Consider the following 57,671-nt stretch of genomic DNA (forward strand, 5'->3'; position numbering starts at 1 on the left):
CTTGACTCTGTCGATCACCAGCTGGCGCCGCTCGTTGGCCACCAGTGCGGTGCTGACTGGACTACGCCCTGGCGGCAGCTCATCAATCACCGAGATATCGAGATCGGCGTATGCACTCATGGCCAAGGTTCTCGGTATCGGAGTTGCGGTCATTACCAGCTGATGAGGGCGGCCTATGCCATGTTGACCCTTGGCCCTTAAGGCCATGCGCTGATGCACCCCAAAGCGGTGTTGCTCGTCAATAATCACGAGGCCTAGGTCTGCAAATTCGACCTCGTTCTGGAACAGTGCATGGGTCCCGACAATGAGTTGGTTTTCTCCGCTTACTGTTGCGGCTAGCTGTTCTTTGCGGGTGCTGGCCTTCTGCTTTCCATTCAGGTGCCCTACTGTTACCCCTAAAGGTTCGAACCAGTGATTAAAGTTTTGCCGATGCTGCTCGGCTAGGATTTCCGTCGGTGCCATTAATGCAACTTGATAGCCATTGGCAATGGCTTGTAGAGCTGCTGCCGCTGCAACCAAGGTTTTACCCGAGCCAACATCACCCTGCACCAAGCGCAGCATTGGCACGGGTTTATTGATGTCGTGGCTAATTTCCTGGATTACACGCTCTTGTGCCCCGGTTGGCTTAAAGCTCAGGCTGCTTAGGAAGCGCTCATGGCTTAATTCGTTGTCAGGGAGTCTTGGTGCTTGGCTAGCTTGAATCTTGTCTCGTACGCGCAGCAGGCTTAGGTTATGAGCAAGTAACTCTTCAAAGGCAAGACGTTGTTGATATGGGTGAAGGCCATCCATTAGTAGATCCACAGCGGCGTCTACGGGAGGCTGGTGCAGATAGTGAAGCGCTTCGGCCAGGCCAATATCGGCATTGCTGCTTGGCAATAGTTCCGGCACATTTTGCTTATTTACTTGCGGTAATAGCTGGCTGATTAGGCCTCTTAATCGAGATTGGGTAATACCTTCGCCAACCGGGTAAACCGGGGTTAGGCTATCGGGCAATACTAGTTGAGACTGCTCATCGTAGAACTCGTACTCAGGGTGATACATCTCCAACCCCGAGGAGCCTCGGCGCGCCTCGCCATAGCAGCGTACATGACTACCGGGGGTGAGCTTAGCCTTTTGGCTGCCAGAGAAATGATAGAAGCGCAGCGTTAATGTGCCGGTGCCATCTTGCAGGCGGCACATAAGGCTGCGCCTGCGCCCATAGACCACGTCGCTGGCTTTGATAATGCCTTGGATCACTGCGTTTTGGCCGGGTTGAAGGGCTCCGATAGGGGTAATTTTGGTGCGATCCAAATAGCGGCTGGGTAAATGGAACAGCAGATCTTGCAGTGTGTAGATATGCAGCCGGGCCAGCTTTTCAGCCAGCTGCTTGCCTACACCTTTTAGTGCGGTGATATCGATTTGGGCGAGGCTGGGTAAAGCCTTGTCACTCATCGTGTTTAGCGCTCCAAAATCGTACAAATACCATGACCATCACAGATGGCACTGCGCAAGGCATCAATGGCTTGGTGACGCGGAAAGCTCGCACGCCAAGCGAGTCCTACAGCCCTCGTGGGAGCGGGATCTGCAAATGGCCGCGTCGTTAATACTCCGGGTGAATAATAGCTGGTGCCAGCAGCCGATTGTGGCAATACCGTGATGCCTAGTCCGGAGGCGACCATGTGGCGCAAAGTTTCAAGCGAGCTGCCTTCAGTCGCTGCTTGAAGAGTATTACTGCTGTTATCAAATTTGGCTTGTAAGTTGGGGCAAGCTTCCAATATCTGATCGCGGAAACAGTGGCCTTCGCCAAGCAATAAAACATTGTATTCGTCGAGATCGTTTGGCTCGATGTGAGTCTTTTCGGTGAGGGGGTGATCAGTAGGCAGCAGCACTTCGAAAGGCTCTTCATAGAGTGCTTGGGTGACTACATCGGCCTCGGTGAAAGGTAATGCCACGATGATAACGTCCAGCTCGCCATTGCGCAGGCGGTGGCGTAAGGTGGCGGTGTATCCCTCTTCAATATACAGCGGCATCTGCTTTGCACTACGCTGCAGCTCTGGGATAAAGTGTGGGAACAGATAAGGGCCGATGGTAAAGATAGCGCCAATCTTAAGCGGGCTGGCCAGTTGGTCTTTGCCCGCCGTGGCGAGATCTTTAATGGCCGCGGTCTGCTCAAGGGCAATTTGTGCTTGGGCGACGATTTTTTCACCCAGAGGTGTTGGGTGGACTCGGGTCTTGCTGCGCTCAAATAAGGCGACATCTAACTCTTCTTCAAGCTTTTTTACGGCAATACTCAAAGTGGGTTGTGATACAAAGCAGCGTTCGGCAGCGCGCCCGAAGTGCTCTTCTTGCGCTAGGGTCACAATGTAGCGAAGTTCGGTTAAAGTCATGATTAAATCTCGCAGCAAACAAATAGATAATTTAGAATTTAACTATTAAAAGTTTAAAGTCAATAGCTTTGTTTAAAATGATTCAGTTGATTCTGCATTCTTGGAACTAAAATGAAAGAAACTCCTAATCCTATTCGCCTTGCTGTACTTGGGTGTGGCGATATCGGCTTACGCCTTATCAATAATTTGCAGGGGCAGGCCAATGGCTATGCCTTTAGTCGTAGCCCAAAGGATTTACCTGATGGCTTTGAGTGGCGTCAAGCTAATGCAGGAGATGTGCATAGCTATGGCCAGTATCTTGAAGCGCTTGATGTACTTCTTATTACTCTTACCCCAGCAGACCGAGGTGATGAAGCTTATCGTTTGGCTTATGTCGAGCCTATACGCCAATTGGTGGAATATGCATCGACTCTTAATCGATGCCCGCTGCTGATGTTTGTTTCGAGTACCGCAGTTTACGGGCAAGATGAAACGGCAATACTGGATGATGATTCTGCGGCTGTGCCTACAAGGTATAACGGCATACGTATGTTGGAGGCTGAAAATTTATTAGCGAACAGCGGTTTGCCTCACTGTGTTGTACGTTTTTCTGGCATCTATGGCTTGGAGCGTAAGCGACTATTTTCAAAACTTGTGCAAGAAGTACGCGAAGAGAAAAGTTACATCGATAGTGATGCGCATTGGGGGAATCGTATTCATATTGAAGACTGTGTGGCTGTGCTAGAGCATTTATTAAAGATGCCGCCCGCACAACGTGAAGCCATGTATTTGGCTAGCGATAGCGAGCCATCATTGCGTGGAGATATTAAGAGTTATTTAGCGTCTTTATTACCTTCAGAGTTGCCGGCGAGATACAGCTGCAATTCGGCCACAGGTAAAAGGCTTTTTCCAAAACGTTTATTGGCTTCGTCATATAAGTTTAAATACCCAACTTATCGCGAGGGATATCAGGCTCAACTTGAAGAGTATTTAGCACGTTAAAAACTAAGCCCACATCTAAAAAGGATATTTTAGTGAGTAATAGCATTCGCCTGAGTGAAAGAATAAGCAGTATTGATACGATTCGCGGTTTTGCCTTGCTGGGTCTTTTGACAATGAACCTAGTGGGCATGTCGATGCCAATGGCTGCTTATTTAAGCCCCTTGGCCTTTCGGGCCGATGAGCCGCTCAATGATGTTATCTTTTCGGTGTTTTTTATTTTTGCGGACCAAAAATTTATGGGGATGTTCTCGCTATTATTTGGCGCGAGCATTTTATTATTGATTGAAAGGTTGCAGGCGAAGGGCGAAAAAACACTGGGCTTGCATTATCGCCGCAACTTTATTTTGTTGTTGATTGGCTTGCTACATGCTGCATTTTTGTGGGAAGGCGATGTGCTCATGATTTATGGCTTTTGTGCTTTATTTCTGTACCCACTGAACAAAAGCTCTCCTTGGGTGCTAGCCACAATAGCTTTTGTTCTATTGGCTGCAGCGAGCTATAGTGCAGGGGGTTTAAACGAAAAAATGGCGAGCATGGATGCGGAATCACTGGCCAATATAAAAGCATATCTTCGTCCTACGGCTGAGACTCTTGCAGCTATAAAACAGAATTACTCGGGTAGTTTTCAGGAAGTTTCAGATTATCGCTTAGGCTTAGAGGAAGAGGGCGATAGTGGCACAATAGAAATTGATTTGATCCTTTTGCTCTCTAGCTTTTATCGAGCACTTGGCATGATGTGCCTTGGGATGGCGCTTTATAAATGGCAGTATTTGCAAGGAAAATTGGCGCTGGCTACGTATAAAAAAGTATCTATAACCGGGCTGTCTATTGGTTTGCCTTTGGCCGTAACGGCTTGGTACTTGGGGCAATCAACGTCATGGAGTGTGGAAAGTTACTTTGCCTATTGGGGAATAATGCCGCTCAATATTTTAGCTTCGCTAGCGTTAGTGCTGACTTATGTTTCCGCAATTATCTTGTTGTGTCGTTATCAGTGGGCTTTACCTTTTCAAAAGAGGGTTCAGGCACTGGGTCAAACCGCTTTAAGCAATTACTTACTGCAGTCTTTAATTGGGACCACAATTATGTATGGTTATGGTTTCGGCATGTGGGGTGAGCTCGCTCGTTGGCAGTTGGTATTACTGATGTTTGCGATCTGGTCGCTACAACTTTACTTGACGCCGCTATGGTTACGTTACTTCCGCCAAGGCCCAGTGGAATATATTTGGCGATGTTTAAGTTATTTATCTATTCCAGCTATACGTCGATAGCTGATGCTTCAAGCTTGGCTGGTTCATTGTTCCAGCCAAGCTTGTATCGTTACCAAGATTGAAATTTGACTCGCTTGCTAGTTAATAACTACTTAGTTAATAACGACGCGATGCAAAATTCTTTCATGCCCTTCATAGCCACCATTGGCTTTGTGCAATACAGATCGGTTGTCCCACATAACTAACATACCGGCTTCCCACTCATGGCTGTACTGAAACTCCGCTCGAGTTTGCCAGTTATACAAATCCTCCATGAGTTTCTGCTCTTCTTCTGGGCTAGTATCTTCGATTCCTACAATGTAGCCAAAGATAGTACCGAACACCCCTTCTTTACCGCTTTCTGGATGCTTACGAATTATGGGGTGAGTTTCCACATCATAGGCATCTTCGGAATAGAGGATCTTCATTCCGCGCTTGGCATCTTTTTCTCGTTCACCATATAAACCATCTGGAGCATAAGCCAACTTGGCGGAATGCTGAGCGATTTTACCTTCCAAGCGCACGCGCAAATCAGCTGGCATATCATCCAGCACCTTATGTAGGTTAATAAAATCCGTATTGCCACCAACCGGTGGAATTTTCAAACCGTACAAAATAGTGCCCGCTGGGGGCTCGGCTCGAAAACTCCAATCGCTGTGCCAGGCATCTGCAAAAATGGGTGTTGTCTCATCGGCCGCCCTGCGCAGCTCCGCAACGTATTTACGGCCTTCAATTGGAGGGAAATAAGGGTCACCCGCAAAGCTACCAAAATATTGGCTAAAGCGTTCTAAATCGTCATCGCTTAGTTCTTGTTTGGGAAATACTAAGACATGATGATCCAACCAAGCGGCCCTCAGTTGCTCGACTTGTTCTTGGCTCAATTCCTGGCTGAGATCCACCCCTTCCACGCTAGCACCGCAAGCGCCATTGGATTTAGTTATCTTCATGCTTGTTTCCGTTTATTGTTATTAAGTGGACTCTATTGTTACGAATAACTTTCGATATGCCATTGACAGCTGATGTACAAAGTTGACACTTTGCGACTAAACTATAGGCGCATTTAGTAAATTTGTGGCTTAAGGTTAAATCAGTGCGACATTCCCATATCAACAGTTTATGGATTAAAGGCATATTGGAGAGCTTCGAGCAACTTGGCTTGCCTATGGAACAGCTGCTCGATGGCTTATACCCAGAGAGCCGGCGACCTCAAGAGCAGTTGGGGGCTTTGGAATTAGGAGCCGCTCGCACCCTTTGGCACCGGGCTGAAAAACTTTCAGCTAAGCAGTGCTTGGGCGTACATATCGGAATGTTGCAAAACCTTAGGGCTAGCGGTGTGCTAATGCCGATTTGCCTGCATAGCCCTACCCCATTAAAAGCATTTGAGCATATCGCGAAATTTCAGGGTTTAATTAGTGATAACGGTGTTTATAGAATAAGAACGGATGCCCAGGCAGGCTTAATATACTGCGATTACATTCCTAGTGCTCATAGTACTTCTTCAAATAGGCAGCAGCTTCTCTCAATCCTCACCGGTACGATAATGTTGCTAAGGGCTATCAGCCCAGAAGATCCGCTTGTGGCTATCAAAGTGCAAAAGGATCTGGCTTTAGAGGAAATAGCTGAGTTGTTGAAGCTCAGCGTGCAACCAGCTGGAGAGTACTCCTGTCTCATCTTAAGCTCGGAAAAAATGAATCGAGCCATTGAAGGGAGAGACGAACACCTCTATGAAATCAACTTGGCTTATGCTGAAGGAATGGTAAGGGCAAAATTAGAAAGCCAGTCAATTAAAGAACAGGTAAAGCTGTTGATTGAGAAAGAAGTGCCCGCAGAAGTTAGCCTAGAGCAGGTGGCTGAGAGGCTGGGGGTAAACAAACGAGTTCTACAGCGCTCCTTAGCTGAGCAAGGAAGCTGTTTTCGAAAATTAAAAGAGAGCCTACTAAAGGAAAAGGCGCTCGATTTACTCATTAATAAAAGACTTGAAATATCACTTATATCCCAAGAGCTGGGGTACTCAGAAGTTAGTGCATTTCAGCGCGCGTTTAAGTCGTGGTTTGATTCCAGCCCGAGACAGTTTCGTGATAGAGCGGTGGTTTAACTTGTTATCACTTCAAGTATAAATTTTAATAACAATATACCTGAAGTGATGATGATTTGTGGCTATACGACTAAAATGCCATCAGCTTCTATCAATGAGTCTTTTGGTAGCTGGCTAATGCCTATAGCCGCGCGTGCTGGATACGGCTGTTCAAAATACTGCGCCATCACTTCGTTTACGATTGGGAAGTTACCCAAGTCTGTAAGGTAGATATTTAGCTTAACAATTTGCTGGATGCTACCGCCAGAGGCTTCGCAAACTGCGGATAAATTTTTAAAAACCTGGTGCGCTTGGGCTTCAAAATCACCTTCTACCAGGGTCATAGTTTCTGGGATCAAAGGGATTTGGCCTGATAGGTAAACGGTATTGTTAACCTTTACGGCTTGTGAGTATGTGCCGATTGCTGAAGGCGCGTTACTGGTTTCTACAATAGAACGATTTGGCATGGTCTTTCTCAAATAGTCATTAGCTTGTTAATTTTTGCTGCGAGTCAGCTTGATTACCGAGTGCATATTGCGCACCCGGCGAATAACGTTGGCGAGGTGAACACGATTTTGCACACCGATACAGAGCTCAATCACGCTGTTGTGGGCATCGCGCTCATCCACATTGATGCGCTCGATATGGGCGCCAGCTTCAGCCATGCGGTTGGCGAGACTGGCAATAATTCCGCGCTGAGATTCTACTTCTACTTTAATATCAACTAAGAACTCGCCGCTGACATTTGGTGCCCAGTTTACCAAACTGATTTTTTCTGGAGAGTGACGCAGTTCTGCAATATTGTTACAGTCTTCCACGTGTACCACCAAGCCTTTGCCGGCACTTAGGTGGCCGATAATTGGATCGCCGGGGATCGGTCGGCAGCAGCGGGCGAAGCTAATGAGCATGCCTTCGTCGCTATCGATCATTAGCGGCGAGTGGATGTTAGTGGCTTTATTGTCCTCGGCATCTTGCTGCAGAATATTGGCGACAGCATTCGCTAAGCGATTACCAAGGCCGATATCTTCAAGCAGTGCCTCCATATTATTCATATGGGTTTCGTCTAGCAGCAATTTAATCTGATCTTCAGTAAGCTCGTCTAGTCTGGTATTAATATTTGCTAGGGCGCGGCCTAGTAAACGCTCACCTAATTCGATAGATTCATGGTGTCGCTGATTCTTTAAGAAGTGGCGAATGGAGCTGCGAGCCTTGCCTGAAGTGGTGAAGTTTAGCCACGCAGGGTTGGGTTGTGCACCAGCGGCAGTAATAATTTTAACTTTTTCGCCACTTTTTAATGGCTGTGATAAAGGCGCAAGGCGATCATTAATTCGGCAGGCGACACAGCGATGTCCTACTCCAGTGTGTACCGAGTAAGCAAAGTCTACGGCTGTTGCCCCGGACGGCAAGCTAATAATTTTGCCTTTGGGGGTAAATACATAAACTTCATCAGGAAAGAGGTCGATCTTAACGTTTTCGATAAATTCTAATGAGTTGCCGGCTTGCTGTTGAATTTCGAGCAGACCTTGAACCCATTGTCTTGCCCTAGCTTGGTTGCTAACTGGGCTATCTTCGTCCGCCTTGTAGAGCCAGTGCGCAGCAATGCCCGTATTGGCCAGCTCATCCATTTCTTTGGTGCGAATTTGCACTTCAATGGGCACACCGTGCATACCGACCAATACGGTGTGCAGCGATTGATAGCCATTAGCCTTGGGGATGGCGATATAGTCTTTAAATTCGCTAATTACCGGCTTATAAAGATTATGCATTACCCCTAACACGCGGTAACAAGTGTCTACATCTTCAACAATAATGCGAAAGGCATAGACATCCATAATTTCGCGGAAGGATTTCTTCTTGGCGCGCATCTTTTGATAGATGCTGTAGAGGTGCTTTTCGCGGCCGAGCACTAATGAGGCGATATCTTCTTTTTCAAGGCGCGTCTCAATCGCGCTTTGGATATTCTCGACCAGCTCTTTGCGATTGCCTCTGGCTTCTTGCAGTGCGGCTTGTAATCGTCGAGCGCGCAGCGGATACATGGCTGAAAAGCCGCGATTTTCAAACTCGATACGCATATCGTTCATGCCGAGGCGATGAGCAATAGGGGCGTAGATATCTAGGGTTTCGGTGGCGATGCGTCGCATCTTTTCTGAAGCCAGCGCTCCTAAGGTGCGCATATTATGTAAGCGATCGGCCAGCTTTACTAATATCACGCGGATATCGTTGGCCATGGCCAAGGCCATTTTTTGGAAGTTCTCGGCCTGCTTCTCTTCGCGCGAGCCAAACTCGATTTGAGTTAGCTTACTCACCCCATCGACCAGCTCGGCGACGGTATCGCCGAATTGATTGGCCAATGCCTTTTTAGGGATGCCGGTGTCTTCGATAACGTCGTGGAGCATGGCGGCCATCAGGCTTTGATGATCCATATGCATCGAGCTTAAAATCGCTGCGACTGCCAGCGGATGAGTTACATAAGGCTCACCACTACGACGGGTTTGCCCGTCGTGGGCCTGCTCGGCATAGTAGTACGCGCGTCGGACTAGATTGATCTGCTCTGGATCAAGATATGATGAGAGTCGATTGCTGAGGGACTCAATGGTTTGCAAATTAGGCTCCAGTAACTCAAGAACCCCGTAGATAGATCACATCACACGGCGGCCAGAAAACAAAAAAGCTAGGGCGTTAGCCTTCGCTAACGTGCCTAGCTTTAAAAATAACACATTCTGTGGCTATTAACAGCCGGAGGTCAGTGCCAAATTACGCTTTTGTTTTACAGCTCAATGCCTGGCTCTTGCATAGGCATGATTGGCATTTCATCTTGCTCATCTTCTTCAACATCAAACATGGCAGGATCGATTAAGCCTTCTTCGATTTCGCGCAAGGCGATTACGGTAGGCTTGTCGTTTTCTTCTGGAACCATAGGCTCTTTGCCCTGCACAGCGATTTGACGCGCGCGCTTGCTGCCAACAATTACCAGTTCAAAACGGTTATCAACGTGGTTGAGGCAATCTTCAACGGTGATACGGGCCATTAGTCTTTCCTATTCAAATTTGCCCAACGATTGGGCCTTTAGCAAAAATCATCTACCGCTGAGTTATAGCCTGAATGAGGTATTTTTGCAAAATACCTAGCTAAGTTTGAGCCATAGATATAAAAAAGGGGCGCTAGTGTACGCATTTTGATCAGGCCAGGCAAGAGCTGGCCTGTATTTGCGCTTATTTTAGTAATTCTTGCAGTAGCTCTTTATGACGATGCTGCTGTTTTGCCTGGCGTAGTCTTTGTCCGCGCAAAATAGCCTTAAACTCGATCAAAGCTTGATCAAAATCGTCATTAATGACCACAAAATCCGCTTCTACATAGTGGCTCATTTCGCTAACAGCTTCGGCCATGCGACCATCAATAATGCTGTCGTCGTCTTGTCCGCGGCCGGTTAAGCGTTGGCGCAGCGCTTTCTGGCTTGGTGGCAAGATAAAGATGCCCAGTGTGTCAGGCATTAAGCGCTTTACTTGCTGGGCACCCTGCCAGTCGATTTCTAAGATTACATCACCGCCTTTGGCTAAGGTCTTTTCCACCCAAGCCTGTGAGGTGCCGTAATAGTTACCGAATACTTCGGCGTGCTCCAAAAAGGCACTTTCGCCTAACATCGATTGAAAATCGTCTTGGCTAACAAAGTGGTAGTTGACGCCATTTTCCTCGCCTGGGCGCATTGCTCGTGTGGTGTGGGAAATGGACACCTGAACATCAGCCAAGGAATCAATTAAGGCCTTTACTAGGCTAGTCTTGCCAGCACCTGAAGGGGCGGAAACGGTATATAGAGTGCCGCTCTTGCTCATGTAAAATCTCGTACTATTAAGCGTGGGTAAGGTTTTATAAGGTATATTGCTATTTTAACCTAAGCCTTAGAGCCTTGCTTGCTTTGTTGAGGGCTTAGCAGCCAATTAGAGATATTGAGGGTAGCTCATGAAATGGCGAGACAGTCGTCGCAGCGATAATGTTGATGATCAGCGTAATAATTCACCATCACAGTTTGGTGGCGGTGGCTCGATAGCGAACTTCTTGCCCATTATTCGCATGCTGATCGGCACTAAGGTGGGCCGAATAGTCTTGGCTGTTGGCGCGATTGCTTATTTCCTGGGCTTTAATCCATTGAGCTTATTGCAGCCGGGTCAACAAGGCTTTAGTCAGGCTAAGGTACAAAACAGCCCGGAAGATAATTTGCGGGCTGACTTTGTAACCGCAGTGCTCGGGCAGACCGAAGATGTTTGGGGGGCAATATTCCAGAAGAGCTTTGGCAAAGCCTACCCGCAACCGCGCCTAGTATTGTTTCGTAATGGTGTGCGTAGCGCCTGCGGCCAAGCCTCTTCGGCGATGGGGCCCTTTTACTGCCCAGCTGATAATAAAGTGTATTTAGATTTGGGCTTCTTTGACGAGTTGGCTCGTCGCCATGGCGCCCCAGGCGATTTTGCCCAAGCTTATGTTATCGCCCATGAAGTAGGTCATCATTTGCAAAATGTATTTGGTGTTCTTGATAAAACTCATCAAGCTAAACGCCGTCTCAGCAAAACAGAAGGCAATGCCCTGCAAGTTCGGGTAGAGCTGCAAGCTGATTGCTATGCTGGTGTCTGGGCTCATCATGCTCAAAAGCAACAGCAGATCTTAGAAGCCGGTGATGTAGAAGAAGCTCTGCAAGCGGCCAGTGCGATAGGTGATGATACCTTGCAAAAACAAGCTCAGGGTTATGTAGTGCCCGATGCCTTTACCCATGGGTCAGCCGAGCAGAGAATTCGTTGGTTTAAAAATGGCTTGCAGCAAGGTAGCTTACAGAGTTGCGATACTTTTAAAGCGGCGAAATTGTAGTCTTTTTCTTGGGCCAGAACCAAAAAGGTTCTGACCCGTTTGTTGTGTAATTTACAGATGTGATTCAGCGTATTCAGCCAGGATCGATCGAGGTACGCCTTGTAGTTGAATATTCCCGCCTTGTTGAAAACCTTTAAAACGCTCACTCAAATACGTTAAGCCTGAACTGGTAGCGTTGAGGTAGGGTGTGTCTATTTGGGCAAGATTTCCCAGACAAATCACTTTCGAGCCCGCCCCTGCCCTGGTAATAATGGTTTTAATTTGATGAGGGGTTAAATTTTGGCATTCATCAATTAAGATTAAGCTGTGTTGAAAGCTTCGGCCGCGAATATAGTTCAGAGATTTAAAATGCAAAGGCACTTTGTTAAGTACATAATCAACACTGCCGGAGCAGTCTTCGTCGTCACAGTGCAAGGCTTCTAAGTTATCAGTAATCGCTCCCAGCCAGGGTTCCATTTTTTCAGCTTCAGTTCCGGGTAGAAAGCCGATGTCTTCGTCTAGGCCTTGGGTCGAGCGAGTGGCGATAATTCTGCGATAGTATTTATTGGCGACAGTCATTTCTATTGCAGCAGCCAAGGCCAAAATAGTTTTTCCGGAACCCGCTGAACCCGTTAGGTTAACAATATGTACATCAGGATCGAGCAATAAATTTAATGCGCAGGCCTGGTAGATATCCCTAGGCTTTAGGCCCCAGGCTTCAGTTTCCAATAAATGATGTCGGTCCAGGTGCAATAATTGAACTTCTTCTTCACTTACTTCAAGAACCCTACCAACGAAGCCTTGCTCATCTAAGATAAATTGATTGGGAGTGCACTCCTGCAAAATATGACATCGATTTAGATGGTGAATGGTTCGACCTAATTCTTGAAATGTATCGACTTGTTGAATTTGATCCCAGAAGCTGCCAGAGAATTCCAAAAAGCCTTTGTTCAGCTTTTCAATATCAGTAACAAGTTGGTCGTTATGGTAGTCCTCAGCTTCAATGCCACAACCTTTAGCTTTTAAACGCATATTAATATCTTTGCTGATGAGCACTATATGCTCATCGGGGCTCTGGCGTTGTAAAAAATAGATATCATTGAGTATTTTATTATCGTTTAAGTGAGTAGGTAATGTGCTGACTCCCTCCGGGGTCTGTTGCATGATTATGGACAGGCTGCCTAGCGCTGGACTTTTTTCTCCGCGCTTGATGGGCACGCCGGCTTCGATTTCGTCTAAATCGGCACGGCCTAAAATTTTGTCCAGCTCTCGAATGGCCTGCCTGCAATCAGCAGCGACAGCGTTGCGACCGCTTTTTAAAGAGTCCAGCTCTTCAAGCACGGTCATGGGGATGGATATTTTATGTTCTTCAAAGTTCAGTAGCGCAGTTGGATCGTGAATCAAAACATTTGTATCTAATACATAGCGAGTGTTTTTTGTTTCTTGTGTGTTCCCAATGGTCAACAGCGATTCACCCATATGTAATCCCTTTTTTGGTGGAATGGGAATGACTGAGCTAATTCGGCAGTTTAGCTTGCTTAGCAAAGCCACCTTTGATTTTTATAACAGTATTGGATGATTAAAACTAGGGCTTAATGATGATGTTTTTTTTAAGTTTTGGAAGATAGGGGTAGAGAAGGAGTGCCTCGGGAACCCACAATATTTCCATCTTTGAATGTCTTTGGCAAGGGCTTTGCGAGACAAATTTCCGATTATGTTTTGAGCTTTAAAATATCGTAGATAAATCAGACGTTTAGAAATCAGGTTTTAGTGTCTGTAGAAAAACTTAGATAAAAATATAGCGAAGATATTAAGGTATTAGGCAGCACTTACTGGCATAGAAGTTTATTGAGCAAATAGTTAAGCTGACAGGCGGCTCAGTACGAAGGCCGCCTGAACGTGACTCAGGCATTGAGGGAGGCGTTATTTTCTTGGCCGAGTTTGTACATGGCCTCTTCAGTTACATCATAGACAATGACACAGATATGATTGACCTCTCCAGTTGTCGATACCAGTGGAATAATTGTCGTGTTCTGGTACATGTGAGGCGCCGTGCAGGTAATTGGACGATAGGTTTTGAACTTAAATAGATAAGGTCTTTGTTCCCAGCTGCTAAATGCACTACTTTGCAGCAAAAATACCGATTCGGCTTTGCTGCGAAAGCGAGCCTCGTCAATTTCAGGAAACAGCTCAAAGAGATTCTGGTCTTTAGTGGAGTTGGGGTGGTGGCCGCTATGGTTTTCCATAAAGCCGTTCCAAAGTTGAATACTGTAATCTTTATCTAACACAGCAAGGCCAACATCGACATTCTGCAAAATATCGATGTACCAATAAAATTCTTTTAATTGATCATCTTGTTCGATCATGGTTTCTAGTCGTCCAATAAATAAGAGGCATGGTGCGCCAAGTGCGGGATGCTATCTTCAGTAAAAAACAACAAAAGATCGCACTTGATTGGATAGTCTTCAATGGCATAGCTTAGCTCGATGGCCAGTGTTCTCTGCCACGCTTGGTTATTGATTTCCAGAAGTTGGCTTACATCGCAATGCTGCCCTAAAACTACTGGGGCGCCGCGGCTGAAATGAAGGTCTAGCTGTTCGGCTAATCCTTTCAAATAGGCGCCCACCAAGATATTTGAAATATCCATCAATACCTCGAGCTCGGCGCTGTCATCAAGTTGCCCTTTATAATTCAGTAGGGCTGCCATATCGCCAAAACTAGAGTCATTTAAAATTAGTAATGCTTCACCACTGATACCGGAGCCAATAAAACCCTGACAAACCCCGGAGGTTTCGTCAAAATCTTCAACTGAGGCAAAAGCCATGCACAGCTCACTGACTTCAATCAGATTAACGTTGGGAATTGGTAGTTCTACAAAGACTTTTAGTAAACGGGCTAGCATGTCGCCAGCTTGACCCATGGCGACATTTGAAATCTCTTGCAAGCAATCGCGCAGCTGAGGATCTAGCTCTTTTATGCTGTCTTTGCTTTCGCTCTTGTTGAGTTCTGGAGCTTTGCTGGGTTTGTCTTTTGCTACTTGAGGTTCAATGATCTGTTGTTCTTTATTAGCGAGTAGCTCAGCGTCAATGATGCCGTACTCAAGCAGCATACTGGTTAGCTTGTCTTTATCGACAGGTTTCTTAATGAAGTCGATGGCGCCAAGCTGTTTTACGCGGTTGCGTGCCTCCGGTTGAATATCACCAGAAATGACAACAACCATTGTTTCGAGGTCTTGCGCGCGAATCGCTTCCAAAACCTCATAGCCGTCCATAACCGGCATATTGAGGTCTAGCAGTAGCAATTCAGCCTTGCCTTCTTTGATTGCTTCGACGCCTTCTTGGCCATTTGTTGCAAAGCTAACATCAACTGGCCAGCCGTCGGGCAGAGAGCGGGCGCATTGCTTACGCGCCATGTTGGAGTCGTCGCATATTAATACAGGAGTGGACATGGTTTGCTCTTATTTTTGAAACTACTAATAAATGTAGCAGAGAATTTCCAGCTTTCTGCCTGATATCGATGACTTGAGTAGTCCTATGCAGTTTATAGCTGGCTTTGCTCGTAAAGTGTCCAGTTTGGGTGATTTATTTCCGCAGAATATCTGTAGTTATTCATTTAAGGTTCAACTTGGAAAAGCATAATGTTTGGCTCTTTAGTGCCGGTTGGCAAATAAAACCATCAAACTAACGACTTAGCTTCAGTTTGGGGTCCAAGTATTACCCACAGGGAAGAGTAATGAGTGAACATAAAGTTGTTTTCGTAGGGCCCTCTGGCGCTGGGAAAAGCACGGCTATTAAAACCATCAGTGAGGCTCGATCATCATTTGATGAGCGTAGCTTAGGGTTGCTCAATTCCCAGCATAATGTGCTGTTTGGCGACTCGGTTGACTATGAGTTGATCAATATGCGCGATGGGCAGTCAATGCATCTATTGGGCACCCAGGGCAGCCAAAACAGTGAGACTATTCAGGTTTTGCTCCGACGAGGAGTGGCGGCGGTGGTGATATTGATCAGTAATGCGGTGCATAATCCCTTGGCAATGTTAAGGGAGCAGTTGTTGCAAATAGGAGATTTAGCAAAAAGTACACGCATTGTGGTGGGCATTAGCCATATGGACGTTAAGGCAGACCCGGGTGCGACGGTTTTTAGCCGTGAGCTACATAAGTTTCAGGTCTTCGAATGTCTAGATCAGAATATCCCTTTGTTAGTTGTTGATCCGCGAGACCGACAAGATATGGGGCTATTGCTTGAAACGGCGCTTTACATCAGCCGTGAAGATGAGCAGCAAGTATTGGCTTAAGTTGTTACTGGGGCTTGCTAAAAATAGTTGTTGCTGCGAGTCCGCCTAGCGAAAGTGCTAGGCGGTGAATCCAAAAACCGGAAATGTACGCTCAGATCCCTTCCATAAAATCCAACATCGCTTGATGCCTAACGGTCTTGCGGTGTTTGGCCCATAGCTCCTTGATTTTGTCTGTGTTGCAAATTTTTCGATCCACTAAAACTCGGGTTTGTAGTTCACCCACAGCCTGTGTTGCTGGGCACTTGCTAAAAATAGTTTGATGGCTGATTAGATCCATAAATGGCCCAGATTTACTGGTCGGCATAATAAACAGCAATTGCAAACCTAGTGATTCGGTAAGGTAGTGGATCACTTGGCGCGAACGGGTTTCGTCCATCTTGGAGAAAGCTTCATCCACCAACACCATGCGACAATGAGTATTACCTTCATTAAAGCGAAAGGCCGAAGTTACGGCCGCTGCGCGAATAATGTAGGCAGGGGTTTCCAATTGACCGCCAGAACCAGTGCCGTAGGTGCTAAGCGCAATGGCTTCCTTGTTTAGGGGCTCTTTATAAATTTCGTAATTTCGATAATTGCGATAATCACTAATGCGATTCAACTCGCGCAAGGCGGTTTGCTCATCTTTATCCAACAGCATAGTAAGCAGCTTATCGCGCACCTGCTGCGATTTTTTGCTCAGCTCAGCATCGAATAGAGAGTTACCATCACCAAGATCTGGCGTATCTATTACTTCTTTAAAGAACTTATAGTATTCCTTAAATTCTGGGATCCAGTCGTAGCCAAAGAAAAACCGCTCGCGATCATCACCAAAGCGATGATGTTGTAGCTCCAAGTTCAATACTTCAAGCTGCTCTTTACCGTCACCAATAGCTTGATATATAGAATGACAAAGGTTACTGACAAAAGCTGTATTAAAGCTGTCCTTGAGAGCCAGTAAATTCTCGTGTTTGCCAACGAGTACGTTGTTTTTCAGCGAGTGGTAAACACCATCAATATTGTGCTGGGCGTGCTGCACTTGCTGGTACATCTCAATGCTATCGCGACTATCACTGCTGGAAAGATAAGGTATAGCGCAGTGGCTGTTGCATAGCTGGTTATGTTGGCTAAGTTGTTGATCTAGCTTGCGTTCGATTTGCTCCAGCTGCCCTCTTAAGTCGTTGCATTGGGGCAGTAGGCTATCGCTAGCATTCGCAGCTAAATGCTCTGCTTTACTAAGCGCTTCTTGGCTATCGAAGTTACTACTGTGCTTGGCGATATCATCGACGGCAGACTCACCTTGTTCGAGCTGCCGCTGTAAGCTGTCTTGCTCATCGGCTAATTTATCAATGGCAATTTCAAGTTGTTGAGATTTATTTTTATACTCGCCCTGCGCCTGATGTTGCTCATTGATTTGTTTTTCTAACGATAGGTGCTCACCTTTTAGCTGCTGTAGCTGTGCCTCAAGGTCATCAAATTCGCTGAGATCAAGATTGCTAATGTCCTGCTCGGCTTGCTCCAGTTCGCGATAACAATCTAGTAACCCATGAACGATATCTACCGACTTAGGCGCAGTAATCTTGTCGCAGGCGTCTAAGCAATTAGCCGCTTCTCGGTAGGAAATTTCTAAATGTTTACTCTGCGCTAAAAGCTCGTCAATTTGCTCACGCTTGGCGATTACTGCACGATCACGAGCGCCCTGGCCGAATAGTAGATCACCAGCATCGATATCACAGCGGAACATGGCATAGTTGCCTGCGCCAATACCATTGGCGCATAAGCCTCGATGGAGCCCTCGAAGCTCTTGCTCATCTTCCGCACGCACCACGCTGCCGTATGAAGCGCGAATATAATATTCGGCTGTTTTGTGGCTGAACTCCATCAATTCGACGATAGAGCCTTTCGGTGTGTTGAGCCGACTCGCATCTCGAGCTGCTTTATGGCCTTGAATGACGCGAGCTCTATTTTGGCCGCCCCGCCTACCGCCAATGTTACGAACAATGGCAATTGCCTCGGCTTCATAATCGGCTTCTACGATAATGCCAAATCTGGCGCCGCCGATATATCCCTCAATGGCCATCTGCCATTGAGGATCGCTGACTTCAATAAAATCACAAAGTACTGCGGGCTTGGCCTCTGGGCACTCTTGCTCAATGGCGTTTAAGGCCTGCTGTATATATCCAGGGTAAGAGATTTTGCTTTGACCGAGGCGTTGAACTTCAAGTTCGCGCGCATCGATTTGTTGGCGATTTCTATCTTGTTTTTCTCGGCGTCTCTGAGCCAATGCAAACAACTGATCTCGCAGGCTGTCCTGGCCTTCTTCACTATGGTGCACCACTGAGTAAAGATGTTGATGGCTATTATCTCGCTTAACAAGCTCTTCAAGCTTCCTTTCTAGGTCGCCGCTGCCAAGGAAATCGATGGTCATCAATTTTTGAGCATCAATGCCGGTTTCATCGCCAAGAGATATCACTTGCTTTAGCGCTTTTTGGCACAGGCCATGAGCTAAGCTTGGGCACTCTAACTCCAGCGAGCTTTGCTGAATAGTTTTCAGTAGCTTCTGGGCTTGCTGGTAGTTTTCGCTAAAGCTGTGCAGTTGTTGCAGTAGTCGCGGTGCTTGGTTGCTGAGTTGCTGCTGAGATCTTTCCGCCAAAGCCTGCAATTCATCCTTGTCTTTTAACGCAGAGATGCCCTTTCGTTTGGCGCTAAGTTCGGTGATTTGATCGAACAAGATACTCTTTTTACGCTCAGCCAACTCGATACTGTGCAAACCATCTTTGGCAGCCAGCTGATTCTGTTGCTGCTGATCTTTCTTAGCGAGGTAACTTTTTTGTAGGCTGCGCTGCCTACGATAGAGCTCGGCATATTCTAAGACTCGTATTTGTTGCCAAATATCTAAAAACTCTACGGCATTTCCATTGGCGTCTTCTAAGCGATCAATGGATTCATTCAGGGCGCGAGTTTCTTGCTCCATGCCATGAATTGTTTTCATTAGCTCCGAAACCTGGCGGATATCTTCGCTCAAATCCTTGGGCTCAAGAACTTCTTTGGCTACAAATTCATTGATACTCTTAACCGGTTTATAGGCCATAAAGTTGGAAAAGGTCTTGGCGGCGTGTTTCGCTTCACGATCTGAAACCGCGCCGCCCTGCCCGCGAAGAGCACCATATAAGCGGCGCAAGTAGCTGCTTTTTTTATCGTAGCTTTCTACCGCTTCCTGGCCGAACTCAATGCGCAAATTTTTAGCAAGGTTGCCCATTGGTAGGATATATTTTCCGCCCTTGTCTTCTTTTACAAAGGTCGCAAGGTTGATGGCGCCAGCAGGGATATGTTCGCTGGGAGCTATCAAAAAAAGTAATTCATCTTGGCGAGCCTGGCGCTGTTTGCCGGCGGTTTCCAGGCTTGCTTGCACTGCCATTATGGCCCAGAACGCCTGTCCGCTCTCACCTTGAGTTGGGTGAAATAAAGCAGCTATATAGCCTTGGCATTTGGCGGGGCGGGCGTAGCTTCCGTCGTCACAGCCTAATATATAGGATGCTAGTGTTCGAACCTGTTTTCCGCCGCGGCCACGCTGACTGGTTTCGTCTTGCCCTGGGTTGTAATTAAATAAATTTTCATGGGCTGCGGTCATTAATGTTTGCAGTGCATCTGCCGCTGTGGTTTTGCCTGATCCATTACCGCCAGAAAATAGATTAACGGGGCCGAAGTCAAATTCGATAGGAGGTATATTGCCCCAGTTAACGAGGATGGCTTTCTTACAGAACATTAGTCATCTCCCTCGCTTTGATTTAGGCCGCTTTGACTTTCCGGATCAAGTTGAGCAAGTACCTCATGGCTGACTAAGCTGCTAATGCCGGGTTGAATACTGATCCAACTCTCTGCATCGTCGTTGCCGGTTTCGCTGTTGAAGCGAATAATACGTAGCTGTCGTAGGTTGCGGAAAAGTTGGCGGCGTTCCTGCTGAGCTTCTGGCAGTTTCCGTTTGAGGAGATTGTTTAAACTGATGGCTATTTCTTCCATAGAGATCAAAACACAGCCCTTGTCATCGACTAAGCCTTCGCGCAGTGACTTTTCATATTCCACTCGAAGTACTAGTATCAAGGCCATTTCCATTTGATTGGGACGATGACGAAAGCCTTGATTGAACGGGCTATGTTCGTCATCTTGAAGGTTCGGGGCCTTGGCACCAGGTGGGTATATTCTCACAAAACAAAACTGTTCATCGTGTTCAATACGAACCCCAATAATTGATAGGTAATCATCAACCAGTTCTTGGCACTGTAAGTAGCGGTCGTAAAGCGTAGCTTCGATTTGGCTTTCATCACGGTTGATAATGCCATAGTCCAAAAGGCGAATCATCAGCTCTGAAAAGTCTTCCACTCGAATGGCTTTTTCATGTAGAGCCTGTTGTAGCATTTGATTGAACATAAAATTTGTTACTTGTCTGTTGCTGGCGCTGTGCCGCGTAGTTCGATGGTGAATTCGTCAAAGCTCTCGAAGTACTCATTGCTCTGTGGATCGGTGCTTAAGTATTGTACTTCGAATTGTAAGTCCGAGCTTTGGTTGTTGACGGCGCCAATTTCAATGGCGGAAGCCATACTCATTAAGCTGTGAGCATCTTCAATTTGTAACTCGCTGGTGGCGATTTGACGCCCTCCACGCAACGAGTCGACAATGTAATTGCGTAAGTTTTCTTTGTTGCTAACAAAAGCTTGGTCGAGCAGCTGCTGAATCATTAATTCGCGCTGTGCCTCGCTATCAAGTTCAACGGCTTCTTGTACTGCAGTGCTTAAAGCAACGGCGCTTTTACGTTCTTGCCACTTGATATGAGCAGGGTCTATAAAGGCAAGGCGCATGCTAGCGCACTTATTGGCCGCTGCGCTAAGGCGCTGCTGGAAACTTTCCTCATCAAGATCGGCAAGTTCGCGACAGGTTTCGACTAAATTATTATCAGCCTGGCTGTGTAAATAGCTGAGCTGACGAATAATAATGTCTGCACGCTTGGTGAAGCCATGCAAAGCGCTACGTAGCGCGGGCAGCATTATATCGGCGGCACTGCGCATGCGCTGCTCTATCTGCTCTAATAAAAAATAAAGATAGGACTGATCTTCAGAGCAAAGGTCGGGCATTACTCGGCGTAATTCTAACTCCGCCTGTTGTTTAAAGGTTTTGGGCTTGCTGCGTATTTTACGAATGATCTTTTTAATATCATCGCGATACTTTTCAACACTATCAGCAGAAAGGCGAACCTGGATGTCTGGCTGAAAGCGTTTTTCCATAAACTCAAAAAATTGCTCACTGGCTTGCTGTACCAATTGTTGTGCTTCGACCTCACGAACCAGTTCACGTTTGCGCTCTTCCAGCTCGGAAATGATATCCGTAAAATCGGTAATAATTCGCTCTGAATGATCGTAAGCATCTAGTAAATCATAAACTTCGGCGCGGCTATGAAATGCTTCCAAAGAGTTCAGAGTGTTGCGCGTATTGCGATGACGAGTACGAATCTGGCTGCTGTCAGCTTCTAACAAGGCTTGGGCGAAAACCCGACCCATACGGCTGAAAGGAAAGCTGGTTGCCAAGGTAGCAGGGTCTACTTGACGTTCTACCCAGCCGCAGTCGATAAGTAGCTTAAGTAACCAGCTGGCCTGCTCACGAGCGCTTTTAAAGCGTAATTCTTGATCAGTGCCGTCTTCGCTGTCACTTTCCAAAACCAGCTTGGCGTTACGGGCCAGTGCCTCAGTGAAGATATCGATGATTAAATCTCGATCAGGGGCGTGCCCATAGTCTGCAGTAGCGCTGTATTGACGTTGGTAGAGTAAGGTAAGGCAGGCGGCCACCTGTGCCCGGTATTTGCCAGTTAAGGCTTTAAAAAAGTGTAAACGTTCAGCACAAAAAAACATCGATAAGCCTCGGCATTCCCTACCATAGCGGGGCCAAAAGCGAGGATTTTACGCCTTTGCTAAGGAGCGGTAAATATGAGCTTTCTAATCGGGACTAATGGCCATTATTCAGGCCTGTCTAGCCAAGGTATAATAGAAGGCTCTAATATAAAGATGTACGATTTAACACCTGCCCAAATAACACTTATAAGAGCAGCTAGAGCCTCAAAGCGAGAATAGCAATATGCAAAATACATTTGATCACCCCTTACCCAATGAGCAAGGTTACTTTGGTGAATATGGCGGAAGCTTTATTCCACCTGAGCTGCAGCAAATAATGAATGATATTGATGCGGCTTATTGTGAGATTCGCCAAGACCCAGAGTTTTTAAGCCAGCTAGCTAGCCTTTATCAACATTATGTTGGCCGCCCTAGCCCAATCTTCTTGGCTCAAAATTTATCAAAGAAATACGGTGCCGAGATTTACCTCAAGCGAGAAGACTTGAATCACACCGGTGCCCACAAAATAAACCACTGTCTTGGTGAAGCTCTATTGGCCAAGAAAATGGGTAAGCAAAAGATCATTGCTGAAACCGGTGCAGGGCAACACGGGGTTGCTTTGGCGACGGCGGCGGCCTTGCTGGGCTTGGAGTGCGACATCTATATGGGCGAGGTAGATATTAAAAAAGAGCATCCCAATGTTGTGCGCATGCATATCTTAGGTGCCAATGTGATCCCCGCAACTCATGGCCGTAAAACTTTAAAAGAGGCGGTAGATGCCGCATTCGAAGCCTACTTAAAAGATCCGCATAGTCAGCTGTATGCTATTGGTTCTGTAGTGGGCCCGCATCCTTTCCCAATGATGGTGCGCGACTTCCAGTCTATTATTGGAAATGAGGCCCGCCAGCAAATGCAGCAGCAATACGGTGGCCTACCTGATCATGTGGTTGCTTGTGTTGGTGGTGGATCCAATGCGATGGGAATCTTCAGTGCCTTTTTAGATGACACAGAGGTAGCCTTGCACGGCGTTGAGCCGGCTGGACATACTATGGATGTTGCCGGAGAACACGCGGCTACCCTAAGCAAAGGCCAGCCAGGTACCATGCATGGCTTTAAGTCTTATATGTTGCAAGATGAGCAAGGTGAGCCGCAAGAGGTGTACTCTGTCGCCAGTGGTTTGGATTATCCCTCAGTTGGGCCGCAGCATGCTTACTTGAAAGATCTAGGTCGAGTTAATTACCATGCTATCGATGATAAACAAGCGATCGATGCCTTTTTTGAACTGTCCCGTATGGAAGGCATCATTCCCGCGATTGAATCGTCTCACGCGATTGCGCAAGCTTGCAAAATTGCAAAAGACGGGGGGTGTGTATTAGTAAACCTATCAGGTCGAGGCGATAAGGATATCGATTTTGTAGTTGAGAATTATGGCCAAGCCTATGAAATAGGCAACAAGCTTTAATCGATAGCGTGGCGCTGCGTTTTCGCAGCGCTTTTTTATTTTGCCGTAATAAAAATTGAGTCTGGTATGGAGCGGCTTCTTTGAAAACTTCTTAATCTTGATCGGGTAGCGTCACTGATGCGAATGCCTTTAGAGAGTAAAAGTGCTCCGCTTTTAGTTTTTACATCGCGAGACAATACCATGTCATCGTCAAGCTCTGATATTGGTACATGCTGTTCGTCTTTCTGAACGATATACTCCAAAGATTTTACGAATAGATCTAAAATCTTTGGGTCGTAATAAATACCGGCTTTGCCCCGCATTTTGTTGATCGCATATTCACTGCTACCGTGTAGTGATTCATAGTGATCGAAATCTACGATGACCTTGAGTAGTCGAGATGCCACTGGAATGTCACTACCGGAAACGTCATCCTCAGGGTATCCGCTGCCATTAAAGTTTTTGTTCTGGTAGCGAATGGAGTTGGCGATATCCTCCATGCGGGGGATTCGGCTAATTAGCTGAAACGCTAGCTCTGGGTGATAGTGGTACATTTGCTCGAAGTTGGCATCAAGTTTCCCTCCTTGGTTTATGGCGCTGATTGCCTCTTCAGGCAAGCTAACTAGGCCTACCAGGCATAACATGGACAGCGCTTCGTATCTCCAGACCTCTTTTACGCCGAGAATAGAGACGCATCGTGTAACATGATCCTTTAGTCTGGAAGTGCGGCCAAATATATCAGGGCTTGCTAAGGCGAGAGTGTCACTCAAAGCCTCAATACTTGCGCGTAGAGTGTTTTCAAGGAGATCCTCTTCCAGATTGTTAAGGGTATATTGTTGAATTGCTGAGTTTAGAACCTCTGAAACGATCTGAGGGGAAGAGGGTTTATTTATAAACTTAAAAATATTACCTTGATTGATCGCGTCTATCGCCGTTTGTTGGTCCGCATTTCCGGTCAGCATAATCCTTATAGCATTTGGTTGGATTTCTTTTGATCTTTCTAGAAACTCAATACCGTTCATTTCCGGCATTTGCATATCAGATACGATTACCGAAAAGGTAGGGCCGGCACTTAGCTGCTTAAGAGCTGCTTCCCCGCTGTCCGCAAGATGAATGTCGAACTCTCCTCGGAGTGTTCTTCTGAAAGCTTTTAGTACATTGGGTTCGTCGTCAACAAATAACACGGAAGGTTTCATGTTGTCCTCATTGATACTTAAATATTACTGGAAATCTCTAGCCAAGATTCAATTTTGTCACTGCTAAAGTAGTCGCCTAATGGGCAGCGATCTGTTTTCAATAATGCTGTGTTGTTTAGCAGTTGATATACAATATGTATGATTTCGGGTGGAGCAATATGACTAAAATTCAAATGTTGTGGCTGATGTATTAACGCCAAGCAGCTGCTAATGTCACCTGGAAGACCCCAAAAATCTAGGAGATATGCCCCTACTAGACTGTTGTCAAAACCAAAGACTTCACTTTCAGACCTATAAATTTCAACATTGTCCATTTCGCTAATGGATGCGGCTTTGAGATAGTCTTTAGGAAATTCCTGCTGTAAGACAATCTCGCCGATTCTGTGAAGTAATCCTGCTGTGAATGACTGATTAATGGCTCCCAGTTCTAACTTCTCGTGGGTAGCAATTTTTTTCGCTAGGATCGCGGTGTTCTGGCTTTGTTGCCAGATTTTTTCCAAGTTAAAATGTTCGCTTTCAGGGCGAGGCAGCTGATCGAAGACCTTTATCGTCAGTATCAAACTCTTGATTGTATCGATACCTAAGAAGTTTACTGCTTCGCAGGGCGATTCTATGGTTCTTCCTATCCCAAAATATGCAGAGTTGCAAATTTGAAGCAGTTTAGCTGTCATAGCGATATCTTGGCTGATTAGCTCAGAGATTGCATCAAGGCTTGAATCCTCTTTACTAAGCTCTTTGTTGATCTCGCTGTAAATAGTAGGGAGGCACGGCAATTTATCAATCTTAGATATAGTCTTGCTTAAAGCCGGGCAGGACAATAGGTCCTTCATTCTAAGGGATTTATTTATCGTAGATTTTAGCGTTTCAGGTTTGGCCGGCTTGGCTAAATATTGATGCGCGACATTTATGCAGTTTAAGATTAATTCTGTTTCACTGTAACCAGACAAAACTATTCTGAGGGTTTCAGGGTATAGCTTTTTAACCTGTGTGAGTAGTTCAACCCCGTTCATATTTGGCATGCGCATATCGCTTACAATGACATCATAGGAGTTGTTCGACATTTCTTCGAGTGCAGCAGCCCCTGAGCTTGAAAAACTCATGGACCATTCATTTCTGGTAGAGTGAAGAGCTCGCCTAAGCCCGCTTAGGACGTTTTCTTCATCATCTACAAACAGTATATTTTTCTTCATTGCTAATCAGGTTTTTCATCAATGGGGAGGCTAATGGTAAAAGTCGTTCCCTCACCTACCTCGCTGCTAATGTTAACTGTTCCCTTGTGTTTGTCCTTTATTACAGAGTATGAAATGGATAAGCCTTGCCCCGTCCCTTTACCGACTCCTTTGGTGGTGAAAAATGGGTCAAAGACTTTGCTGATTATCTCTTGCGGAATTCCAATGCCATCATCCTTAATCTCAATTACGGCAGACTCATCTTCGAGCCTGGTAATAATTTCAATCAGACCCATTTTTTCGCCTTTGTATTTCTCCTCAATAGCATGTGAAGAGTTCACTATCATGTTGAGAAACACTTGATTAAGTTCTCCCGGAAAGCAGCTAACTGGGGGCAGGTCTTTTTCAAGATTGAGTTTTAAATCGGCAGTGTATTTCCATTCGCTCTTTGAAATGATCGAAGTGCTTTCGATTGCCTTGTTGAGGTTGATCTTTTGCTTTTCCTCACCGTCAGGGTGTGAAAAGTTCTTCATTGCACTAACGATTTTGTTGATGCGTTTTAGACCGTCCTTAGATTGCGTGATCGCATCTGGAAGCTCTTCCTGAAGGAACTCAAAGTCTAAGTCTTCTAAGTAGTTTTCGTTGACTACAGATAATTCATTTCCATGTTGCTTGATAAATTCAATCAGCTCCTGGCAAGATGTGCCGATAAAATTCAGGTTGTCACCTACAAATTGCGCGGGAGTATTCACCTCATGGGCAATTCCCGCAGCAAGTTGGCCAATAGATTCGAGTTTCTGTGATTGCCTAAGTTGAGCTTCAATTTCTTGATTCTTTAGCTCCTGTTCTTTTTGCTTGGATATATCAAGATACACACCGCGAAGCTTGTGCAGCCTGCCGTTTTTAAATATTCGACTAATAATGCCTTTGAGCCAAATGTTTTTATTATCAATGCGCTTGCTTTGAAACTCGATTTGAAAGCTACTGTTGTAGTCCTCGCCTTCGATAATTCTTTGCATGATGTCTTGCTGCCCAGTACCTTCCATTAGGCTGCCAATAATAAAGTCGCCACTTGTAAAGCACTCGGGTGGGTACCCAAGTATGCGTTCTACCTGTTCGCTAATGTAGTTATAGCGCATCGTTACAGGATCTCCTTCCCAGAGAATACCGTCAATTGAGTTTGTTAGAGAGGATAGTTCACTGTTGGACTCCTGAAGCTTGTCGTAGAGTTCCTGAGATTTTTCTACTTCGCTTTCAAGTTCTAATTTCGCCTCATTTAGCTCTTTTGTTTTGATGTCGACCTTATGATTGACAAGTTGTGTCTCGATGCTTTGATAGCGAACGTAGTACAAGAGAATGAGTGTCAAAGTTAGACTGAAGATAAAAGGCAAAAAATCGGACCAGCTGTCAAGCTGATAAAAATTATTACCTGGGTCAAATGCAATTGATAAGTCCTTGTTTGCATACTTGATGGCATAGGGTAGAAAAACGATGTTTTTATTTGCTGCTCGAAGCTCTTCTAAACTCACTTCCTGTGAAAAGTCTACCGGGAAGGTGTATAAGCTGCTAAAGCCAGATAATCTGTCGCCAGTAAAAACATGCGTCTTTTGCCAGTCTTCACTTGATCTTTCGATTACATTGGAAAGCATGCTGTTTATACTGCAGCAGGCAATTAGCTGCATGTTGACAGATTCCGGTATTTTAGTGGAAATGCACATGACATTTGCAGATTGGACTTTGGGTTTTATTAAAATAGAAAACTGATCGGGGTAGCTATTGTTTGCTGAGAAATAATTTGTGATGTGAGGTTTTAGGTCAAATTTACTACTTTCCCTCAAGGCATGTAGAGTTGCCGCCTGGTTGGTCTCTCCATCATAAAGATAAAATGATTCGTGAATGGAGAGATCTTTAACTAAGCTTTCTATTTGATTTTTGTCGAAACTGTTCTTCAGAATTATCTCTGAGATCGAGCTGGCCAATATTTTGGAATAGTTCTCTTTGCTTTTGAAAGTGTCTCCGATTATCAAGGTTAGACTCGAGATCTTAGCTTCAAAGTCGAACTTTTTTTGTTTTATTTGTTCGTTAATTTCAGAATTTTGAATAAGAACGGAGATAGTGCATCCAATAATAAATATTACCGAAAATATTATGGCATCTTTCTTGGTTTCTATCACTTTCATTGCTTAAGTGACTCGATGTAGTAGATAAGAGAATTGATTTCATGATCCAGAAGCTCTTGCCCCCAGGCAGGCATCTGCTTTGATCTGCCTAATGGGCTGCCTCCCACGCTGATTATATTTTTCAGGTAGCTAGTGTCTTTAGTGCTTCTGCTTAAGTTGTAGGGTGTAGGGTCTGTGATGACGCTTTTTGACAGAACGCCATCTCCCTCGCCATTTGCACCATGACATATTTTGCATCGACTTAAGTAAATTGTTCTGCCTAAGAACTTGTTGCTTTGTAATTCCCCTGAGAAAGATCTTATTTCTTCAATTGCGCCGTCATAATTGTTCCTCAGCTTAATCACAAAGCTCGAAACTGATGCTATTTGGAGCTCGTTGAGCTCACCCTTCCAGGGTGGTGAATATGGGCTCATCTTGCCTTTGCTTCCGCCATCCGTGACAATTTTGATTACGTCTTTTAGTTTCGTGCCGAATTTTTGATTGAACAAGCTGGCACTAGGGTACTCTTCGATAGATAGAGGAATATAGCCATCTCCGTGGCCAGAGTTGCCATGACATAAGGCACAGCGTTTTATATAAATACCAGCTCCTGACGTTAATCCTGTATCACTAGAAGAAAAGGCAGAGCTGCATATGTTGAGTGCCAAACATAGAGTAAGCCATTTGGCCCTATCTACGATTATTCTACTTTTACTTTGAGCTTCATAAAGGGGTGAATAGCGCATTGGACTATAACCTCTCCTTGTTTATCAAATTTTACCGATTTTGAAACTCCCTTAGCATATGACCCTAGGTCAAATGATTTCGATTCGGACATGCTGTAAACATTATGAAAAAAGGGATCCTGATTTGGGAATTTAATGGTGTCCCCCTTTTTTATGGTGATCGATTTTTTGGTGAATGCCTTGTTTTTCTGTCCAATCACATGCTCTGCAGCCATTACGGATGTTGACATTGAAAGCAGTGCTAATATTACTGTCATGAAAAATTTCATCTAGTTCCTCACTCTAATGAATTAAGAAAAGCCAGTAGCTTCTCTTTTTCTTCCTTGTTTAAATTAACGGGCAGTAAGCTTGGCGAGAAATTGTGTTTTTGAACACTCACTTCTTGGTAGTGTTCAATGACCTCTAAGAGGGTTTTAGCACTGCCATCGTGAAAATATGGGGCGGTTCGAGTCGCAAGTCGTAAGCTTGGTGTCTTGAAGGCTCTTTTCATTAGAGGGATGGGCGTAAAACGATAGCGTCCAAGGTCCTCGGGTTTTTGTTTGCTTAAGCCGATATTGTGGAATCCGTCGTCAGTGAAATTTGGCGGGTGGTGACAGACAGCGCAGGCAGCTTTTTGAGGATCTATAAATAGCTTGAAGCCCAGAATCTCTTCGTTATTGAGAGCTGACTCATCACCTTTTAGCCAACGATCAAAGCGTGTGTTTGATGCTGTAATGCTACGTTGAAACTCGGCTAAGGCAGAGCTAATGCGAGCGGAGTCAATGGCGCTGTCACCGAAAGCTCTTTCAAATAAGTTTGGGTACTCTTGATTTGACGCTATTTTTGCTATGAGTAGTTTTTCGTTTAAGCCCATTTCCAAGGGGTCGAAAAATGGCATTAATGCCTGCTGTTCAAGGCTGTCAGCTCTTCCATCCCACATGAGCACTTTTGAATAAGCCGTGTTAATAATTGAAGGGGTTGCCCGTTTAAGGGGCTTGCCAACTAAACCCTGTGCTGTTGGCTTGCCATCGCTCCAGCCGAGCTCTGGAATGTGACAGCTGGCACAGGAAGTGCTTTTGTCGATACTGAGGTTTGTATCGAAGAATATTTTCTTACCAAGCTCGCTGAGTTGTTTGTGTTGCGGGTGTAGTGTTGGTGCCGGTAAAAGCCATTGCTTCCTTAGTTCGCGAAGCTCATCAGTGCTGAACGGGGCTTCCGCGGCAGACTCAATGCATATTGCAAGTAGAGGTAAAAATATCCAAAGCCTCATAACGTGGGTACCTAGCTAGCAATTAATACTAAATAAGCAGATATTTAGTTAGGTTATACTACAAATGTAGTATAGAAATGGCGTTTGGCAATTATTGATAAGGCAATATAGAGCAGATTGCTCTAGTTAAGGAGGCTGCTTGCCTCCTTAACTCGCTAAGCGGGAGGGATAAGGTGGGCTGGGTTATATCCTATTCAATATTCTGGATCTGCTCACGCATCTGCTCAATCAACACCTTTAACTCAACCGCAGCCGCGGTGGTATCGGTAACGATGGATTTTGACGACAAGGTATTGGCTTCACGGTTTAGCTCTTGCATTAGGAAGTCTAAGCGTCGTCCGATAGCCCCCTTTTGCTTGAGAGTTCGACGCACTTCGTTTACATGGGTATCCAAGCGGTCCAGCTCTTCATCAACATCGGCTTTTTGCGCCAAGATAACAATTTCTTGCTCGACACGATCGGCGTCTAGGTCTGCTTTTAGATCTGACAGGCGCTCTAGCAGTTTGTCTCTTTGAGCTTGTAGTATCTGAGGCATTAGGCCTCTTACTAGTGTTACCTGCTCGCTAATGCCTTGCAGTCGCTGCTCGATCATATTGGCAAGCTCTTCGCCTTCGCGATTACGGCTATCGATCAGCTGGTCGATGGTTTGGCCAAATTGACTTAAGGCGTCTTGCTTAAGTTGCTCGCCGTCGACACGATCTTCAATAATTACTCCTGGCCACTTTAGTAATTCCAATGGGTCCAGTGGGCTAAAATCCCCTAGCCCTTGCAATTGCTGGTTGGCGCTTATTAATTGTTCGATGAGCGCTTGATTAAGGCCAATTTGATTGTTTTCGCTACTGCCTAGTTGAATGTTAAAGCTGATGTCGAGCTTACCGCGACTAAGTTTATTGCGAATTTGCTCACGAAGATTGGGCTCCAAGCCGCGATGGGCTTCTGGCAGTCGAAAATTAGGCTCTAGGTAGCGATGATTAACGCTGCGTAATTCCCAGCTAATGCTGCCCCAAGGGTATTGTTGTTCGGAGCGGGCAAATCCAGTCATACTGCGTGGCATAGTGCGTACCTTTTGTTAGATCACTTTTTACTGATATGGCTCACGGTCATATCAGCAACCTAGCTGGGGCAGAATCTTACCATAAAGGGTATACTGGGCGGCTAATTCAACACGAAGGTTTATCTATGAGCAGCATCGAGCGCCCCAGCGGCCGTCAACCCCAGGATCTACGTCAAGTCCGCCTCACCCGCAATTTCACCTGTCACGCCGAAGGTTCGGTTCTGGTGGAATTTGGCAATACTAAGGTGATCTGTACGGCCAGTGTTTCTGACGGTGTACCTCGTTTTATGCGTGGCGAAGGGCGTGGTTGGGTTACTGCTGAATACGGTATGTTGCCCCGCTCTACTGGTGATCGAATGAATCGCGAAGCGGCACGCGGCAAGCAAGGTGGTCGCACGGTTGAGATCCAGCGTTTGATTGGCCGTTCATTGCGCGCCGCTATTGATATGGAAGCCCTAGGTGAAAATACCATCACCATCGATTGTGATGTTATTCAAGCGGATGGTGGTACTCGCACAGCTTCTATCACTGGCGCCTGTGTTGCGCTAGCTGATGCCATAAATTGGATGAAGGCTAATGGCAAGCTAAAAGACGGCGCCGAGCCCCTAGCTCGCATGATCGCTTCTGTATCTGTAGGCATTTATAAAGGTGAGCCGGTTTTAGATTTGGATTACCCAGAAGATTCTAATGCCGAAACCGATATGAACATCGTGATGGCTAACGATGGCGGTATTATCGAAATACAGGGCACCGCTGAAGGCGAGCCATTTAGCGAAACTGAATTTATGGCGATGTTGAATTTGGCTAAAGCCGGTATTAAAGAGCTGAATGATTTGCAGCAGCAGGCATTAAATAGCTAATACTGACAACTACTGTCAGCAGTTAAAAAAGGCAGGGCAATTAGCCCTGCCTTTTTTGTTTCTAACATGAGATAGTTCAGCTTCAATTATTTCTATAGACGTTTTAATCAACTAATAAGGAACGCCAGAATGATCGGTTACGTAACTTTGGGAACAAATGATTTTGCAAAAGCGGCAGATTTTTACGATGCCTTATTAGGCTCGATTGGCGCTAATCGTTTTATGGATATGGATACTTTTGTGGCTTGGGCGGTAGATCCGGGTAAACCTATGATCTGCATTTCCAAACCTTTTGATGGAAATGAGGCAACCGTAGGTAATGGCAGCATGACCGCTGTTGCTATGGATTCTCAAGATAAGGTAGATGCTTTTCATCAAAAAGCGATGGATTTAGGTGCCAGCGATGAAGGTGCGCCGGGCTTGCGTGGTGATGGCTTTTATGGTGCTTACTTTCGTGATTTAGATGGCAATAAGTTGTGTGCTTTTACTATTGTTTCTTAATTTAGTATGAGCTTTGGGGTCAGATCCCCGATACAAAAAAAGAGCTTATCAAGCTCTTTTTTTGTATCGGGGATCTGACCCCTTATGTTTACAAAGTTTAAGAACGACTACAAGGCTTTAACTTCTACTGGCACGCCATTGAGTGCTGCATTGCCAGAAACCTGATCGTAAAATTGTTCATCGGTTAAATCGTTACAATTAACGCCCGCTTGTTCATTGGCGATAGTCATTTGCACGCCGTCACGAGAATTATGCCCCCAGCCATGGGGTATGCTTACCACGCCAGGCATCATTTCATCGGTCGCTTTTACCGCAACTTTTAGCTCACCAACCCGTGAGGCAATACTGACCGTATCACCGTCATTGATCTTTCTAGCGGCTAAATCTTCCGGATGCATATATAGCTGCCAACGATCTTTCCCCTTAGTGAGGCGATGGCTGTTGTGCATCCAGGAGTTGCAATCGCGCACATGGCGGCGACCGATTAATAATAAACCATCTCCGGCTTTGCGATTGAGTTGCTGCTCAAGTCGGTTAATATCTTCTGGGATTAATTCTGGCAGGCAATGTATTAAACCGTCTTCTGTGCATAGGCGCCCTTCGGTGATCGAAGGCTCCAGTGGCCCTAAGTCGATACCGTGTTGATGTTTACTCAGTTCATCAACATTTAGTGACCAGTCGTTATCGGCGGCCTCACCATAAGGCCCCATCTGAATGGCGAAATCAATTATCTTTCTTGGCTCAAGTAAGGCTTGAAAATCAATACCTTGCTTGCTGGCTAATGCCGCCGCTAGCGCATTAAAAATTTCCCAGTCGTGCTTGGCGCCTTCACTAGGTTCAAATACTGGCTCGTTAAAACGTGCGGTGTTGCGAACCGCTAAGCGTAAAAATGCCAAGTCGTAATGATCATGCTCTAAAGTAGTTGTGGGTGGCAGAATCACATCAGCATGGCGCGTGGTTTCATTAATATAAATATCAACGGCAACCATAAAATCGAGTTGTTCTAATGCTTGATCGAGCTGGCGACCGTTTGGCGAAGAAGACACCGGGTTGCCGGCCATGATGAACAAGCCTTTGGCCTGCCCTTCACCTTCTGTCAGCATTTCTTCGGCCATGACAGCGGCGGGAATCTCACCATTAAATTCTGGTAAGCCGCTTACTCGACTTTTCCAGCGACCAAAATTTCCGGCACCAGCTTCACCGGGCTTAACCATTCCAACGGCTGGGTGAGTTAATAAAGTCCCGCCCTGCTTATCAAGGTTGCCGGCCAAAATATTAATAATTTGAATGGCCCAATTACACAGTGTGCCGTATTGCTGAGTAGAAATTCCCATGCGACCATAAAAAGCGGCTCGCTCGGTATTGGAAAGTTTGCGGGCAAGCTCTCGGCACTGTTTCGCGCTAATACCAGTATGAGCTTCGATTAATTCAGGCTTAAACGGTTTGGCCAACGCTTCGATATCAGTAATATCTTTTAGCAGCGGCTCTAAGTGGCCAAGTTTAACTAGGCCTTCTTCGAACAGGGTGTGAATAATGGCCATTAACAGGAAGGCGTCGCTGCCCGGTCTAATCGACCAGTGTTCACTGGCGACCTCGGCAGTTTCACTGCGACGGGGATCAATCACCAAGACCTCGCCATCGCGTTGTTTAATTGCCTTCAAGCGCTTAGCAATATCGGGAACCGTCATCATGCTGCCGTTACTGGCCATGGGGTTGCCGCCCATGATGACAAAGAGGTCGCAGTTATCGATATCTGCGATTGGCACACCAAGTTGATGACCATACATCCAGTAACACACTAATTGGCAAGGTAGTTGATCTAGTGAGGTTGCTGAGAAGCGGTTTTTGCTGCGCAGCAATTTTGACAGCATGCTGCCATGGGTAAGGCTGCCATAGTTATGGACATTGGGGTTGCCAGCATAAATAGCTAGAGCGTTCTTTCCATGGGTCTGCTGCAAGTCGATAATCCCTTGCGCGGCCAGTTCTATGGCCTCTTCCCAGCTAATCTCCTGCCATGCTCCATCGACTTTCTTTACGGGCTTGCGTAAACGCTCTGGATCGTTATGCAAATCTTGCAAGGCGACGGCTTTGGGGCATATATGACCACGTCCTAAGGGGTCATTTTTATCCCCTTTAATGGACAGGATCTGATCGCCCTGGGTTTTGATTTCAATACCGCAAATGGCTTCACAGAGATTGCAGGCTCGATAATGACTTTTGATTTCATTGACAGACATAAAACAGGCTCACGATTTTTTATTATGTGATGAATACATTTAAGAACTAATCGTCTAATGGAGCAAGAGTGAAAAATGACATTTAGGGGCCAGGAATATGGCCAGGAGAACAGTGAGTAATGAAAAGCGTACCCACACTTAAGACAGATCGTCTGATTCTGAGGGCTTGGCAGGAAAGTGATATCGAGCCCTATATTGAAATGTGCGCCGATGAGGAAGTTATGCGTTACTTGAGCGGCAAACCCATGACTCGCCAAGAAGCTTGGCGCCACGCCGCTTATATCATCGGTCATTGGCAGCTTAGGGGCTTTGGTCACTGGGCTATTGAACACAAAGAAAGTGGCAAGTTCGTTGGACGAGCTGGCTTCTTCAATCCGGAAGATTGGCCAGGTTTTGAAATTGGTTGGGCGATTCACCCCAATTTTTGGCGCCAAGGTTTCGCCGAGGAGAGCGCCCGCAGGGCGTTGGCCTATGCCTTTGAAGATATGGGCCGTGAAGAGGTGATCAGTGTAATCAATCCGGGTAACACAGCATCTATTGGCCTAGCCGAAAAGCTGGGGGAGCGATATTTACGAGATGGAGATGTCTACGGGCAGCCAGTTTCGATTTATGGCATGAGTAAAGACGAGTACCTAGCGTAATAAGACATTAATAGGAGAGCTCATGCTCTCCTATTAATATTAGCTATTCGCCCAAATATCCCGCGCCCAATGCCAAATCGATTCTGCGGCCTCTTCAGAACCGGATTCAGGCGACCAAAACACAATTTCATCGTCTTGGTTGACCGCATAAAAGCCATTAGCGCGTTGGCAAATTGGCAGTAGCTCCCTCGGTAAGCCTAGTTGCCAGGCTTCAGCGGCCATATCGGCTAAATATGTGTGAGAGCTGGCGTCGGCAGCCGTCGCCGGTTCTAAGCTGCCAATGACCAAGTCGCTGGCATGTAATAAGAAGTCTCGGTACAGTGGCGGAATAGGCAGTAAAATTGCTTCTTCAATGTCCACTAGGTCATCGTGATCAGGCAGATCTAAAGGCACTAGCACCTGTTCGGCGATATCCTGCAGCTCTTCTAAAACAGCTTCAAAATCTTCACTTAGCGCCATGTTTACCACATCAGGTCGTCTGGAATTTGGAAGTCGGCGTATGGATCCTCCTCATCGGCCACTTCGCTACTGCGCTCATTTTGCACTACCACGCGGGCGGCATCGCGCTGTGCCACTTTATCGGCTACAGCTTTAGGCACCAGTTCATAGCTTTCGCCTTCAGCAACAATAGCGATCTGTCCACGAGCAAGTTGAGCTTGCAGGGTTTCGTCGACGTAGAGCTTTTTGATCTTCTTGTCGTGAGTAAAAGAATAGGCAATTTCACCGTTCTTACGGGCGATGGCATTCTTTTTAATTAGATCTTTGATCTGGGCTTGAATCTCTTTGGCTTCAACTTCTTTTTGGCGCTCTTGATTCATGGCTCTATCGCGCTCAGCCTTTTCAGCCAGCTTTTGTTTGGCTGCGGCCTTAATTTCATCTTCTTGTTGATGGCCCTTGGGAGTTTGTTTGGCCTTCTTGCGCTTTTCTTTGCCGATGGCCTTGGCCTTTTTCTGATCGACGAGACCTGCGCCCATCAATTGTTCCTGCAGGGATTTTGCCATGCTGCCAGTCCTATCCTGTCATTCACTTTAAAGGCGGCATTATAACCAAGGCGGGCGGTAGCATGCGATAGCAAATCACTCTGTCACTCACCTGTTATAGCCATTGAGCCTTGCTAATTGCGATCGTAATATTGTCGCTTAAAGCACTTCATTTTGATGTTTTAGGCGTACTTTCTTGATGTCCAATCATTCAATCCATATTGCCAGCTTCGAGTTTGACACTCAGCGTGTCCGGCTCAGCCACAATGGCAAGCTACTTAGCGAAGACGAAAAGATGATTCGCTTATTACAGCTGCTTGCACAAAACTACCCCAATACTCTAACTAAGCAGGATTTGCTCGATCAGCTGTGGGGCGAGGTAGTGGTCTCAGAGGCATCGCTGGCTAAGCTTGTCTCAGAGGCTCGTCGTACATTTTCTGCCCATGAAGAGCGGGATATCATTAAAACAGTGCATGGTAAGGGCTATCGTTTAGCGCTTGAGCCTCAATATACTCAGCGGAGTTCTCGCTTAGATACTTCAGCGCTCATGCAAGAGCAGGTAACCGAAGCTAACAATCGCTCCGCTAATGAGCCCGCTGTAAAGTCGCGCGATGAAAGTCGCAGCTATGGTTTGCTACTGTTAGTTGGTTTGCTAGTGATGGGCTCTTTTGGTGCGGGCGCTTACTTTTTGCCAAGAGAAAAGGAACCCGAAAACGTATTGGGGCGCTGGCAGCTAATAGATAACAATGTCGTGCTTCATACCGAAATAAACTCCGATAATTACCCCTTTTGTGAAGACACCGTGGAATACCTAAACGCCACCATGATCCAGCGTAATGGCGCCTATATATTGAGCTCGCCATTACTGGAAATAAACCTAGGGCTGAATATCGAATATGGCAAACCCTTGAATGCCAACTTTAGTTATCGCGATGGTACTGGGACTACCCATACCCAGCTAAAACTGATCTTTGATGGGCCGCGTAAACTTGCTGGTAAATCAACTTGGACCTGGGAAATGGATGGCGCTGGGATTCTATGCAAAGGCATTAGCTCTATGGTGAGTGAGCGCTAACACTCTTCTTAAGCCTTGCGTGACAGGGATTCAAAACTTTTCAAAAATCATCACGCTATTTTCAATCAAGTTCCGCGCCTGATCGCTACTCTGCACCCGTCGCTTAAACGGCCCTGCTTATCCAGCTGATAACAGTTTTGCTGGAATCCTAAGTAGAGAGTCCCTGGCCGTTTAAGCGACTTCAACAATTGCTCTTATTAGGTTGCTTGGCAATCGAAAATGCAGAAGGTAAACATCATGAAAAACACCATGAAAGGCTTAGCGTCCGTGCTGGCCTCGGCTTTGGCCTGCTTGTCGGCCAATAGCTATGCCCAAACCCAAGCTTCGGTAGCGGCCTACGATTGTAGCGCTCAAACTCAAATTCCAGCGGCAGAATGTAACGCCCTAAAGGGGCTTTTTGCATCCACGGCGGGGGAATCTTGGACAGACAATAGTAACTGGGGTACAGGCAACCCTGGAGACTGGGCAGGGGTATTTTTGATTGGGGTGGCGCCTAATCAAAATGTTAATTCCTTAGCCATGGACAGTAATAATCTTAGCGGCAGCTTAAACAGCAGTTTGGGGGATTTAACCTTACTGCGTGAGGCCAACTTCAGTAACAATAATCTGTCGGGGGCGATTCCGAGCAGTTTCAGCGCTCTGGTGAACATGCGACGCCTGTTCTTATTTGCTAATCAATTGACGGGGGGTATTCCCGATATTTTCACCAATTGGAATAACGTGCTTTTGGTCTCCTTCGCCAACAATCCAGATCTGGGCGGCAGCATCCCGAATTCTTTAGGTGTGAACAACAGCATTGAGCGGATATTTCTGCAGAATACGGCCTTAACAGGTGCCATTCCCAGCAACCTAGGTGATCGGACAAACCTTAATTTAATTGACCTATCGGGGAATGCATTAACGGGGCAAATACCTGTGAGTTTTGCCGCCGATCCAGCTACGCCCGCCAATGTGGATTTCAGCAATAACCAGTTAGATGCTGATGGCGCTGGTATTGCGCTTACTCCTGGCGCCTTGGCAACCTGGGCTGCGGGCGGTGTCCAAAGAACCCTGTCAGGCCAAACAGTTCCTGCTGGCCCTGGTGGAGGTGCAAGCTCAGTAGCGGCAGTTCCTGCGACACCGCTTTGGAGCTTAATGATGATATCCATGGCTTTCTTTCTTTTTCATCGATTCCAAAAATCAGCAGACAAAAGCTGATCCATCTCAAAGATTTACAGAGGCATAAGAATGTTTACTTCCATAAGAATGTGGGGGCAATTAATCGTGTTTGCTTTGGGGGCTGCTCTGGTATTGGGCTCCTCAATAGCAAAGGCGCAAGACCATTTCACAAGAATGCAAACCCTTGATTGCACAGCCGTTAGCAACGCCAGTGTGGTTGAGTGTGAATCACTGCGAGATATTTATTTTGCCAGTGATGGCGCTAACTGGACTGAGGCTACTAACTGGGGCACCACGGATATTAGTACTTGGGCTAGAGTTCAAGTGACCGCTGGTGAAGTCACAGCCCTACAGTTAGATCGGGGGCAGGCGGGACCGCTTTCACCCTCGATTAGTGGCCTGCAAAATCTAACGCTACTGAGCTTAAACGCTCCGTTCACAGGAACAATTCCAGATTCTCTAGGTGGGCTAACAGAGCTAGAGCAACTAACCATCACCAATACCAATTTTAGCGGCTCTATTCCGGCGGCCTTTTCTACCTTGAGTAGCTTAGATATTTTGGTAATCAGCCAAAACGATGACCTTGGTGGGAACCTGCCTCCAGAGTTGGGGCAATTAAATACTCTAGAGATACTTAGGATCGGTGGAGGACAGTTTACCGGCACCATTCCTACTATGTGGTCTGGCTTAACGGCATTAGAGGAAATCTCCATTATCGATACGGGCATCGGCGGTGAAATTCCTGTGTCTTTTGCCAATATTCCGCGTGCGGTGATTATTCAGGATAATCAGTTTAGCGGTTTAATACCGGCTGAGTTTGGCAATGATATAGCTACGCCTGATGACTTCAGGGCACAGCGTAACCGTTTGACGGCTGATGGAAGTGGCGATGCTGTGATGCATACTGCGGGCCTGCAAGCTTGGTTTGCGAATCAAGGTTTTGTCGGTGCTGCAACGCGTCGCTTAATAGGTTTGCAATCGGCATTGACGAGCTCTGGGCCAGGCGGACAACGAGCTGTACCGACGACACCTTTGTGGGTGCTTGTGGCTTTACCGTTAATCATTATGGGGGTGCTTCGAAGGAAGGCGTTTGCTAAGCATTTGTAGCCGTTTGGAGGAAAATAATCAAAAGCTCACTAATGGCTTATAGCTCGGCGTTCATCTTAGGCTCAGGCTGCTATTGTTAAAAACAATAGTTGCTGAATGACTTTTTGGCGGCAAAGTAATCTCTATTGAATAGCGTGAGGTTAAAGCAGATGAATGCATGGCAATATCAATTAGGCTTAAAGCACAGACCAGCTTTTATATCTGGCCTGTGTTGCGGAATTGCTCTCGGCGCTCTAATGACTTATGTCTTAATATCAATTTAGTGTGCCGAGGTAGTAGGCCCGCGAGATCATTAGTTCGCCAGTAAAAACTCACTGATTTTTTCTAATGCCAAATCTGCTTCAGGTAAAAAAGGTGCAAAGCCTTGAAACACATGGGGCATATCCGGCCATAGATCCACTTCCACTTCTGAACCCTGCTCCTTTGCAGCGTCAGCAAAAATGATACTGTCCCCTAATAACACTTCCCGCTCTCCGGTTTGGAGAAGGGTTGGTGGCAACGAGCTAAGATCACCCTTGGCGGGTGAGACCAAAGGATTGTTAACATCGGCGCCCTGGGTGTAGTTTTCAACGACTAAAGGTAGCAAATCAGCGTTAATAATCGGATCCACCGCCTTGTTGCTGCTTATGGTTGGGCTGGCAAAATCTAAACTGGTAGCGGGAGATATTGCGGCTACGGCATCTGGCTTACGCAGGCCCTGCTCTTGCAAAGCAAGCACAAGGCTTAGGCTCAGATTACCTCCAGCAGAATCCCCAGAGACATAAATTTTTTCGGCTGCGCCTTTATTATTGTGGCCATTTTCCAATAGCCATTTATAACTTGCTATACAATCATTCAGTCCGTTTGGAAATGGAAACTCGGGTGCGAGTCGATAAGCAATTGCCAGCACCTCGCAGCCTGTTAATTCTGCCAAGCGAGAGGTTACCGAACGGTGGGTAGCGGGAGAGCCTGCCATCCAAGAGCCACCATGAATATACAGTAAGCGTTTGCCGGGCTGGCTATTTGGGGCAATTACCCATTCGCTAGTGACACTTAACTCGCCGTCGCTGGCAATCGCTGGGTATATGCGTGACTTAATGGCGCTGATACTGGGGTCGGCTGCACAGTACATATCAAGCAGCGCGCGCTTGGCAACGGTTTCGCCGCCAGATTGCCGGGTCGCTGCTGAAACGGCTTCCATATGTTCTATGACTTGCTGGTACTTATTATTATCGATTGGCATTGCTAGGCTCCATTTCAAATGCTTCAAGTTTGAATGCTAGCCCAAGGCTATCAGATTCTATGTGGGAGTGGCATCAGCTGGTTCTTAAAAAATTTAAAAAGTGGTTTAGAAATATCTCTGGTGCTTCGATAAAAGGGCTATGCCCTACACCCTCTAAACATACTTCTTGGTACTTACCATAGCGTTGCAGTAGAGCCCGAGTTTGAGAAACCATCGGTTGAGCCGGGCAGATTTCATTCCCTGGCCAAGCTGGCACTAAACCCTGTGAACCCAAAAACGCTAGGTCGGAAAAAGACTGATCGCTAATAACCTTGTCTTCTGCGCCATGTAACCAGAGGATTGGTGCCTTCTTCTTGAGATTAACTAGCTCTGCAACGTTAAAATACTTAGCACTGATGGCATTGATAGGGCCAAACTTTCCGGGTGCAACGTATGGCCAATTTTCGCTCTCAGTAAAATCTCCAGGGTAGCGATCTACCGCTATTTTTTGTTTCAGCGAGGCTCGCAATAATTGCTCCTCCCTCGGCATTACCCATGGCTTGGCAAAGTAGCTATTGCGAATAACATTTCGTGGAGAAAAGTCATTATCGCTGCTGGTATCTTGCAGTTTTATCTGGGCGATAAACTCTTTGGCAACTACCCCGCCGCCACAGCCTGCAAAATCACTATAGTTCGGGTCGCCAGCAATATTTTTACTGCCACCAAAGCCGAAGGGACTGACCGGTGCAACCAAGCTTAATGAACGAATACATTCTGGGTGATCAATGGCGAGCTGCATAATGGCGGCCGCTCCAGCGGACCAACCTAGAAAATGCGCAGAATCAATATTTAAAGCTTGCATTAGCTCAAATAGATCGTCGCTCCAATCTCGGGCGCCGCGTTCAGCATTTATGATTTTGTCTTCGGTATCCCCATAGCCACGAAGATCTGGCGCCAAGCATAAATATTTACTTGGCATATCTAACATTAAGTCTTCGAAGTAGTCGGCCGCTGAAAAATTACCATGAATAAAAAACACCGGCTCCCCGTCACTGCTGCCACGACGCAAAACATGCTGCTTGAGTCGTGGCGTTGATACAGTGATCGAATCAATGCCGGCCAAGTGAGACGATTGCATCATTCATTCACGCCTAGAAATTATAGCTGGCTGACAGAGCGTAGGTTCTTGGTGCGCTGTAGTAGCCCAGCATAACTCCCGGGAAGGCGGAGATATCAAAGGCATGACTGCGATAGCGCTTGTCCGATAAGTTCTTGCCTCCAAGCATCACGTTCCAGCTATTATCCTCGGCGGCCAATATAAAGGCGGCATTCACGAGGCTGTAACCACTTTGTGCGAGGGTTTCTTGGCTATTTACTTCTAAATAAGTTTTGCTGCGATAGCTGATGTCAGTTAAGAAGCTGAGTTGGCCCCAATCCCAAGCGGCAAAATCGTAACGCAATCCAAATTGCGTATCCCACTCGGGTGCATTAACAAGTTCTCGCTGATCCGAGATATCGATGAGTTGGTTGCTCAAGGGGTCGCCAGTGATGTATTCGCGATACTCGGCATCCAAATAACCAATGTTTAAGTTAACGGTGAGCGATTCTGTCGCCAAAGCGGTCAATTCAAGCTCGGCGCCTTTCATAACGGCTTCACCCGCATTAGTAAACACCGGCAAAATTGAGCCGCCATCAGCACTGGCTTCAAAACTACTCAGCTGCAGGTCGTCGTATTGATTGCGGAATATCGCTGCATTAATTCGCAGGCGATCACCCCAGAGTTGAGTTTTTAGTCCGGCTTCTAGGCTGACCAGCGTTTCTTCATCAAAGGGCGTTAATGCGTCGGAAGTTACTCGGCCATTAAAGCCGCCTGCTTTAAAGGCTGTAGAGTAGCTAGCGTATAAATTAGTGTCTTCATTAAGTTGATACTTCAAGCCCAGCTTGGGTGAAAAATTACTGAAGTCGGCATCATCTGGATTGCCCGATACCACCGTGCCCTGCCCGCGAACAGTTCTTAGTAGATCGCTATCGGGATTGGCTAAAGCGGGGTTTCCAGCCGCCAGTGCCAGCAGATTAAAACTTTCGGCTATGCGGCGATAGGATTTTGTTTCTTTGGTATAACGAAAGCCTGCGATGGCGGTGAGCTGCTCATTGATATCATAGTCAAGCTGGCCAAATACGGCATAGCTATCGGTTTCAAAAAAACCATCGCCCGAACTGGCGCTGAAAATATTGGCAAAGACGCCACCATCAAAGGTTTGCCCTTGTTCATTAAAATAGTATAAGCCGCTGACCAGAGAGACATTATCGTTTTGGTACTGGAGCTGAAACTCCTGGCTGCTTTGCTCTTGCTCATTAAAATAATAGATGCCAAAGGCATTAATCGGAGTGCCATCTAGATCTAACTCTGTGCCATAGTCTAACTCGCGGTAAGAGCTTATGGATTTTAAGCTCCATTGCTCGTTTAGATCCCAGCTGGCGTTTAGGCTAATGCCCTTGGTTTCGGTTTGCTCGACCGTATTGAAGTCGGCATTGACCACGAAGGGATCTTCATCCGCAGCGAAGGTAGGGCCCAAAATAATACTGATCGGGGTTTCTTTTGCCGGTGTGCGAGAGCGCTTAGGGTCGCTATCTGAGTAATCCATTGCTAACTGCAGACTAAAGTTATCACTGGGGTCAAACTGTAAAACGGCGCGCACGAATTGAGTGTCGCGGTCGCCATCGCGTTGGCCATCAAATCGGTTTACGCTATAACCCTCATGCTCCATGCTGGCTAAGGTTAAACGTCCCTTTAGGGTGTCTGAGAGTGGGCCGCTAATACTGGCTTTGATATCACGGCGATCATAATTTCCAAGATGAGCACTGATATTACCGCTGAACTCTTCGGTGGGGGCCGCAGATACATATTTGATGGCACCACCAACCGAGTTACGACCGTATAAGCTACCTTGCGGGCCTCGTAAGACCTCAATTCTCTCAACATCAACGACATCAAGGAATGCCCCTTGAGCGCGCCCCAGGTAAATATCATCGAGGTAAATACCAACGCCTGGCTCAAAAAAGGCGACCGAATCAATTTGCCCAATACCGCGTATATAAACCACAGCGTTGTTAGCATCACCTGAGTGTACGCTCAAGTTAGGTACCATGCTTTGTAAATCGCCGATGGTAGAGACCTGGGCAGATTCTAAGTTCTCTGAGGTAAATGAGCTTACCGCAACTGGAACTTCTTGCAGGTTGGCCTCGCGGCGCTCTGCGGTCACGATAACTTCTTCTATTTGGGCACATAGTGGGGTGCTGGCCAGGGCTATGCTAAGGCCTACGGCATGCGCTAGGGGCTTACGCATCTTACTTTCCTCTCGCTACTATTATTATTTGATGGCTGTCACTATAGGTATTTACGAGCAAGGAAAAAATGACGGATTAGATCGATATATAGGGTACAATTTCGCTCAGCTGGTTTTTGTCAGGCGCGTTTTTTAAAGTGCTACATGGGCCCGCTATACGTCTTCCTGTTTGAGCTGTGGGAATTGTTTTATATAGGTAGCCGGGGATACATTGTGCCAACGTTTGAATGCACGTTTAAAACTACGCTCGTCACTATAGCCAAGACGAGTAGCGGTATCACTAATCGCTAAGCCAGATTCCAAATATTGGCAAGCCAGATCGCTATTACAGTTATCTAATAGCTGGCGAAAGCTAGAACCATATTCGCTCAGGCGGCGTCGCAAGGTGGCCACACTCATGCTCAGCTCACTGGCAATCCATTCTTGGTTCACAAGCACCTGCTTTGCGCTGGCTTGCTGAATTTTCTCCTGGCAAAGTTGTAGAAAATTGAATTCAGCTTTGCTTTCAGTCAGCGCCAGGAAGTATAGATAGTGACTATAAAGGTTGGCTGCAATGTCCTCTTTGAAGTCATGCTGCAAAGGGAGTTTTGCCTGCTCTATATCGTAGGCTAACTCGTATTGTTTTTGTTGTAGCTTAAGTGGAGCCTGAAAAATATTTAAATGATGATCGTGCTCAGGCAGCAATAGGCGTTTACTGCAAACTCGCTTGAGCTTGAGTGGCGTTTTGCATAGGTAAGACAGTGTGCAATGAATGCTAATTAAAGCAAACTCTATGGCCAGTGGGATGGCCTGGGTTTGATAGTGGAATTCACTATCATCAACGCAATAACTTAAGCTACGACCTCGTTTACAGACAATGTTAAAACTGCCGCCATGAATAATGTTGTAATTGTCGGCCAAACTCTGCAGCCCCTGCTCTAGAGTTTCGCATTGCTGCAAGCTGGAGAATACTAAGCGTGTGCTACCGCGTCTAAGAGGACGGCTAGATATCAGGTGAGATTCTTCATGCACAGCATTTTGACTGGCCAGCATAATGCGCCAAGCATCACCCATATCGATGAGTCGATTGGAATTATCTAACAGATCACTGGGAAGCTTCAGCTGCTTTAATATATCCGCAACACTGGCGCCAGCCTCAATGGTTTTGGCCATTAGCTCCAATAGGTCTTCGGCAGCGATGCGGAAATTGCTCATTGTTCAGCTCTTAGTTCCTGAGCTGATGATATTAAGGGCATCTGGAGAAATTACCAGTGCCCATAGTTTTTCCTCTGTATTTAAGTTTTGCTCAGTCTTGCTCAACCCAGCGACCTTCCGCCGCTGCAGTAAACACCACATCTGTCGAACTATTCAAAGCGGTCTCTGCAGAATCTTGAACGACACCAATAATAAAGCCGACAGCTACTACCTGCATGGCAACGTCATTCTCGATACCAAATAGGCCGCAAGCCAATGGGATCAATAGCAAGGAGCCACCGGCAACGCCTGATGCGCCGCAGGCGCAGACTGCGGCAACAACGCTGAGTAATAGCGCCGAAGCGATATCAACTTCAATACCTAGGGTATTTACTGCCGCGAGTGTCAACACGGTAACAGTGATGGCGGCGCCGGCCATATTGATTGTGGCACCTAAAGGAATAGAAACGGAGTAGGTATCTTCGTGCAAATCCAGCTTTTTACAGAGGTTCATATTCACTGGAATATTGGCCGCTGAGCTGCGGGTAAAAAAGGCAGTTACTCCGCTCTCGCGTAAGCAGTTAAATACCAATGGGTATGGGTTACGGCGTGTGCGTACAAAAACAATGATCGGGTTTACAATCAAGGCGATTATTAACATGGCGCTGATTAGCAGCATTAATAGTTGAGCGTATTCTGCAAGAGCACTGAAGCCCGTGCTGGCAATAACCCCAGCTACCAAGCCAAAGATACCAATAGGTGCTAAGCGAATCACCACCTTAACAACCGCGGTAACGGCATCGGCACTATCGACTAGGAACTGCCTTGTTGAGTCGCTGGCTTGTCGCAGCGCTAAGCCAAGACCAATAGCCCAAACCAAAATACCAATGAAGTTGCCACTGCTAATTGCATTGATAGGGTTGTCTACCATCTTCATGAGTACACCCTGTAGCACTTGTGCAATACCTTCTGGGGGCGTTAAAGAGGACTCATTGGTCACGAGCGTCAATGTTACTGGGAAGCTAAAGCTCAACATGACTGCAACAAAAGCGGCTGATACGGTGCCGATGCCATATAACACAAGAATCGGTTTCATATGGGTTTGCTGGCCTTTTTGGTGATTGGCCAGTGAGGACATCACCAGAACAAATACCAGTAAAGGTGCTACCGCCTTTAAGGCACCCACAAAAAGTGAGCCCAATAAAGATAGTTTTTGCCCCATATCGGGGATTAGGCTACCCACGGCGATACCTAGAAGAATGCCTATGGCAATTTGTAAGACCAAGGAGCCCTGCCAAAGGCGTTGAAAAATGGAAGTCATCGCAAACCCTATTATCGTTGTTTAACGTTTAGCCCTGTGGGCATTGTGCACGATTTTGTTCTAATCGATTTGTTTACACAACGATTGGGGGGCAAAATGATTCAATTTGCACTTTTCATTACCATCCAGAAACATACAATGAGGTATGTTTATCAAACTGGCGATCACTACTATGAAAATAATAAAGAACAGCTTAATCGCGTTGTTACTACTGCTTTTGATTGCAGCACTGTTGATGCGTTTATTTGCTCCAGCGGCGATTGAGCGCGAGCTCAATAAGGTGAGCCCCCATGAGCCATGGCCTATATCTGCCAAAGCGAAGAGCCTGCATCAGGATATATTAATTGGTGATTGGCACAGCGACTCTACCCTATGGGCGCGGGATCTCAATCAGTGGGCAGATCGCGGACATATGGATGTGCCACGTTTGCAAGCCGGTAATGTGGCCATGCAGATGTTTACCAGTGTGACCAAGAGCCCATCGGGTCAGAACTACGATCGCAATGAAACTGAGGCCGGCGATACCATTACCTTGCTTGCCATAATACAAGGTTGGCCAATACGAACTTGGAATAGCCTGGCCGAGCGAGCGCTTTACCAAGCTGAGCGTTTGCAAGCTGTAGTAGACGATAATCCCGAGGCAATTCGCTTGGTTCGCAGTCAGGAGGATTTACAAGAAGTCTTACAGCAAAGAGCAAAAGGTCAGCAGCAAGTTGCAGCCTTATTGGGTACAGAAGGCTCCCATGCTTTGGATGGCAAGATAGAGAATGTTGAGCGTTTATATAATGCCGGCTTTCGTATGATGGGCCTGCACCATTTCTTCGATAATAAACTGGGTGGCTCATTACACGGCACCAGCGCTGCGGGCTTAAGCGAGTTTGGCCGCGAAGCTGTACAAGAAATGGAGAGACTGGGCATTATTGTGGATTTAGCGCACTCGTCTGAGGCGGTGGTACGCGATGTGTTGGCATTGGTAACACGCCCAGTGGTGGTAAGCCATACCGGCTTACACGGTCACTGCCCTGGCCCGCGTAATATTTCCGATGAGCTTATGCAAGAGATCGCCCAGCAGGGTGGATTGATTGCAATTGGTTATTGGGATGGTGCGGTATGCGAAATCACACCGAGCAATATCGTGAAAGCCATGCGCTACGGTATTGAGCTGCTTGGTGTCGAACATATTGCTTTAGGCTCGGATTATGATGGCTCAACCGAAGTGCAGTTTGATACCTCTGAATTGGCGGTGTTAACTGAAGAGATGTTAAAAGCTGGCTTTAGCGAAGGCGAAATCCGAGCGGTCATGGGCGAAAATATGAAGCGCTTTTTATTAGCAAACCTGCCTGCTCAGGATTAACTCTGAATTAAACTAGGTTTCAATAAACTAGATTGCAATAAAGTAGAGCGCTCGCTGTTTATGTCTGACTCATTGTCACAAGCAAACCGTCAAGCTCGCACAGATTATGATGCGTTGATTATTGGTGCGGGTATTATCGGAGCGGCAACGGCTTGGCGCCTACAGCAATTGCGCCCGGATTGGCGTATCGCCATCATTGAAAAAGAACAAAGCTACGCGCAACATCAAACCGGGCGTAACTCCGGTGTTATACATGCTGGCGTCTACTATGCTCCTGGCAGTCTTAAAGCCAAGCTGTGTGTAGAAGGTAACCAGCGCACAAAAGCATTTTGCAAAGAGCACCGTATAGCCTTTGAGGAGTGTGGCAAGTTGCTAGTGGCCAGCAATGAACAAGAATTAAAAGGCTTAGATCAGCTCAAGCTGCGGGCTCGTCAAAATGGTTTAGAGGTGGAGTCACAAAGCGCGCAACAACTAAAGCAGCGAGAGCCCAATATCGCAGGTCTCGGTGCCTTGTGGGTTCCTGCAAGTGGCATTGTGGATTACGCTGAAATTTGTCGTGAGCTATTGAGGCAATTCGTCGAGGCCGGTGGCGAAATTTATTATGGCCATGAACTTAAGCAGCTGCGCGAAAGAGACGGTGAGGTACAGCTGCAATGTACACCAAAGCAATCTAGTACTCATACCGCTACTCAAAAGCAGCCACAGACATTTTATTGCAAACAGCTAATCGCTTGCGCGGGTATCCAAAGCGATCGCCTTGTTAAATCCTTAGGCTTGAGTGTAGATTTTCAGATGATGCCTTTTCGTGGCGAATATTTTCAGTTGCCCAGCAAGCACAACAGCATTATCAATCACCTAATCTACCCTATACCCGATCCGACTATGCCATTTTTGGGGGTGCACCTTACTAGGATGATCGACGGCTCAGTTACAGTTGGCCCAAATGCGGTGTTGGCCATGGGTAGAGAGGCCTATAAGAAAAGCCAGTTCTCTATGGTCGATGTACAGCAGATGGCTGCTGAGCCTGGCAGCTATCGTCTATTGGGGCGCTTTTGGAAGGCAGGTCTAGGGGAGCTTCGCGATAGCATATTCAAGCACTCCTATCTTAAAAGAGTGCAAAGCTACTGCCCAAGTTTAAAAGTATCGGACTTATTGCCATATAAAGCGGGTATCCGGGCCCAGGCTGTCGATAAGCAAGGCAATATGATTGATGATTTTCTTTTTGCCCAGAGTGAGCAGTGTTTGATTGTCTGTAATGCGCCCTCTCCCGCAGCAACCTCGGCCTTGCCAATTGCCGATCATATTATCGCTAAGCTCAATCTTAATGCGCCTATTTGAGCTAGGAGTTGGTTAAAATAACATCGCTTTTGGGCCCTCTTTCTGATACTGTGCGCGCCCCTTAAAATGGGCAAATCTAATACTTTGCCTACAAGCCCGAGCCTGAGATAGAACATGAGCCAAGAATTTAAGCAACTTGACCTTCACCCAGAACTGCTGGAAAACCTCGATAGCCTTGGCTATCAGCAGATGACGGATATCCAGGCGGAATGCTTGCCTTTGGCGCTAGCGGGCGAAGATCTTATCGCCCAAGCAAAAACCGGGAGCGGTAAAACGGCGGCTTTTGCTTTGGCCTTGTTGCAGCGCCTGAATGTAAAACGCTTTCGTATTCAGAGCTTGGTACTATGCCCCACCCGCGAGCTGGCCGATCAAGTAGCCAAAGAAATTCGCCGCTTAGCGCGCAGAATTCACAATATTAAGGTGCTAACTTTGTGTGGTGGCATGCCAATTGGCCCGCAAATAGGCTCCTTGGAACATGGGGCTCACATCGTGGTGGGCACGCCGGGGCGCATTCAAGATCACCTTCGCAAAGGCACTATGGATCTTAGCAATATTCACAGCTTGGTCTTAGATGAGGCGGATCGTATGCTGGATATGGGTTTTGCCGATGCCATTGCAGCTATTTTGTCCCAATGCCCGAAAGAGCGACAAACACAGCTTTATTCCGCTACCTACCCTGAAGGTATAGAAGCGATTAGCCGTCAGTATCAGCGCTCACCTAAACGCGTTACGGTGAGTCGCACCCATAGTGAATCCAATATTAGCCAGCAGGCTTATGCCGTTGAAGGTGGCGAGCTAGAAAAGCAGGAGCTTTGTAATCAACTGCTTGCCCAGCACCAGCCAAGCTCCTGTGTGATCTTTTGTGCCACAAAAAAGCAAACGGTTGAAATCGCACAAAGCTTAAATGATCAAGGCTGGTTTAGCTTGGCGCTACATGGTGATATGGAACAGCGCGAGCGAGATTTGAGCTTACTGCGCTTTGCCAATGGCAGTGCCACGGTATTGGTGGCAACAGACGTTGCGGCCAGGGGCTTAGATGTAGACACCGTCGAGTTAGTGATTAACTACGATCTACCCCGTGACGCCGAAGTTTATGTGCATCGCATTGGTCGCACCGGCCGCGCTGGACGTAGCGGTGCTGCCGCAAGCTTGGTGAACGACAAGCAACGTCGTGCCTTTGCGGATATCGAGGCCTACTTAAATAAAGAAATCGAATGGTCTGAGCCTCCACGCATAGACGATATTAACTCCATCGATCAGCGCCCAAAAATGATAACCATTGGTTTGGATGCCGGTAAAAAGAACAAGCTTCGCCCCGGAGATATTTTGGGTGCTTTAACCGGCGAGGCGGGCATCGAGGGCAAATATGTTGGGAAGATTAATGTCCTTCAATTTCACGCCTATGTTGCCGTCGCCCGCGCGGTGGCGAACAAGGCCTTAAAGCAGTTGCAGGAAGGTAAGATAAAAGGCCGCAAGATCAAGGTGCGGAAGATCAGCCGCCCCAATGTCTAAGCTATTTCGAATAGTGCTTAGAGTGAAATCGATTTAAGAGTAGAGACTGACTATGCCAACAGCATGCGCACGCCATATACTGCTAAAAACAGAAGCTGAAGCTCAAAAGATCAAAAAGCTCCTGGCGCAGGGTAAAGACTTTGCTCAACTTGCCAAAAAGCACTCGAGTTGTCCATCCGCTAAAAAGGGCGGCAACTTGGGTGAGTTTCAAAAAGGCCAGATGGTAAAAGCCTTTGATGATGTGGTATTCAAAAAGCCTATTCTTACCGTGCATGGCCCAGTTAAAACCAAATTCGGCTTTCATTTGATTGAAACAATTTATCGAGATTAATCTGTCATAATGACCACAGAAATAAGACTTGCTGATTATTTAAATACTAAGGACGCGGATGCGCTTAGTATGCTACTTAATGCTTATGCTACGGACCCAATGGGTGGTGGTGAGCCCCTCAGCCTAGAGGTGCAAAAGAGCCTAGCCTCCAAATTGGCAGAGATTGAGGGTGCATTTTCAGTTCTCGCTTGGGTTGATGATAAGCCTGCAGGTTTGATCAATTGCTTTATGGCCTTTTCTACCTTTAAGTGTAAGCCCATCGTGAATATTCATGATGTTGCGGTAATGTCGGAGTTTCGCGGTTTGGGCGTAAGCCGCTTGATGATGGCAAAGGTAGAAGAGATAGCTCGTGAGCGAGGCTGCTGTAAGCTTACCTTAGAGGTGCTAGAAGGGAATACTCTGGCCCAAGCAGCTTATCGTAATTACGGTTTTAGTGGTTATGAGCTTGATGAAGCCAATGGCAAAGCATTGTTTTGGGAAATGCCTTTGAGCTAATTGGCTATTCCAATAACACAAACAGACATCATAATAGAAAAGGCTGTGGCATTTTAAAATCCAGAAGCATATTTTAAAAATCGTTTCATAATAATCAGCGTAGTTTAGTACGCCCCGGTGGCCGTGATTACCATAGGACTTATTCATAGCTCAGTCTTATGGCAAATCAACAGGGCGAGTCAAAAGGACTAACAATGGACAGACGATTCTTCTTGCAAGCCCTCACGATGTTGGGAGGGAGTTATGCTACAGCGGCTATAGCCGGATTCGCAGACAGCTCTCAGGCGGCTGCCAAGCCTTTGGCGATAGGCCCATCCATTGACGAGCTTCCCTCTGATTTGTTCTCTGAGCAAGATCGCAAAGAGCTATCAGCTATGGCTGAAGTGATTATCCCTCGAACTGAAAGCCCTGGCGCGATTGATGCTGGGGTTCCCAGATTCATAGAGTATATGGTGCAGAATTGGCTCAATGAAGCGGAGCAACACGTTTTTCTGGAAGGCTTTCGCGCAACACAAAAGCACTGTTTAACTGAGTTTTCCAAAAGTTTTTCTGAGTTGAATTCAGATCAACAATTGGCAATCTTGGAGGGTTTGGAAGACAAGGCCAGCGATTCACCCTGGTATGATTTTGCCAATGTCCAGCGCCAGTACATTGAGGATGCGCCGTTTATTTGTCAGCTAAAAGAGCTGACTATCTTTGGCTTTTACTCTTCAGAGCTTGGTGCAAAGCAAGTTCTGCGGCACGATCCTATGCCGATGCAGTTCGATGGCGAGTTTGCTCTGGGCGAGGAAGACAGCAGTTGGTCGATGATTAGGACTATGTGATTACTCGAAGTGTGATGCCAATTACAAGTAGCTAGAGCAAAGAATAACAAGAGCGAAAAGCACAATACGGGAATAGCGGTGCAAGAGAATAATAAAAAATATGATGCTATCGTCATCGGTTCTGGAATTTCAGGTGGCTGGGCGGCCAAAGAATTGTGTGAAAAAGGCTTAAAGGTCCTTGTTCTAGAGCGTGGCCGTGATATACAGCATGGCGTGGACTATCTTGGTGAGCACGCCCCCCCTTGGAAAATCCCCTTCGCCAACAAGGCGGATCGTAAGCGTGATGTAGACGATTACCCTATTCAAAGCCAATGTTACGCTTTTGATGCGGCCACCAAAGCTTTTTTTACCAAGGATAGCGAAACGCCTTATCAGCAGGATGGCGATAAGCCTTATCACTGGATTAGGGCAAACGGTGTCGGTGGCCGATCGTTAATTTGGGGGCGGCAAACTTATCGTTGGAGTGAATTCGACTTTAAAGCCAATACAGTAGATGGCCATGGCTGTGAGTGGCCGATTGCCTATGATGATTTAAAAGATTGGTATAGCTATGTAGAAAAATTTGTCGGTATCTCGGGTGCTAAAGAAGGCTTGCCAGAATTACCTGATAGCGAATTTCTGCCAGCAATGGATATGTACGCCCTTGAAAAAACCATCAAGGGTCGGCTCAATAAGTATATGCCCGAAGTGACTATGACGATGGGTCGCACAGCCATACTTACTGAAAACCACAATGGTCGAGCGGCTTGCCATTATTGCGGGCCCTGTCCCAGAGGTTGTTCAACAGGCAGCTATTTTAGTAGCCAAAGTTCCACTTTGCCAGCAGCACGGGCCACTGGGAATTTAGAGCTTCGCCCAAACAGCGTTGTCGAAAAGCTCATTTATGATTCAAGTAGTAATCGAGTCACGGCGGTACAAATCATCGATGCTAATAGCAAAGAGCGTCTAAGTTTTTCGGCCGATCTCGTATTCTTATGTGCTTCCACATTGGCCAGTACTCAGATTTTATTGAATTCCAAGTCGGAGCAGTTTCCTAACGGCTTGGCCAATAGTAGCGGTACTTTAGGTCGCTATTTGATGGATCATTTTAAGATGCAGCATGTGGCGGTATTTGCCGATAATCTCGATCACTATTATAAGGGCTTTCGCCCAACCGGGACCTATATACCACGCTTCAAAAATCTACCTGGAAAAGAGCAAACGGATTACTTGCGTGGCTTTGGTTTACAGGCTGATCCAGTTCGGCCTGATTGGCGCTTCCACTTTAATCAAAAGGGCTTTGGCAAAAGCCTCAAAGATAACTTGCGTAAGCCTGCACCTTATTGGGTTTGGGTGTTGGGTGCTTTTGGGGAATGCCTTCCAAATGCTAACAATCGAGTCGAGCTCGATGAAAGCAAGCGCGATGAGTTTGGGATTCCCCAAATCAAAGTGTCAATGAGCTTCGGTGAGAATGAGCATCAGATGGCTGAAGATATTATAAAAAGTAGTGACAAAATATTTAAAGCGGCCGGTGCAGTCTATATAGAGACTACAGAAAAACTGAGTGTACCTGGCAGCTCGATTCACGAGATGGGTACTGCAAGAATGGGCAAGGATCCAAAAACATCGGTGCTGAATGCTTGGAATCAGAGCCATGATGTGCCCAACTTATTCGTAACGGATGGGGCCTGTATGGCGTCTAGCTCTTGTGTAAATCCATCGTTAACTTATATGGCGCTTACTGCGCGAGCCTGCGACTATGCCGTATCGCAATGGCAGCAGGGTAATATTTAGATCTTATTAGGAAAGGACAATGGCTAAGATTTTACGCACAACGCTGCTTTTTACCGCAATAGCAGTTTTCGCGATTGCAGGCTATGTGGTTTATCAGATGTGGCGCTATGAGCTCTTCAAGGCGCCTGTTTATGAGGAAGTTCCACCTACCCTGCCAGTAATGTCGGGTGGAAGCAAAGTATTGGTGTTTTCGAAAACCAATAGCTTTCGACATATAGAGGCGATCCCAGCTGTAGAATCTCTGTTTAAAAACTTCGCGGATAAACATGATTGGAGTCTTTTTATCACAGAAAATGGAGCGATACACCAGGCTGATTTATTGGATAAATTTGATTTAGTTGTTTGGAATAATGTCACCGGCGATGTGTTGACAGAGGAGCAACGTGAAGCTTTAAAAAATCATATGGACGGTGGCGGCAGCTTCCTTGCGCTACATGGTACTGGCGGTAATGAACATTACGATTGGTCTTGGTTTCCTAAGCATTTGATAAAAGCTCAGTTTATAGGGCACCCAATGTTCCCGCAGTTTAGAGACGGCACCTTAACAATCGAAGATAGAAGTCATTTCGTAACTAAGCATTTTTCGGCAAGCAAAGCTTGGCATGAAGAATGGTATAGCTTTGATAAAAGCCCAAGAGACGAAGTAACAGTACTCATTAGTGTTGATGAGACAGAGTACGATGTGCCAGATTCTTTAAAAATGGGTAAGGATCACCCTTTGGTCTGGCATCACAAGGTTGGTAAGGGTACGGTGTTTTTCAGCGCGCTTGGCCACTTAGCGGAAGCCTATGAAGATGAAGAATATAAAACCTTATTAGAGCAAGCATCAATCTGGCTTTTGGATCAATAAAATTTCTAGGGCTAAGTACTTACTTAGCCCGCTTTATTGTGCTTCCACAGCCACAATGAAAATGTCAGAAAAAGGCCAGCTGCGATTGCACTGAGCTCAAAATAATCCCACCTTGGATAATAAGCCGAAGCTGCCTTGATTGCAGCGTATAGATAATATAGTGGCTCAAAGCTCAAGCTGTGATATAGATTCAATAATAGTGAGCTAGTCGAAGGTAATAGGAATAATAAAAACGAGCTCAAAAGAGCACCATATATTCCTGGTCGAACCCAATCTGTCATAAATCCCCCTTTTATTGCATAAGCAAATTTTACGCAGTTTAAGCCAGTTTGTCATAAATAATTCATGCATTGCCTAGGCAACATCATTCTTTTAACGCCCGTCTAATAAGCGTTGAAGTTATGGGTTTTTGTACTACACCTTAAGAAATAAGGTGCAGAGTAAAGTAAAAGCTCGGCCGATTGATTAGTTAGAAAAAGTGGACACTGCAATGGAATACTTTCCAATAATGCTTGAAGAAGACTTTGAGCAAACTTATCCAGAAATACACCGAGAAGTCTGCGAAGTCTTAGGTATGGGTTTTGTGCCCAATATCTTTCGTTGTTTAACCAATGTTAGTCCAGAGCTTGCATTGGCTTCTTGGGGAATGGTGAAAAATAACCTGTGCAGTGGTGAGCTTTCGCGAGTAAGTAAGGAAATTTTGTTTTCCTATATCGCGTTTAAACGAAATTGCCAGTATTGCCATGTGGCACATCATGCAATGGCTCTAAAGTTTGGGCATGATGATCAGGGCATTATTGAAATTGTGAATGATATCAATACGGTTCGAAATCCCGTTCTTAAAAGCGTTCTTCAGTTTGCGGATATTTGCCTAGAAAAGGATTTTAACGCCACTGTCGACCACTATGAGGAATTGGAAGATATAGGATTAGAAAAAGAAGAAGTCATTGAATTAATCGGAATGGTGTCCTGTTCCCTCTATATGGTTAATCTAGCCGATAGCTTATCCGTAGATATTGACAAGCGCTTTACTGACTACACCGAAAATGCGGCCTAGCATTAAGCTAGAAAGGTAATTCTGTGACTATTGAAGCGTCGCCAGGAAAAAATGGCACTGAGTCTATCTTGGAGGCTGTAGCTACCTTAAGCGATGAAAACCAAGCGAGGGGTAACGAGGCGGTAGAGGCAGCGCTTCGCAATTCTAGCCTACTAGATCTGAGCGATATGATCAGTGTGGATAGTAATTTCAATCGAGATTTGAAGTTTATTCACAAGAATGTTCGCTTTTCTATTGATATTCATAATCTGTACCTCCTTCGTCAAACGCGAGGTATGTACTGGGAGTATAAATGTGTTCTCAAGCAGCACCGTTTTTGTCGAGAAGAAGGCTGGAAAAGAGTACCCACTAGCCTGAACAATCGAGTGGAAGTACTTGTCGGCATGAGGTTGCGCATAGCCGAACATGCTGCTGCAAACGATGGCGAGCGAGAGCCTCTTTTGCAGGAGCTTTTTGGTTCTTCTAATATGCATTTCGAGAGCTTTCGCTATGACCGAGGGGGCGTACTTTTCACGCCTAGCGACGAGACCCTATATACTGAATTCGATAAAAGCTATCTCAGTAATATCGCCTCTATTATTTCCTTTTGTGTAGAAAAAGATTCCTCTGGCCGCTTTTTAGCGGATGTCTATCAGCACTTACAAAATACCGCAGATCAAGTTAAGGCGGCTAATGAGGAAGATGTTTCAGCTTCGATTCCAACCGCCTATTTGGAAGAAAGCTCCGGCCTTCCTAATCAGGCAGGTTTGCTTCGATTAATGCATCATCTTATTGATAGTGCATGCGAAAAATTTTACCTGGTTGTTCTTTCTATCGATAAGTTCGCTTATTTTTGTAATTTATTTGATAGTGAGACCAAGCAAAAACTGCTGGCTAAGACAGTCGCAAGAATACAATCAGTGCTTGGCCAAAATAGTAGCCTATCTCATATTGGTCATAGTGAGCTGGCCTTTATTGTTTTGGATACTGATGAATCCTCTGTGGTGCAGTCCATACATGAGATCACAAATGCCTTTTCAGAAGATGTACAGGTTGATGATGTTCAAGTTCGTTTTGAAATAAGCGCTGGCTTGTGTTCATTTCCTGATTGTGAACAGTCTGCTGAAACGCTATTAAAGATGGCTAATGTCGCTCTTTATCGTGCAACACAAAAAAGCAGCGAGCGTTTAGTTGCCTATCGTAAAGGCATGGAAAACACCTTGCGCTTACATGTCGAGCTTGGTCGCTCCATAAGGCAGGCCATAGATCGAGATGAATTTGAGGTTTTCTTTCAGCCGATTGTGGGGGCAGAAGAAGGTTCAAAAGTGTGCCACTTCGAATCTTTGGTGCGATGGATTCATCCTGTCGAAGGCATGATATCCCCGGTGTTATTTATTGAAATTGCTGAGGCTAGTGGTGATATTATCCATCTTGGATATTGGGTGGTAGAGCGAGTTTGTCAGCACCTGGTAAAACCAGAGGTGCCCAGCGATATCCAGGTTTCTATTAATCTATCACCAGTGCAACTTCGCGAATCCAAGCTGGCCGATAGAATGCTTGAGATTTTGCAAAAGTACGGGGTGTCGGCTGAAAGAATCAGTTTCGAAATTACCGAGACCGCCGCAATGTTAGACCCATCACTGACTCGGCAGCGGTTTGATGAGCTAAACCGAGCGGGCTTTCAATTATCGGTGGATGATTTCGGTACCGGCCACTCATCCTTAAGCTACCTATTAAACTTTTCTTTTAAGTATCTGAAAATTGATAAAAGCTTTATCGACCAGAGTGGCACTGACGAAGGATATGCAGTCATAGCAGGCGGCATGATCAATATGGCACATCAATTAGGTATGACGGTCATATGTGAAGGTATTGAGACTCAGGGCCAGCG

The 57,671-nt window shown here is 46.2% G+C and carries 50 protein-coding genes (2 of these 50 cut by a window edge); 22 read left to right on the plus strand and 28 right to left on the minus strand.

The genetic code is table 11. The annotated features are described in order from the left end of the window. Together recG and Q1A41_RS16265 are read right to left on the minus strand one after the other, a co-directional pair. On the minus strand, positions 1-1,431 hold the 5' portion of the coding sequence (gene recG / locus Q1A41_RS16260; RefSeq protein WP_299981123.1) for an ATP-dependent DNA helicase RecG. Its footprint begins 651 nt before the window's first position; only the first 1,431 of its 2,082 coding nucleotides appear in the window; its start codon is at positions 1,429-1,431; its stop codon lies off the left edge, out of view. Between the two features lie 5 nt (positions 1,432-1,436). Next, positions 1,437-2,366 carry a hydrogen peroxide-inducible genes activator gene (locus Q1A41_RS16265; protein WP_299981125.1) on the minus strand — a complete coding sequence of 310 codons (930 nt, stop codon included), beginning with the start codon at positions 2,364-2,366 and terminating at the stop codon, positions 1,437-1,439. 111 nt (positions 2,367-2,477) lie between these two features. On the opposite strand from Q1A41_RS16265, the gene Q1A41_RS16270 reads away from it, so the two are divergent. Beyond that, positions 2,478-3,347, plus strand: a complete 870-nt coding sequence (locus Q1A41_RS16270) for an SDR family NAD(P)-dependent oxidoreductase (protein WP_299981127.1) — start codon at positions 2,478-2,480, stop codon at positions 3,345-3,347. Positions 3,348-3,379: 32 nt separating this feature from the next. Then, a complete protein-coding gene (locus tag Q1A41_RS16275; protein WP_299981129.1) occupies positions 3,380-4,615 on the plus strand; it encodes a DUF418 domain-containing protein in 1,236 nt (411 codons plus the stop codon). A gap of 92 nt (positions 4,616-4,707) precedes the next feature. On the opposite strand, the gene Q1A41_RS16280 is transcribed toward Q1A41_RS16275, so the two are convergent. Continuing rightward, positions 4,708-5,541, minus strand: a complete 834-nt coding sequence (locus tag Q1A41_RS16280) for a TauD/TfdA family dioxygenase (RefSeq protein WP_299981131.1) — start codon at positions 5,539-5,541, stop codon at positions 4,708-4,710. Positions 5,542-5,684: 143 nt separating this feature from the next. Here Q1A41_RS16280 and Q1A41_RS16285 point away from each other — a divergent pair, with 143 nt between their 5' ends. Continuing rightward, entirely contained in the window at positions 5,685-6,689 is a 1,005-nt protein-coding gene (locus Q1A41_RS16285; protein ID WP_299981133.1) for an AraC family transcriptional regulator, read from the plus strand. Between the two features lie 62 nt (positions 6,690-6,751). Here the strand turns inward: Q1A41_RS16285 and Q1A41_RS16290 are convergent, their stop codons facing one another. The 4 genes from Q1A41_RS16290 to gmk form a co-directional block, all read right to left on the minus strand. After that, the gene (locus Q1A41_RS16290) at positions 6,752-7,135 is read right to left on the minus strand and encodes a RidA family protein (RefSeq protein WP_299770452.1); all 384 of its coding nucleotides are present in this window, start codon (positions 7,133-7,135) and stop codon (positions 6,752-6,754) included. 27 nt (positions 7,136-7,162) lie between these two features. Continuing rightward, the gene (gene spoT / locus Q1A41_RS16295; RefSeq protein ID WP_299981135.1) at positions 7,163-9,271 is read right to left on the minus strand and encodes a bifunctional GTP diphosphokinase/guanosine-3',5'-bis pyrophosphate 3'-pyrophosphohydrolase; all 2,109 of its coding nucleotides are present in this window, start codon (positions 9,269-9,271) and stop codon (positions 7,163-7,165) included. Positions 9,272-9,435: 164 nt separating this feature from the next. Beyond that, complete coding sequence (gene rpoZ / locus Q1A41_RS16300; RefSeq protein WP_299770448.1) at positions 9,436-9,696, minus strand: DNA-directed RNA polymerase subunit omega; 261 nt, start codon at positions 9,694-9,696, stop codon at positions 9,436-9,438. Positions 9,697-9,880: 184 nt separating this feature from the next. Then, positions 9,881-10,498, minus strand: a complete 618-nt coding sequence (gene gmk / locus Q1A41_RS16305; RefSeq protein ID WP_299981136.1) for a guanylate kinase — start codon at positions 10,496-10,498, stop codon at positions 9,881-9,883. Positions 10,499-10,625: 127 nt separating this feature from the next. Here gmk and Q1A41_RS16310 point away from each other — a divergent pair, with 127 nt between their 5' ends. Continuing rightward, positions 10,626-11,522 (plus strand): neutral zinc metallopeptidase, encoded by an 897-nt coding sequence (locus Q1A41_RS16310; protein WP_299981138.1) that lies wholly within the window; start codon positions 10,626-10,628, stop codon positions 11,520-11,522. Between the two features lie 51 nt (positions 11,523-11,573). Here Q1A41_RS16310 and Q1A41_RS16315 read toward each other — a convergent pair whose 3' ends face one another. The 3 genes from Q1A41_RS16315 to Q1A41_RS20410 form a co-directional block, all read right to left on the minus strand. Next, positions 11,574-12,980 carry a PhoH family protein gene (locus Q1A41_RS16315; RefSeq protein WP_299981140.1) on the minus strand — a complete coding sequence of 469 codons (1,407 nt, stop codon included), beginning with the start codon at positions 12,978-12,980 and terminating at the stop codon, positions 11,574-11,576. Between the two features lie 425 nt (positions 12,981-13,405). Further along, a complete protein-coding gene (locus Q1A41_RS16320) occupies positions 13,406-13,867 on the minus strand; it encodes a PAS domain-containing protein (RefSeq protein WP_299981142.1) in 462 nt (153 codons plus the stop codon). A 5-nt stretch (positions 13,868-13,872) separates the two neighbouring features. After that, entirely contained in the window at positions 13,873-14,949 is a 1,077-nt protein-coding gene (locus Q1A41_RS20410) for a response regulator (protein ID WP_363322441.1), read from the minus strand. A 284-nt stretch (positions 14,950-15,233) separates the two neighbouring features. Between Q1A41_RS20410 and Q1A41_RS16330 the strand changes: the two genes are divergently transcribed. Further along, positions 15,234-15,797 (plus strand): hypothetical protein, encoded by a 564-nt coding sequence (locus tag Q1A41_RS16330; protein ID WP_299981144.1) that lies wholly within the window; start codon positions 15,234-15,236, stop codon positions 15,795-15,797. A 91-nt stretch (positions 15,798-15,888) separates the two neighbouring features. Here Q1A41_RS16330 and Q1A41_RS16335 read toward each other — a convergent pair whose 3' ends face one another. From Q1A41_RS16335 to Q1A41_RS16345, 3 genes are read right to left on the minus strand one after another with little or no spacing between them, the layout of a single operon-like run. Continuing rightward, positions 15,889-19,539 (minus strand): SbcC/MukB-like Walker B domain-containing protein, encoded by a 3,651-nt coding sequence (locus Q1A41_RS16335; RefSeq protein WP_299981146.1) that lies wholly within the window; start codon positions 19,537-19,539, stop codon positions 15,889-15,891. Beyond that, on the minus strand, positions 19,539-20,201 hold the full coding sequence (locus Q1A41_RS16340; protein ID WP_299981148.1) for a DUF4194 domain-containing protein: 663 nt from the start codon (positions 20,199-20,201) through the stop codon (positions 19,539-19,541). Before Q1A41_RS16340 ends, Q1A41_RS16335 begins: the two co-directional genes overlap by 1 nt. An 8-nt stretch (positions 20,202-20,209) precedes the next feature. Then, positions 20,210-21,673, minus strand: a complete 1,464-nt coding sequence (locus tag Q1A41_RS16345; protein ID WP_299981150.1) for a Wadjet anti-phage system protein JetA family protein — start codon at positions 21,671-21,673, stop codon at positions 20,210-20,212. Between the two features lie 223 nt (positions 21,674-21,896). Between Q1A41_RS16345 and trpB the strand changes: the two genes are divergently transcribed. Continuing rightward, complete coding sequence (trpB, locus tag Q1A41_RS16350) at positions 21,897-23,114, plus strand: tryptophan synthase subunit beta (protein WP_299981152.1); 1,218 nt, start codon at positions 21,897-21,899, stop codon at positions 23,112-23,114. A 35-nt stretch (positions 23,115-23,149) separates the two neighbouring features. Here the strand turns inward: trpB and Q1A41_RS16355 are convergent, their stop codons facing one another. From Q1A41_RS16355 to Q1A41_RS16385, 7 genes are all read right to left on the minus strand, one after another. Continuing rightward, a complete protein-coding gene (locus Q1A41_RS16355; protein WP_299981154.1) occupies positions 23,150-24,289 on the minus strand; it encodes an HD domain-containing phosphohydrolase in 1,140 nt (379 codons plus the stop codon). A gap of 17 nt (positions 24,290-24,306) precedes the next feature. Then, positions 24,307-25,479: a response regulator gene (locus tag Q1A41_RS16360; RefSeq protein WP_299981156.1), complete on the minus strand. Its 1,173-nt coding sequence runs from the start codon at positions 25,477-25,479 to the stop codon at positions 24,307-24,309. Between the two features lie 2 nt (positions 25,480-25,481). Next, complete coding sequence (locus Q1A41_RS16365; RefSeq protein WP_299981158.1) at positions 25,482-27,638, minus strand: ATP-binding protein; 2,157 nt, start codon at positions 27,636-27,638, stop codon at positions 25,482-25,484. Then, positions 27,635-28,363: a c-type cytochrome gene (locus Q1A41_RS16370; RefSeq protein ID WP_299981160.1), complete on the minus strand. Its 729-nt coding sequence runs from the start codon at positions 28,361-28,363 to the stop codon at positions 27,635-27,637. Before Q1A41_RS16370 ends, Q1A41_RS16365 begins: the two co-directional genes overlap by 4 nt. Further along, complete coding sequence (locus tag Q1A41_RS16375; protein ID WP_299981162.1) at positions 28,318-28,632, minus strand: plastocyanin/azurin family copper-binding protein; 315 nt, start codon at positions 28,630-28,632, stop codon at positions 28,318-28,320. Before Q1A41_RS16375 ends, Q1A41_RS16370 begins: the two co-directional genes overlap by 46 nt. 8 nt (positions 28,633-28,640) lie before the next feature. Then, positions 28,641-29,612, minus strand: a complete 972-nt coding sequence (locus Q1A41_RS16380; RefSeq protein ID WP_299981164.1) for a cytochrome c peroxidase — start codon at positions 29,610-29,612, stop codon at positions 28,641-28,643. A 190-nt stretch (positions 29,613-29,802) separates the two neighbouring features. Further along, complete coding sequence (locus Q1A41_RS16385; RefSeq protein ID WP_299981166.1) at positions 29,803-30,666, minus strand: YicC/YloC family endoribonuclease; 864 nt, start codon at positions 30,664-30,666, stop codon at positions 29,803-29,805. 134 nt (positions 30,667-30,800) lie between these two features. Here Q1A41_RS16385 and rph point away from each other — a divergent pair, with 134 nt between their 5' ends. After that, on the plus strand, positions 30,801-31,526 hold the full coding sequence (gene rph, locus Q1A41_RS16390) for a ribonuclease PH (RefSeq protein ID WP_299981309.1): 726 nt from the start codon (positions 30,801-30,803) through the stop codon (positions 31,524-31,526). 129 nt (positions 31,527-31,655) lie between these two features. Beyond that, on the plus strand, positions 31,656-32,027 hold the full coding sequence (locus Q1A41_RS16395) for a VOC family protein (RefSeq protein WP_299981168.1): 372 nt from the start codon (positions 31,656-31,658) through the stop codon (positions 32,025-32,027). A gap of 107 nt (positions 32,028-32,134) precedes the next feature. Here Q1A41_RS16395 and Q1A41_RS16400 read toward each other — a convergent pair whose 3' ends face one another. Beyond that, positions 32,135-34,264: a molybdopterin-dependent oxidoreductase gene (locus tag Q1A41_RS16400; protein WP_299981170.1), complete on the minus strand. Its 2,130-nt coding sequence runs from the start codon at positions 34,262-34,264 to the stop codon at positions 32,135-32,137. Between the two features lie 119 nt (positions 34,265-34,383). Between Q1A41_RS16400 and Q1A41_RS16405 the strand changes: the two genes are divergently transcribed. After that, the gene (locus tag Q1A41_RS16405) at positions 34,384-34,905 is read left to right on the plus strand and encodes a GNAT family N-acetyltransferase (RefSeq protein ID WP_299981173.1); all 522 of its coding nucleotides are present in this window, start codon (positions 34,384-34,386) and stop codon (positions 34,903-34,905) included. Positions 34,906-34,944: 39 nt separating this feature from the next. On the opposite strand, the gene Q1A41_RS16410 is transcribed toward Q1A41_RS16405, so the two are convergent. Continuing rightward, a complete protein-coding gene (locus Q1A41_RS16410) occupies positions 34,945-35,364 on the minus strand; it encodes an SMI1/KNR4 family protein (protein WP_299981175.1) in 420 nt (139 codons plus the stop codon). Between the two features lie 2 nt (positions 35,365-35,366). Next, a complete protein-coding gene (locus tag Q1A41_RS16415; RefSeq protein ID WP_299981177.1) occupies positions 35,367-35,906 on the minus strand; it encodes a DUF2058 domain-containing protein in 540 nt (179 codons plus the stop codon). Positions 35,907-36,084: 178 nt separating this feature from the next. Between Q1A41_RS16415 and Q1A41_RS16420 the strand changes: the two genes are divergently transcribed. From Q1A41_RS16420 to Q1A41_RS16430, 3 genes are all read left to right on the plus strand, one after another. Continuing rightward, on the plus strand, positions 36,085-36,960 hold the full coding sequence (locus Q1A41_RS16420) for a winged helix-turn-helix domain-containing protein (protein WP_299981179.1): 876 nt from the start codon (positions 36,085-36,087) through the stop codon (positions 36,958-36,960). Positions 36,961-37,197: 237 nt separating this feature from the next. Next, positions 37,198-38,157: a hypothetical protein gene (locus Q1A41_RS16425; protein WP_299981181.1), complete on the plus strand. Its 960-nt coding sequence runs from the start codon at positions 37,198-37,200 to the stop codon at positions 38,155-38,157. 30 nt (positions 38,158-38,187) lie between these two features. Continuing rightward, positions 38,188-39,225, plus strand: coding sequence for a hypothetical protein (locus Q1A41_RS16430; protein ID WP_299981183.1), 1,038 nt, complete (start codon positions 38,188-38,190; stop codon positions 39,223-39,225). Between the two features lie 292 nt (positions 39,226-39,517). On the opposite strand, the gene Q1A41_RS16435 is transcribed toward Q1A41_RS16430, so the two are convergent. From Q1A41_RS16435 to sstT, 5 genes are all read right to left on the minus strand, one after another. Then, positions 39,518-40,447, minus strand: coding sequence for an alpha/beta hydrolase (locus tag Q1A41_RS16435; protein WP_299981185.1), 930 nt, complete (start codon positions 40,445-40,447; stop codon positions 39,518-39,520). A gap of 73 nt (positions 40,448-40,520) precedes the next feature. Beyond that, positions 40,521-41,567 (minus strand): alpha/beta hydrolase, encoded by a 1,047-nt coding sequence (locus tag Q1A41_RS16440; protein WP_299981187.1) that lies wholly within the window; start codon positions 41,565-41,567, stop codon positions 40,521-40,523. Positions 41,568-41,577: 10 nt separating this feature from the next. Beyond that, entirely contained in the window at positions 41,578-43,773 is a 2,196-nt protein-coding gene (locus Q1A41_RS16445; RefSeq protein ID WP_299981189.1) for a TonB-dependent receptor, read from the minus strand. Between the two features lie 153 nt (positions 43,774-43,926). Beyond that, on the minus strand, positions 43,927-44,967 hold the full coding sequence (locus Q1A41_RS16450) for a helix-turn-helix transcriptional regulator (RefSeq protein ID WP_299981191.1): 1,041 nt from the start codon (positions 44,965-44,967) through the stop codon (positions 43,927-43,929). Positions 44,968-45,058: 91 nt separating this feature from the next. Beyond that, positions 45,059-46,258, minus strand: coding sequence for a serine/threonine transporter SstT (gene sstT, locus Q1A41_RS16455; protein ID WP_363322448.1), 1,200 nt, complete (start codon positions 46,256-46,258; stop codon positions 45,059-45,061). 181 nt (positions 46,259-46,439) lie between these two features. Between sstT and Q1A41_RS16460 the strand changes: the two genes are divergently transcribed. From Q1A41_RS16460 to Q1A41_RS16505, 10 genes are all read left to right on the plus strand, one after another. Then, positions 46,440-47,621, plus strand: coding sequence for a dipeptidase (locus tag Q1A41_RS16460; protein WP_299981195.1), 1,182 nt, complete (start codon positions 46,440-46,442; stop codon positions 47,619-47,621). Between the two features lie 60 nt (positions 47,622-47,681). After that, positions 47,682-48,959, plus strand: a complete 1,278-nt coding sequence (gene lhgO, locus Q1A41_RS16465; protein WP_299981197.1) for an L-2-hydroxyglutarate oxidase — start codon at positions 47,682-47,684, stop codon at positions 48,957-48,959. A gap of 114 nt (positions 48,960-49,073) precedes the next feature. Next, positions 49,074-50,471, plus strand: a complete 1,398-nt coding sequence (gene dbpA, locus Q1A41_RS16470; RefSeq protein ID WP_299981199.1) for an ATP-dependent RNA helicase DbpA — start codon at positions 49,074-49,076, stop codon at positions 50,469-50,471. A gap of 52 nt (positions 50,472-50,523) precedes the next feature. After that, on the plus strand, positions 50,524-50,802 hold the full coding sequence (locus tag Q1A41_RS16475) for a peptidylprolyl isomerase (protein WP_299981201.1): 279 nt from the start codon (positions 50,524-50,526) through the stop codon (positions 50,800-50,802). A gap of 9 nt (positions 50,803-50,811) precedes the next feature. Beyond that, positions 50,812-51,297, plus strand: coding sequence for a GNAT family N-acetyltransferase (locus Q1A41_RS16480; RefSeq protein ID WP_299981203.1), 486 nt, complete (start codon positions 50,812-50,814; stop codon positions 51,295-51,297). Between the two features lie 194 nt (positions 51,298-51,491). Next, on the plus strand, positions 51,492-52,121 hold the full coding sequence (locus tag Q1A41_RS16485; protein WP_299981205.1) for a gluconate 2-dehydrogenase subunit 3 family protein: 630 nt from the start codon (positions 51,492-51,494) through the stop codon (positions 52,119-52,121). A gap of 78 nt (positions 52,122-52,199) precedes the next feature. Then, entirely contained in the window at positions 52,200-53,894 is a 1,695-nt protein-coding gene (locus Q1A41_RS16490) for a GMC family oxidoreductase (protein ID WP_299981207.1), read from the plus strand. Positions 53,895-53,913: 19 nt separating this feature from the next. Further along, positions 53,914-54,744, plus strand: coding sequence for a ThuA domain-containing protein (locus Q1A41_RS16495; RefSeq protein ID WP_299981209.1), 831 nt, complete (start codon positions 53,914-53,916; stop codon positions 54,742-54,744). 490 nt (positions 54,745-55,234) lie between these two features. Further along, complete coding sequence (locus tag Q1A41_RS16500) at positions 55,235-55,801, plus strand: hypothetical protein (protein WP_299981211.1); 567 nt, start codon at positions 55,235-55,237, stop codon at positions 55,799-55,801. A gap of 23 nt (positions 55,802-55,824) precedes the next feature. Then, on the plus strand, positions 55,825-57,671 hold the 5' portion of the coding sequence (locus Q1A41_RS16505; protein ID WP_299981214.1) for a bifunctional diguanylate cyclase/phosphodiesterase. The gene runs 88 nt beyond the window's last position; 1,847 of the gene's 1,935 nt are visible here — the first part of the coding sequence; its start codon is at positions 55,825-55,827; the stop codon falls past the right edge of the window.

This window comes from uncultured Pseudoteredinibacter sp. (assembly GCF_947502065.1).
Lineage (GTDB): Bacteria > Pseudomonadota > Gammaproteobacteria > Pseudomonadales > Cellvibrionaceae > Pseudoteredinibacter.

Excerpts from the sequence above, each read along its gene's own strand:
- Q1A41_RS16445 (WP_299981189.1), bottom strand. The coding sequence starts at position 43,773 with ATGCGTAAGCCCCTAGCGCATGCCGTAGGCCTTAGCATAGCCCTGGCC.
- Q1A41_RS16290 (WP_299770452.1), bottom strand. The coding sequence starts at position 7,135 with ATGCCAAATCGTTCTATTGTAGAAACCAGTAACGCGCCTTCAGCAATC.
- lhgO (WP_299981197.1), top strand. The coding sequence starts at position 47,682 with ATGTCTGACTCATTGTCACAAGCAAACCGTCAAGCTCGCACAGATTAT.
- Q1A41_RS16480 (WP_299981203.1), top strand. The coding sequence starts at position 50,812 with ATGACCACAGAAATAAGACTTGCTGATTATTTAAATACTAAGGACGCG.
- Q1A41_RS16435 (WP_299981185.1), bottom strand. The coding sequence starts at position 40,447 with ATGCCAATCGATAATAATAAGTACCAGCAAGTCATAGAACATATGGAA.
- Q1A41_RS16495 (WP_299981209.1), top strand. The coding sequence starts at position 53,914 with ATGGCTAAGATTTTACGCACAACGCTGCTTTTTACCGCAATAGCAGTT.
- Q1A41_RS16410 (WP_299981175.1), bottom strand. The coding sequence starts at position 35,364 with ATGGCGCTAAGTGAAGATTTTGAAGCTGTTTTAGAAGAGCTGCAGGAT.
- Q1A41_RS16330 (WP_299981144.1), top strand. The coding sequence starts at position 15,234 with ATGAGTGAACATAAAGTTGTTTTCGTAGGGCCCTCTGGCGCTGGGAAA.
- Q1A41_RS16420 (WP_299981179.1), top strand. The coding sequence starts at position 36,085 with ATGTCCAATCATTCAATCCATATTGCCAGCTTCGAGTTTGACACTCAG.
- Q1A41_RS16485 (WP_299981205.1), top strand. The coding sequence starts at position 51,492 with ATGGACAGACGATTCTTCTTGCAAGCCCTCACGATGTTGGGAGGGAGT.
- Q1A41_RS16450 (WP_299981191.1), bottom strand. The coding sequence starts at position 44,967 with ATGAGCAATTTCCGCATCGCTGCCGAAGACCTATTGGAGCTAATGGCC.
- trpB (WP_299981152.1), top strand. The coding sequence starts at position 21,897 with ATGCAAAATACATTTGATCACCCCTTACCCAATGAGCAAGGTTACTTT.
- Q1A41_RS16360 (WP_299981156.1), bottom strand. The coding sequence starts at position 25,479 with ATGAAGAAAAATATACTGTTTGTAGATGATGAAGAAAACGTCCTAAGC.
- Q1A41_RS16380 (WP_299981164.1), bottom strand. The coding sequence starts at position 29,612 with ATGAGGCTTTGGATATTTTTACCTCTACTTGCAATATGCATTGAGTCT.
- Q1A41_RS16355 (WP_299981154.1), bottom strand. The coding sequence starts at position 24,289 with ATGAAACCTTCCGTGTTATTTGTTGACGACGAACCCAATGTACTAAAA.
- Q1A41_RS16375 (WP_299981162.1), bottom strand. The coding sequence starts at position 28,632 with ATGAAATTTTTCATGACAGTAATATTAGCACTGCTTTCAATGTCAACA.
- Q1A41_RS16265 (WP_299981125.1), bottom strand. The coding sequence starts at position 2,366 with ATGACTTTAACCGAACTTCGCTACATTGTGACCCTAGCGCAAGAAGAG.
- Q1A41_RS16335 (WP_299981146.1), bottom strand. The coding sequence starts at position 19,539 with ATGTTCTGTAAGAAAGCCATCCTCGTTAACTGGGGCAATATACCTCCT.
- Q1A41_RS16280 (WP_299981131.1), bottom strand. The coding sequence starts at position 5,541 with ATGAAGATAACTAAATCCAATGGCGCTTGCGGTGCTAGCGTGGAAGGG.
- Q1A41_RS20410 (WP_363322441.1), bottom strand. The coding sequence starts at position 14,949 with ATGTCCACTCCTGTATTAATATGCGACGACTCCAACATGGCGCGTAAG.
- Q1A41_RS16430 (WP_299981183.1), top strand. The coding sequence starts at position 38,188 with ATGTTTACTTCCATAAGAATGTGGGGGCAATTAATCGTGTTTGCTTTG.
- Q1A41_RS16320 (WP_299981142.1), bottom strand. The coding sequence starts at position 13,867 with ATGATCGAACAAGATGATCAATTAAAAGAATTTTATTGGTACATCGAT.
- Q1A41_RS16385 (WP_299981166.1), bottom strand. The coding sequence starts at position 30,666 with ATGCCACGCAGTATGACTGGATTTGCCCGCTCCGAACAACAATACCCT.
- Q1A41_RS16405 (WP_299981173.1), top strand. The coding sequence starts at position 34,384 with ATGAAAAGCGTACCCACACTTAAGACAGATCGTCTGATTCTGAGGGCT.
- Q1A41_RS16400 (WP_299981170.1), bottom strand. The coding sequence starts at position 34,264 with ATGTCTGTCAATGAAATCAAAAGTCATTATCGAGCCTGCAATCTCTGT.
- Q1A41_RS16315 (WP_299981140.1), bottom strand. The coding sequence starts at position 12,980 with ATGGGTGAATCGCTGTTGACCATTGGGAACACACAAGAAACAAAAAAC.
- dbpA (WP_299981199.1), top strand. The coding sequence starts at position 49,074 with ATGAGCCAAGAATTTAAGCAACTTGACCTTCACCCAGAACTGCTGGAA.
- Q1A41_RS16395 (WP_299981168.1), top strand. The coding sequence starts at position 31,656 with ATGATCGGTTACGTAACTTTGGGAACAAATGATTTTGCAAAAGCGGCA.
- Q1A41_RS16370 (WP_299981160.1), bottom strand. The coding sequence starts at position 28,363 with ATGCGCTATTCACCCCTTTATGAAGCTCAAAGTAAAAGTAGAATAATC.
- Q1A41_RS16345 (WP_299981150.1), bottom strand. The coding sequence starts at position 21,673 with ATGTTTTTTTGTGCTGAACGTTTACACTTTTTTAAAGCCTTAACTGGC.
- Q1A41_RS16460 (WP_299981195.1), top strand. The coding sequence starts at position 46,440 with ATGAAAATAATAAAGAACAGCTTAATCGCGTTGTTACTACTGCTTTTG.
- Q1A41_RS16425 (WP_299981181.1), top strand. The coding sequence starts at position 37,198 with ATGAAAAACACCATGAAAGGCTTAGCGTCCGTGCTGGCCTCGGCTTTG.
- Q1A41_RS16475 (WP_299981201.1), top strand. The coding sequence starts at position 50,524 with ATGCCAACAGCATGCGCACGCCATATACTGCTAAAAACAGAAGCTGAA.
- Q1A41_RS16500 (WP_299981211.1), top strand. The coding sequence starts at position 55,235 with ATGGAATACTTTCCAATAATGCTTGAAGAAGACTTTGAGCAAACTTAT.
- rpoZ (WP_299770448.1), bottom strand. The coding sequence starts at position 9,696 with ATGGCCCGTATCACCGTTGAAGATTGCCTCAACCACGTTGATAACCGT.
- Q1A41_RS16440 (WP_299981187.1), bottom strand. The coding sequence starts at position 41,567 with ATGATGCAATCGTCTCACTTGGCCGGCATTGATTCGATCACTGTATCA.
- Q1A41_RS16365 (WP_299981158.1), bottom strand. The coding sequence starts at position 27,638 with ATGAAAGTGATAGAAACCAAGAAAGATGCCATAATATTTTCGGTAATA.
- Q1A41_RS16310 (WP_299981138.1), top strand. The coding sequence starts at position 10,626 with ATGAAATGGCGAGACAGTCGTCGCAGCGATAATGTTGATGATCAGCGT.
- Q1A41_RS16340 (WP_299981148.1), bottom strand. The coding sequence starts at position 20,201 with ATGTTCAATCAAATGCTACAACAGGCTCTACATGAAAAAGCCATTCGA.
- Q1A41_RS16415 (WP_299981177.1), bottom strand. The coding sequence starts at position 35,906 with ATGGCAAAATCCCTGCAGGAACAATTGATGGGCGCAGGTCTCGTCGAT.
- Q1A41_RS16270 (WP_299981127.1), top strand. The coding sequence starts at position 2,478 with ATGAAAGAAACTCCTAATCCTATTCGCCTTGCTGTACTTGGGTGTGGC.
- gmk (WP_299981136.1), bottom strand. The coding sequence starts at position 10,498 with ATGAGCAAGAGCGGCACTCTATATACCGTTTCCGCCCCTTCAGGTGCT.